At 68.8% G+C, this 56624-nt stretch carries 57 protein-coding genes, 1 other RNA gene and 2 pseudogenes (1 of these 60 cut by a window edge); 36 read left to right on the forward strand and 24 right to left on the reverse strand.

Going from position 1 to position 56624, the window contains the following annotated elements; genetic code table 11:
- Positions 1-85 precede the first annotated feature (85 nt).
- From ALI144C_RS34890 to nudC, 4 genes are read left to right on the forward strand one after another with little or no spacing between them, the layout of a single operon-like run.
- Entirely contained in the window at positions 86-1726 is a 1641-nt protein-coding gene (locus ALI144C_RS34890; RefSeq protein WP_076991432.1) for a DUF2207 domain-containing protein, read from the forward strand.
- A 9-nt stretch (positions 1727-1735) separates the two neighbouring features.
- On the forward strand, positions 1736-3019 hold the full coding sequence (locus tag ALI144C_RS34895; RefSeq protein ID WP_076991433.1) for a M16 family metallopeptidase: 1284 nt from the start codon (positions 1736-1738) through the stop codon (positions 3017-3019).
- Positions 3016-4380 carry a M16 family metallopeptidase gene (locus ALI144C_RS34900; RefSeq protein ID WP_076991434.1) on the forward strand — a complete coding sequence of 455 codons (1365 nt, stop codon included), beginning with the start codon at positions 3016-3018 and terminating at the stop codon, positions 4378-4380. The genes ALI144C_RS34895 and ALI144C_RS34900 overlap by 4 nt, the downstream gene beginning before the upstream one ends.
- Complete coding sequence (gene nudC, locus ALI144C_RS34905; RefSeq protein WP_076991435.1) at positions 4377-5336, forward strand: NAD(+) diphosphatase; 960 nt, start codon at positions 4377-4379, stop codon at positions 5334-5336. The genes ALI144C_RS34900 and nudC overlap by 4 nt, the downstream gene beginning before the upstream one ends.
- 13 nt (positions 5337-5349) lie before the next feature.
- Here the strand turns inward: nudC and ALI144C_RS34910 are convergent, their stop codons facing one another.
- Complete coding sequence (locus ALI144C_RS34910) at positions 5350-5817, reverse strand: gluconokinase (RefSeq protein ID WP_076991575.1); 468 nt, start codon at positions 5815-5817, stop codon at positions 5350-5352.
- Between the two features lie 110 nt (positions 5818-5927).
- Here ALI144C_RS34910 and ALI144C_RS34915 point away from each other — a divergent pair, with 110 nt between their 5' ends.
- A complete protein-coding gene (locus ALI144C_RS34915) occupies positions 5928-6413 on the forward strand; it encodes a hypothetical protein (protein ID WP_143231037.1) in 486 nt (161 codons plus the stop codon).
- Between the two features lie 2 nt (positions 6414-6415).
- On the opposite strand, the gene ALI144C_RS34920 is transcribed toward ALI144C_RS34915, so the two are convergent.
- A complete protein-coding gene (locus ALI144C_RS34920) occupies positions 6416-6598 on the reverse strand; it encodes a DUF397 domain-containing protein (RefSeq protein WP_076991437.1) in 183 nt (60 codons plus the stop codon).
- Positions 6599-6601: 3 nt separating this feature from the next.
- Positions 6602-7471, reverse strand: a complete 870-nt coding sequence (locus ALI144C_RS34925) for a helix-turn-helix domain-containing protein (RefSeq protein WP_076991438.1) — start codon at positions 7469-7471, stop codon at positions 6602-6604.
- A gap of 133 nt (positions 7472-7604) precedes the next feature.
- Here ALI144C_RS34925 and ALI144C_RS34930 point away from each other — a divergent pair, with 133 nt between their 5' ends.
- On the forward strand, positions 7605-7817 hold the full coding sequence (locus ALI144C_RS34930; RefSeq protein ID WP_076991439.1) for a hypothetical protein: 213 nt from the start codon (positions 7605-7607) through the stop codon (positions 7815-7817).
- Here ALI144C_RS34930 and ALI144C_RS34935 read toward each other — a convergent pair.
- From ALI144C_RS34935 to ALI144C_RS34975, 9 genes are all read right to left on the reverse strand, one after another.
- The gene (locus ALI144C_RS34935) at positions 7806-8564 is read right to left on the reverse strand and encodes an ESX secretion-associated protein EspG (RefSeq protein WP_076991440.1); all 759 of its coding nucleotides are present in this window, start codon (positions 8562-8564) and stop codon (positions 7806-7808) included. The genes ALI144C_RS34930 and ALI144C_RS34935 overlap by 12 nt on opposite strands.
- Positions 8564-9736, reverse strand: coding sequence for a hypothetical protein (locus ALI144C_RS34940; RefSeq protein WP_143231038.1), 1173 nt, complete (start codon positions 9734-9736; stop codon positions 8564-8566). Before ALI144C_RS34940 ends, ALI144C_RS34935 begins: the two co-directional genes overlap by 1 nt.
- A gap of 8 nt (positions 9737-9744) precedes the next feature.
- Entirely contained in the window at positions 9745-10359 is a 615-nt protein-coding gene (locus ALI144C_RS34945) for a DUF3558 domain-containing protein (RefSeq protein ID WP_083753642.1), read from the reverse strand.
- Positions 10360-10363: 4 nt separating this feature from the next.
- On the reverse strand, positions 10364-10816 hold the full coding sequence (locus ALI144C_RS34950) for a hypothetical protein (RefSeq protein ID WP_076991443.1): 453 nt from the start codon (positions 10814-10816) through the stop codon (positions 10364-10366).
- Positions 10817-10976: 160 nt separating this feature from the next.
- Positions 10977-11495: a hypothetical protein gene (locus ALI144C_RS34955; protein ID WP_076991444.1), complete on the reverse strand. Its 519-nt coding sequence runs from the start codon at positions 11493-11495 to the stop codon at positions 10977-10979.
- 153 nt (positions 11496-11648) lie between these two features.
- On the reverse strand, positions 11649-12872 hold the full coding sequence (locus ALI144C_RS34960) for a branched-chain amino acid ABC transporter substrate-binding protein (RefSeq protein ID WP_076991445.1): 1224 nt from the start codon (positions 12870-12872) through the stop codon (positions 11649-11651).
- 314 nt (positions 12873-13186) lie between these two features.
- Positions 13187-17239 (reverse strand): TIGR02680 family protein, encoded by a 4053-nt coding sequence (locus tag ALI144C_RS34965; protein WP_076991446.1) that lies wholly within the window; start codon positions 17237-17239, stop codon positions 13187-13189.
- Positions 17236-18471: a TIGR02678 family protein gene (locus ALI144C_RS34970; protein WP_143231039.1), complete on the reverse strand. Its 1236-nt coding sequence runs from the start codon at positions 18469-18471 to the stop codon at positions 17236-17238. Before ALI144C_RS34970 ends, ALI144C_RS34965 begins: the two co-directional genes overlap by 4 nt.
- On the reverse strand, positions 18468-20021 hold the full coding sequence (locus ALI144C_RS34975) for a DUF2397 domain-containing protein (protein ID WP_076991447.1): 1554 nt from the start codon (positions 20019-20021) through the stop codon (positions 18468-18470). Before ALI144C_RS34975 ends, ALI144C_RS34970 begins: the two co-directional genes overlap by 4 nt.
- A gap of 76 nt (positions 20022-20097) precedes the next feature.
- On the opposite strand from ALI144C_RS34975, the gene ALI144C_RS34980 reads away from it, so the two are divergent.
- The gene (locus ALI144C_RS34980) at positions 20098-21033 is read left to right on the forward strand and encodes a cobalamin biosynthesis protein (protein ID WP_076991448.1); all 936 of its coding nucleotides are present in this window, start codon (positions 20098-20100) and stop codon (positions 21031-21033) included.
- Positions 21034-21137: 104 nt separating this feature from the next.
- Positions 21138-22001 (forward strand): TIGR04222 domain-containing membrane protein, encoded by an 864-nt coding sequence (locus ALI144C_RS34985; RefSeq protein ID WP_076991449.1) that lies wholly within the window; start codon positions 21138-21140, stop codon positions 21999-22001.
- A gap of 44 nt (positions 22002-22045) precedes the next feature.
- Here the strand turns inward: ALI144C_RS34985 and ALI144C_RS34990 are convergent, their stop codons facing one another.
- Entirely contained in the window at positions 22046-22837 is a 792-nt protein-coding gene (locus tag ALI144C_RS34990) for an SURF1 family cytochrome oxidase biogenesis protein (protein ID WP_076991577.1), read from the reverse strand.
- A 67-nt stretch (positions 22838-22904) separates the two neighbouring features.
- Here ALI144C_RS34990 and ALI144C_RS34995 point away from each other — a divergent pair, with 67 nt between their 5' ends.
- Entirely contained in the window at positions 22905-23303 is a 399-nt protein-coding gene (locus tag ALI144C_RS34995) for a RidA family protein (protein ID WP_076991450.1), read from the forward strand.
- On the opposite strand, the gene ALI144C_RS35000 is transcribed toward ALI144C_RS34995, so the two are convergent.
- Both ALI144C_RS35000 and ALI144C_RS35005 read right to left on the reverse strand, forming a co-directional pair.
- Positions 23284-24108, reverse strand: a complete 825-nt coding sequence (locus ALI144C_RS35000; protein ID WP_076991451.1) for a fructosamine kinase family protein — start codon at positions 24106-24108, stop codon at positions 23284-23286. The genes ALI144C_RS34995 and ALI144C_RS35000 overlap by 20 nt on opposite strands.
- Positions 24089-24565, reverse strand: a complete 477-nt coding sequence (locus tag ALI144C_RS35005; RefSeq protein ID WP_193441246.1) for a low molecular weight protein-tyrosine-phosphatase — start codon at positions 24563-24565, stop codon at positions 24089-24091. The genes ALI144C_RS35000 and ALI144C_RS35005 overlap by 20 nt, the downstream gene beginning before the upstream one ends.
- Before the next feature lie 25 nt (positions 24566-24590).
- Between ALI144C_RS35005 and cobC the strand changes: the two genes are divergently transcribed.
- From cobC to ALI144C_RS35025, 4 genes are read left to right on the forward strand one after another with little or no spacing between them, the layout of a single operon-like run.
- Positions 24591-25610, forward strand: coding sequence for an Rv2231c family pyridoxal phosphate-dependent protein CobC (cobC, locus tag ALI144C_RS35010; protein WP_076991452.1), 1020 nt, complete (start codon positions 24591-24593; stop codon positions 25608-25610).
- Positions 25607-26437 carry a Nif3-like dinuclear metal center hexameric protein gene (locus ALI144C_RS35015; RefSeq protein WP_076991453.1) on the forward strand — a complete coding sequence of 277 codons (831 nt, stop codon included), beginning with the start codon at positions 25607-25609 and terminating at the stop codon, positions 26435-26437. Before cobC ends, ALI144C_RS35015 begins: the two co-directional genes overlap by 4 nt.
- Positions 26434-27171: a zinc ribbon domain-containing protein gene (locus ALI144C_RS35020; protein WP_076991580.1), complete on the forward strand. Its 738-nt coding sequence runs from the start codon at positions 26434-26436 to the stop codon at positions 27169-27171. Before ALI144C_RS35015 ends, ALI144C_RS35020 begins: the two co-directional genes overlap by 4 nt.
- Positions 27168-28241, forward strand: a complete 1074-nt coding sequence (locus ALI144C_RS35025) for a bifunctional RNase H/acid phosphatase (RefSeq protein WP_076991579.1) — start codon at positions 27168-27170, stop codon at positions 28239-28241. Before ALI144C_RS35020 ends, ALI144C_RS35025 begins: the two co-directional genes overlap by 4 nt.
- Here ALI144C_RS35025 and ALI144C_RS35030 read toward each other — a convergent pair.
- Positions 28210-29565 (reverse strand): annotated as a pseudogene (locus tag ALI144C_RS35030) (FAD-dependent oxidoreductase); the annotation flags it as partial. The gene ALI144C_RS35025 and the pseudogene ALI144C_RS35030 overlap by 32 nt on opposite strands.
- Before the next feature lie 63 nt (positions 29566-29628).
- On the opposite strand from ALI144C_RS35030, the gene ALI144C_RS35035 reads away from it, so the two are divergent.
- Positions 29629-30183, forward strand: a complete 555-nt coding sequence (locus ALI144C_RS35035) for a TetR/AcrR family transcriptional regulator (RefSeq protein ID WP_076991454.1) — start codon at positions 29629-29631, stop codon at positions 30181-30183.
- A 41-nt stretch (positions 30184-30224) separates the two neighbouring features.
- On the opposite strand, the gene ALI144C_RS35040 is transcribed toward ALI144C_RS35035, so the two are convergent.
- Positions 30225-30830, reverse strand: coding sequence for a TetR/AcrR family transcriptional regulator (locus ALI144C_RS35040; RefSeq protein WP_076991455.1), 606 nt, complete (start codon positions 30828-30830; stop codon positions 30225-30227).
- A gap of 121 nt (positions 30831-30951) precedes the next feature.
- Here ALI144C_RS35040 and ALI144C_RS35045 point away from each other — a divergent pair, with 121 nt between their 5' ends.
- The 3 genes from ALI144C_RS35045 to ALI144C_RS35055 all read left to right on the forward strand — a co-directional run bounded on the left by ALI144C_RS35045 (position 30952) and on the right by ALI144C_RS35055 (position 33264).
- Positions 30952-32157, forward strand: a complete 1206-nt coding sequence (locus ALI144C_RS35045) for an FAD-dependent oxidoreductase (protein ID WP_076991456.1) — start codon at positions 30952-30954, stop codon at positions 32155-32157.
- Between the two features lie 163 nt (positions 32158-32320).
- A complete protein-coding gene (locus ALI144C_RS35050; protein WP_076991457.1) occupies positions 32321-32632 on the forward strand; it encodes a recombinase family protein in 312 nt (103 codons plus the stop codon).
- Between the two features lie 86 nt (positions 32633-32718).
- Positions 32719-33264 (forward strand): hypothetical protein, encoded by a 546-nt coding sequence (locus ALI144C_RS35055; RefSeq protein ID WP_237774462.1) that lies wholly within the window; start codon positions 32719-32721, stop codon positions 33262-33264.
- On the opposite strand, the gene ALI144C_RS54845 is transcribed toward ALI144C_RS35055, so the two are convergent.
- Both ALI144C_RS54845 and rnpB read right to left on the reverse strand, forming a co-directional pair.
- Complete coding sequence (locus ALI144C_RS54845) at positions 33257-33673, reverse strand: hypothetical protein (protein WP_143231041.1); 417 nt, start codon at positions 33671-33673, stop codon at positions 33257-33259. The genes ALI144C_RS35055 and ALI144C_RS54845 overlap by 8 nt on opposite strands.
- Before the next feature lie 548 nt (positions 33674-34221).
- An RNA gene (gene rnpB / locus ALI144C_RS35065) (RNase P RNA component class A) lies at positions 34222-34608 on the reverse strand.
- A gap of 99 nt (positions 34609-34707) precedes the next feature.
- Here rnpB and ALI144C_RS35070 point away from each other — a divergent pair.
- Positions 34708-34893: a hypothetical protein gene (locus tag ALI144C_RS35070; protein WP_143231042.1), complete on the forward strand. Its 186-nt coding sequence runs from the start codon at positions 34708-34710 to the stop codon at positions 34891-34893.
- A 6-nt stretch (positions 34894-34899) separates the two neighbouring features.
- Complete coding sequence (ssuE, locus tag ALI144C_RS35075; RefSeq protein WP_076991461.1) at positions 34900-35436, forward strand: NADPH-dependent FMN reductase; 537 nt, start codon at positions 34900-34902, stop codon at positions 35434-35436.
- Here ssuE and ALI144C_RS35080 read toward each other — a convergent pair.
- A complete protein-coding gene (locus ALI144C_RS35080) occupies positions 35423-36157 on the reverse strand; it encodes a sugar phosphate isomerase/epimerase family protein (RefSeq protein WP_076991462.1) in 735 nt (244 codons plus the stop codon). The genes ssuE and ALI144C_RS35080 overlap by 14 nt on opposite strands.
- Positions 36158-36162: 5 nt before the next feature.
- Positions 36163-36476 (reverse strand): annotated as a pseudogene (locus ALI144C_RS35085) (winged helix-turn-helix transcriptional regulator).
- 20 nt (positions 36477-36496) lie between these two features.
- On the opposite strand from ALI144C_RS35085, the gene ALI144C_RS35090 reads away from it, so the two are divergent.
- Genes ALI144C_RS35090 through ALI144C_RS35100 form a run of 3 tightly spaced genes read left to right on the forward strand, consistent with a single transcriptional unit; the run spans position 36497 to position 39020 of the window.
- Entirely contained in the window at positions 36497-36844 is a 348-nt protein-coding gene (locus tag ALI144C_RS35090; RefSeq protein ID WP_168211401.1) for an NADPH-dependent F420 reductase, read from the forward strand.
- 26 nt (positions 36845-36870) lie between these two features.
- Positions 36871-37662, forward strand: coding sequence for an ArsR/SmtB family transcription factor (locus ALI144C_RS35095; protein ID WP_237774463.1), 792 nt, complete (start codon positions 36871-36873; stop codon positions 37660-37662).
- Positions 37659-39020, forward strand: coding sequence for an alpha/beta hydrolase family protein (locus tag ALI144C_RS35100; protein WP_076991465.1), 1362 nt, complete (start codon positions 37659-37661; stop codon positions 39018-39020). The genes ALI144C_RS35095 and ALI144C_RS35100 overlap by 4 nt, the downstream gene beginning before the upstream one ends.
- On the opposite strand, the gene ALI144C_RS35105 is transcribed toward ALI144C_RS35100, so the two are convergent.
- Positions 39017-40123 carry a winged helix DNA-binding domain-containing protein gene (locus ALI144C_RS35105; protein ID WP_076991466.1) on the reverse strand — a complete coding sequence of 369 codons (1107 nt, stop codon included), beginning with the start codon at positions 40121-40123 and terminating at the stop codon, positions 39017-39019. The genes ALI144C_RS35100 and ALI144C_RS35105 overlap by 4 nt on opposite strands.
- A gap of 102 nt (positions 40124-40225) precedes the next feature.
- On the opposite strand from ALI144C_RS35105, the gene ALI144C_RS59215 reads away from it, so the two are divergent.
- From ALI144C_RS59215 to ALI144C_RS35165, 13 genes are all read left to right on the forward strand, one after another.
- Entirely contained in the window at positions 40226-40498 is a 273-nt protein-coding gene (locus tag ALI144C_RS59215) for a hypothetical protein (RefSeq protein ID WP_441297587.1), read from the forward strand.
- Entirely contained in the window at positions 40426-40824 is a 399-nt protein-coding gene (locus ALI144C_RS59220) for a SapB/AmfS family lanthipeptide (RefSeq protein WP_076991467.1), read from the forward strand. The genes ALI144C_RS59215 and ALI144C_RS59220 overlap by 73 nt, the downstream gene beginning before the upstream one ends.
- A 638-nt stretch (positions 40825-41462) precedes the next feature.
- Positions 41463-41729, forward strand: coding sequence for a hypothetical protein (locus ALI144C_RS35115; RefSeq protein ID WP_076991582.1), 267 nt, complete (start codon positions 41463-41465; stop codon positions 41727-41729).
- Positions 41730-41733: 4 nt separating this feature from the next.
- Entirely contained in the window at positions 41734-42180 is a 447-nt protein-coding gene (locus tag ALI144C_RS35120) for a hypothetical protein (RefSeq protein WP_076991468.1), read from the forward strand.
- Positions 42181-42388: 208 nt separating this feature from the next.
- The gene (locus tag ALI144C_RS35125; protein WP_076991583.1) at positions 42389-45220 is read left to right on the forward strand and encodes an ATP-binding protein; all 2832 of its coding nucleotides are present in this window, start codon (positions 42389-42391) and stop codon (positions 45218-45220) included.
- On the forward strand, positions 45217-47229 hold the full coding sequence (locus tag ALI144C_RS35130; RefSeq protein WP_237774464.1) for a hypothetical protein: 2013 nt from the start codon (positions 45217-45219) through the stop codon (positions 47227-47229). Before ALI144C_RS35125 ends, ALI144C_RS35130 begins: the two co-directional genes overlap by 4 nt.
- Positions 47230-47242: 13 nt before the next feature.
- Positions 47243-47896 (forward strand): hypothetical protein, encoded by a 654-nt coding sequence (locus ALI144C_RS35135; protein ID WP_076991470.1) that lies wholly within the window; start codon positions 47243-47245, stop codon positions 47894-47896.
- Positions 47897-47898: 2 nt separating this feature from the next.
- The gene (locus ALI144C_RS35140; protein WP_076991471.1) at positions 47899-48897 is read left to right on the forward strand and encodes a C40 family peptidase; all 999 of its coding nucleotides are present in this window, start codon (positions 47899-47901) and stop codon (positions 48895-48897) included.
- A 10-nt stretch (positions 48898-48907) separates the two neighbouring features.
- Entirely contained in the window at positions 48908-49369 is a 462-nt protein-coding gene (locus ALI144C_RS35145) for a hypothetical protein (RefSeq protein ID WP_076991472.1), read from the forward strand.
- Positions 49366-49566, forward strand: a complete 201-nt coding sequence (locus ALI144C_RS35150) for a hypothetical protein (RefSeq protein WP_076991473.1) — start codon at positions 49366-49368, stop codon at positions 49564-49566. The genes ALI144C_RS35145 and ALI144C_RS35150 overlap by 4 nt, the downstream gene beginning before the upstream one ends.
- Positions 49567-49634: 68 nt before the next feature.
- Positions 49635-51050: an RNB domain-containing ribonuclease gene (locus tag ALI144C_RS35155; RefSeq protein WP_076991474.1), complete on the forward strand. Its 1416-nt coding sequence runs from the start codon at positions 49635-49637 to the stop codon at positions 51048-51050.
- Positions 51047-51715 carry an NADPH-dependent F420 reductase gene (npdG, locus tag ALI144C_RS35160; RefSeq protein WP_076991475.1) on the forward strand — a complete coding sequence of 223 codons (669 nt, stop codon included), beginning with the start codon at positions 51047-51049 and terminating at the stop codon, positions 51713-51715. Before ALI144C_RS35155 ends, npdG begins: the two co-directional genes overlap by 4 nt.
- Positions 51687-52442 carry a helical backbone metal receptor gene (locus ALI144C_RS35165; protein WP_076991476.1) on the forward strand — a complete coding sequence of 252 codons (756 nt, stop codon included), beginning with the start codon at positions 51687-51689 and terminating at the stop codon, positions 52440-52442. Before npdG ends, ALI144C_RS35165 begins: the two co-directional genes overlap by 29 nt.
- Here ALI144C_RS35165 and pip read toward each other — a convergent pair.
- Complete coding sequence (pip, locus tag ALI144C_RS35170) at positions 52424-53380, reverse strand: prolyl aminopeptidase (RefSeq protein WP_076991477.1); 957 nt, start codon at positions 53378-53380, stop codon at positions 52424-52426. The genes ALI144C_RS35165 and pip overlap by 19 nt on opposite strands.
- Before the next feature lie 81 nt (positions 53381-53461).
- A complete protein-coding gene (panB, locus tag ALI144C_RS35175) occupies positions 53462-54325 on the reverse strand; it encodes a 3-methyl-2-oxobutanoate hydroxymethyltransferase (RefSeq protein ID WP_076991478.1) in 864 nt (287 codons plus the stop codon).
- A gap of 131 nt (positions 54326-54456) precedes the next feature.
- Here panB and lysX point away from each other — a divergent pair, with 131 nt between their 5' ends.
- Positions 54457-56624, forward strand: the 5' portion of a protein-coding gene (lysX, locus tag ALI144C_RS35180; protein ID WP_076991479.1) for a bifunctional lysylphosphatidylglycerol synthetase/lysine--tRNA ligase LysX. The gene runs 1087 nt beyond the window's last position; 2168 of the gene's 3255 nt are visible here — the first part of the coding sequence; it begins with the start codon at positions 54457-54459; its stop codon lies beyond the right edge, outside the window.

Here is a 56624-nt window from a genome sequence, read left to right on the forward strand (position 1 = left end):
CCGTACGGCGGTCCTGTCACTTTCCTGCCCCCAATTTGTTCGCAACGAGCGTGAGCATAAGCGGGCTCCGCTATCGTCCGCAGGCGTGTTGACGAATTGGGGGGTGGCGGCCGCTGGCCTTGTCGCCGCGCTGGGCCTGGCAGCCGGACAACCGCCGTCCATTCCGAACATCCCGATCATCCCGCCGCAGAGCGGCCAGCAGCCGCCTCCGTCCTCATCGGACGAGCACGGCGGCGGCCCCGGCGGCATCGAGTTCCCGACGCGCACGCAGCTTCAGCTCAAAGTGGAGCGCGACGGGGTGCTGACGGTCGAGGAGACCATCACGGTCAAGTCCGGCGAGCGGCTCAACCGGCGTTCGCCGTTGCGGATCAAGGCAGGCGACAACCGCGACCGCGTGTTCGTCGTCCGCGACCCGAAGCTGGAGGGCAACGGCAGCGCGCAGGCGACCGCGGACGAGTTCACCGTGTCCGTCGGCGAAGGCAAGTCCGTGCTGCGCTACCAGGTGGACGGTGCCGTCGTCGACCAGGGCGACCGCCAGGAGGTCCGCTGGCAGCTCGCGGCCGGGTGGGACCGCAGGATCGGTCTGCTGCGCGGCACGTTCATCGCACCGCAGATGGCGATCTCGGTGCGCTGCAACGGCGGCCCGTACGGCACCGAGGAGCCCTGCGACCACGCCAAGACCGACAACGGTGGCGTCACCCGTGTCGACATGCAGAACCTCAACGCGGGCGACCGCGTCGACCTGGCCGTCGGACTGCCCGCTGGGACAGTCCCGGCGAACGCCAAGTTCGCCGACGCCACCACGGCGGCCGGGCCGTTCGCGCTCACCGCGTTCTCCGGCTTCGGACTGCTGGGGCTCAGCATCCTGCTGCTCGGTGGTGTCGCGTTGCTGCTGGTCGCGCGCGGCAGGGACGCCAAGGTGCTCGCGACCGACGTCGGACCGGTCGACGTCCTCGTGCACGACAAGGACGGCGTCGCCTTCGCTTCACCCGATGGTGTGCTTCCCGGCCAGATCGGCACGGTCACCGACGAGCGGGTCGACCCGGTCGACATCACCGCGACCGTCCTCGACCTCGCGGTCCGCAACTACCTGTGGATCCAGCAGATCGGTGGGGACCGGACCGGGGACGACTGGCAGATCACCCGCCGCAACCCGGCCGACGACTCCCTCACCGGTTACGAGCGAGCCGTCTACGACGCCGTCCCGGACCAGGGTGTGACCGTGTCCGCGCTGGACGTCGACAAGGCCAAGATCGGCGAGGCCCTCTACGCCGACGTCGTCGAACGCGAGTGGTTCAAGCGCCGCCCCGACCGCGACCGCAGCCGGTGGCTGTGGATGGGCGTCGGCCTGGCCGCCGTAGGTGCGGCTTTGACGGCCGTCCTCGCTGTGACGGTCGGCAACGCGCTGCTCGGCCTGGCGGTCGTGCTCGCCGGGGTCGCGCTCGCTCTCGGTGCACGGCTGATGCCCGCGCGTACCCAGCGTGGCAGCGTGCTGCTGGCCCAGGTGCGCGGCCTGCGCGGCTACCTGCGGTCCACCGACCCCGCGTCGATCCCGGACAACGACCGTGAGCTGGTGTTCTCCCGGTCACTGCCGTACGCCGTCGTGCTCGGCGAGTCGTCGAGGTGGCTGGATGCGTTCGGTTCGCCGGACGAGCTCTACTGGTTCAGCGGTGGGCGAAACCTGCCGGGGTTCATCACCGCGATGGACCGAGCGCTGGCCAAGTAGGCTCGTGCCATGGCTGCACCCGACCTGCACACGTTCACTCTCCCGAACGGTTTGCGTGTGGTGCTCGCGCCGGACACCACATCACCGGTGGTCGGTGTCAGCGTGCACTACGACGTGGGCTTCCGATCCGAACCAGAGGGCCGAACCGGCTTCGCGCACCTCTTCGAGCACCTGATGTTCCAGGGCAGCGAGAGCCTGGAGAAACTGGCGCACTTCCGGCACGTCCAGTCCTCCGGCGGCACGTTCAACGGCTCGACGCACCCGGACTACACCGACTACTTCGAGGTGCTGCCGTCCGCCGCGCTCGAGCGGGCGCTGTTCCTCGAAGCGGACCGGATGCGCGCGCCCAAGCTGACCCAGGAGAACCTCCGCAACCAGATCGACGTGGTGAAGGAGGAGATCCGGCTCAACGTGCTGAACCGGCCGTACGGCGGATTCCCCTGGATCCTCCTGCCGCCGGTGCTGTACAAGACGTTCCCGAACGCGCACAACGGCTACGGCGACTTCACCGACCTGGAACTGGCCAGCCTCGACGACTGCGCCGCCTTCTTCGACACGTACTACGCGCCCGGCAACGCGGTGCTCACCGTCGCCGGTGACTTCACCGTCGAGCAGGCCCGTGAGCTGGTCGAACGCCACTTCGGCGACGTTCCCGCACGCGAGACGCCGCAACGCCCGTCGTTCGCCGAGCCGCCGCCCCATGGCGAGGTGCGCGGCGAACACCACGACCCGCACGCCCCGCTGCCCGCGCTCGCCGTCGGCTACCGCATGCCGGACCCGATCAACGACCTGGACGCCTACCTGGCGCACCTCGTGCTCGCGTCGGTGCTGACCGAGGGCGACGGCGCCCGGCTGCAGCAGCGCATGGTCCACAAGGAAGCGCTGGTCACCGACATCAACGCCGGTGCGGGCCTGTTCGGTCCGTTCGAGGCACGCGACCCGGACACGTTCTCGATCACCGCGATGTACTCGCCCGAGGTGAACGTCGACCGCGTGCTCGGCGCGCTGGACGAGGAGCTCGAACTGCTGGCCGGGACCGCTCCGTCCGAGCAGGAACTGGCGAAGGTCACCGCGCGCTGGGTGTCCAGCCTGCACAAGGAGCACGACCGGCTCGTGAGCCGCACGCTCGGCCTCGGCAGCTTCCAGCTGCTGTACGGCGACCCCGGGTTGATCTACCGGCTGCCCGACCGGATCGCGGCCGTCACGCCGCAGGACGTGTCCGCCGCGGCCAAGCTGCTGCGCCCGGACTCGCGTGCCGTACTGCAGGTCTTCCCGGCTGGAGGTGCCGAATGAGCATCACGACACACCGCTCCGCCGAGGAGATCGGCCGTACCGAGCGTGGCCCGCGTGAGCTGCCGCCGTTGGGCGAGCAGCGCGCGGCGACTGGTTTGTCCACCGTGGACACCACGTTGTCCAACGGGCTGCGGGCGATCGTGGTCAAGCAGTCCACTGTGCCCATGGTGGAGCTGCGGCTGCGGATCCCGTTCGCCGACACCGACCTGATGCACGCGGCCAAGGCCGAGGTGATGGCGTCGACGTTCCTGTCCGGCACCGCACGCCGCGACCGCGTCGCCGTGGACACCGACCTTGCGCTCGTCGGCGGTGAGCTGGACGCGTCGGTCGACCCGGAGCGGCTCAGCATCGCCGGGAACTCGCTGGCCAGCGGCCTGGACACGTTGCTCGACGTGCTCAGCGACGCGCTGACCGGCGCGTCGTACGCCGACGACGAGGTCGGCAGGGAGAAGTCGCGGCTGGTCGAGCGGATCGCGATGGCGAAGTCGCAGCCGAGCGTGATCGCCCGGCAGGCGCTGCAGAAACACCGCTACGGCGACCACCCGGCCACCCGCGAGATGCCGGAGGCCGAGGACGTCGCGAAGGTGACGTCGGAGCAGGTCCGCGCGTTGCACAAGGACTTCGTGCTGCCGCGCGGGTCCGTGCTCGTGCTCGTCGGTGACGTCGAACTGGACGCGGCCGTCACGGCCCTCGAGTCCGCGCTCGGCGGCTGGAAGGCGGACGGCACTGCGACGGAACTGCCCGAGCTGCCCGTCGTCCCGGGCGGGGACTTGCTGTTCGTGCCCCGGGCCGGTGCCGTGCAGTCCCAGTTCCGGCTGAGCACGCAGGCGATCACCCGCACGGACCCCCGCTACCCCGCTCTCCAGCTGGCGAACCTGGCGTTCGGCGGGTTCTTCTCGTCGCGCCTGGTCGAGAACGTCCGCGAGGACAAGGGGTACACGTACCACGCGCGGTCCTACCTGGAGTTCACGCCGGGCAGCGCGACCCTGCTGATCGACACGGACACGGCCAGCGGGGTGACCGCCAACGCGTTGCTGGAGATCCGCTACGAGCTCGCCAGGATCGTGCTGTCCCCGCCCGACGAGTCCGAAGTGGACACCGTGCGGCAGTACGCGATCGGCCAGCTGCTCACCGCGACCGCGTCGCAGTCGGGCCTGGCGTCCCAGCTGATCGGCCTCGCCTCGCAGGGGCTCGGGGTGGACTGGCTGGTGTCGTACCCCGGCAAGCTGCAGGAGGTCACGATCGACGAGATCGCCGCCGCGGCACGGGACTTCTTCGCGCCGGTCAACTGGACCGGCGTGATCGTCGGCGACTCGGCCCAGTTCGAGACCGTTCGCCTGCTGGGCGACGTGAAGCAGTGACGTTCCAGCTCGACGAGCTGCCCCTCCTCTCACGCTCCACAGTGGAGCGCGAGGAGGGGCTGCGGGTGGACGCGGCCAGGCAGGTGGAGCTGTGGCGGGACGGCCGGGTGCTCGGCGTCGACAAGTACGGCCGCACCCCGATCCGGTCCGGCGGAACGGAACTCGTCTACCAGGACACCACGGGTGACGAACCGCCCGCTGACGTCGTGCTGCTCGGCGAGGAGAAGGGCGTCGGCTACTGGGCGACGCTCGTCTCCTCCCCCGAGCAGGAACCGGCGATCGACTGGCGGTCGTGGCAGGAGATCGGCAAGGCCGACGGGGAGCACTGGCTCGACCTGCGGGCCGCCGGGTCCTTCCTGGACGCGACGTCGGCCGGGCTGTTCACCACCGCGGTGGCCCTGCTGACCTGGCACCGGCGGGCGAGGTTCTGCGCGAACTGCGGTACCGCGGTCGACCGGGTCAAGGCGGGCTGGGCCACGCAGTGCCCCGGCTGCGGCCGTGAGGAGTACCCGCGGACCGACCCGGCCGTGATCTGCCTGGTGCACGACCGGGACGGTGCCGACGGGTCGCAGGTCCTGCTCGCCAGGCAGCCGATCTGGCCGAAGGGCCGGTACTCGGTGCTGGCGGGGTTCGTCGAGGCCGGTGAGTCCCTGGAGGCCTGCGTGGCCAGGGAGATCTGCGAGGAGGTCGGCGTGGACGTCGCCGACATCCGTTACCTGGGCAGCCAGCCGTGGCCGTTCCCGCGTTCGTTGATGCTCGGGTTCGCGGCCAGCGCGGACGTCACGCAGCCGACCCGGCTCGCCGACGGCGAGATCGAGGAGGCGCACTGGGTCTCCCGCGACGTGCTGCGGGAAGCCATCGCCGCGGAGGCCGACGGCCGCGAGTTCTGGCTGGGACTGCCCGGCCCGACCTCGATCGCCCGGCAGATGCTGGAATCCTGGGCCACGGTTCGGTAACCGGCCACTGGCGTCACCGGGTGGCGCGGACCGCTGCTTCGACGAGCTCGTCCGGTGTGGCGCTGATGTCCAGCACCACGCCCCGCTCGTCGGGGCGCAGCGGCTCCAGGTCGGCGATCTGCGAATCCAGCAGCGCGGCGGGCATGAAATGGCCCGTGCGCCCCGCCAGCCGTCCCGCGATCAGCTCCCGCGGGCCGTCGAGGTGCACGAAGAACACGTCACCGCCGGTCCGCAGGACGTCGCGGTACTTGTACTTGAGCGCGGAGGACGTCACCACGCCGCCGCTGTCCTGGTGGTCGCGGATCCAGGCCGCGATCGCGTCCAGCCACGGCCAGCGATCCTCATCGGTCAGCGGCGTGCCTGCCGACATCTTGGCGATGTTCTCCGGTGGGTGGAACTCGTCGGCCTCGGCGTAGTCCACCCCGAGACGCTCCGCCAGCCCACGGCCCACCGTCGTCTTGCCGGAGCCGGACACACCCATCACCACGATGACCACGGCCCCAGCGTAGACGGCGGCAGACCACACCCGGACTTCTCTACAATGTGGGCCAAAGCCGAGAGTCGGGGGACTGATTGGTTACGTTGCCGACGTTGAAGTGGCGGCGAGTGGCGCCGCGGTGGGCCATGATGGCCCTGTTCGGGTGCCTGGCCGGGCTGGGTGCCCTGTTCGCGCTGATCGTGCTGGCCGATTCGCTGAAGGGCGGCGACGAGACCCACTGGGTCGCCGTGTTCGTCCTGCTGGCGTGGGCGACGGCCGCCGTGCGGCTGTACCGGATGGACCTCTACGTGAGCACGGAGGGCATCCGCAAGCGCGGCTTCCTGCACCAGACCACCTGGTCGTGGGCGGCGATCCACGACTTCGAGGTCAAGCCGATGGCGAAGCTGAAACTGCTGGGCGGCGACGCGGTCTGGATCCGCCTGACCAACGGTGCCCAGATCGAGACGACACTGCACCACGCGGAATCCATGCCCGCTGTTCGCGGCATGTTCATGGCCGAGCACGAACTGCACGAGGTCGTCCACCAGTTGCGGGGCGCGTTGGCGCGTTCGCGTAACTCGCCCCGGGTCCGCAACTAGGTTCAGTCGACGGACGGCATGGCGCGGAGGAACTGGCGCCATGCCGTGGCCGGAAGGTCGAGTGTGCCCGCGGTGCGGTTCTTGGTGTCGCGAACGCTGGCGGTGTAGTCGCTGATCCGAACCTCGACGCAGTTGTCGGTCCCGGCGCCGCTGTAGCTGCTCTTGAACCAGCCCGTGTCTCGCATCGGTCAGCTCTCCTTCAGGATTCGCTCCAGTGCTGTTCTCGATTCTGCCTTGCCGATCGCCAATCCTCGAAGCCGGTCAAAGATGCGAGCCAGCACGTCCGTGTCGGCGGAGTCATCGAGGTACATCGACGGGCCGTGGACTACCGAGTTGAAGCCGATCGGTGAAGCCGGTTCGGGGAACCGCATCAATGCGAATCCGGCATGCGGTGCCGGGTTGTCCGGTGCAGTAGTGGAGAGCACTCGGATGCTCAGGCCAGGATGTTTGTCGAGCAGATGGAGCACGTGCTCGATCTGCCGCTGGAGTACCTGTGGCCGACCGAACGTGGTTCGCAGTGAGTCATCGGCGATGATGAACTCCATTTCCTTCGGCGGATCCGACTGGAAGACCAGCCGCTGTCTGTCCAAGCGGAAGGACACACGGTCTGCTCGTTCCTGGTAGGAACTTTCCCAATAGATGCCGTCGCCGCCTGCCATCACCGCCTCGATGTAGTCATCGCACTGCAACAGACCGGGGAAGATCCCCCTTTCGTAGACGAGGATCTGGCTTGCCTGTGACTCGATGTTCGAGAGTCTGCGATAGGAGCCAGGCAGCGTGTCCACGTAGGCGCGCCTCTTCGGCTCTCGCTTCCGCGCTTCGACTCCCAAGGCCAACAGGCGCTTTCGCTCGGCTTTGCCGACCTGGAACAGGTCGAGCAGCGCTGCCAGATCCTCGGCGGGGAGATTCGCCCTGCCGTCTTCGACTTTCGAGATTCTGCTTTGGTCCTTGCCGATGGTGGCTGCCGCGTCGGCCGCGGTTTTCCCGGCCTTCAGCCTGAGCCGCCTGAGCTCGCTGCCTAGCAGCCGCCTCGGGATGGTCTGCGCGGCCCCTGGCATGCCACGTCCTCTCATTCACACCTTCGAAGTACCTTCGCGCACCTGTGTGGGCTTGTCTGGCTGCACATGCCACTATTGATGCCATTGCAGGCAATACTCTATTCCGTCCGATGTAGACCGCGAGGAGCGAGCCTTGAACACCGACGTCGACATGAACTGCTGGGTCGAGATCGACGAAGCGGAGATCAAGTACGTGGTCAGCCGCACCGAGAAGATGGTCGAGTTCACGATCGGCAACGAAGGCGGCCTCACCATCAACATGACCGAACGCGCGCTCGCCCAATGCGTCGAGCAGTTCCCCGTAGCTCTCAGCGAACTGAGAGAACTTATCGCGTCAACGCAATGACTGTCGGAGCACCCGCAACCGGCGGACCAGCTCGGCGGGTGACGCGGGCGCGAGTGTCCACCACAGTTCCCCGCCGTCGGAAACCTCGGCCACGTTGAGGAAACGTCCCCATTCGGTGTCCGCGTACCGCAGTGGGCTGGCGATCACCCGGCGACGCCCAAGGCGGTCACGTGCCGCCACCCACAGTTCGCCACTGCCTGACGTCCGCTGGGCGATGATCCGCATGACTCTCCGCAGATCCGTGCGCGGAACCGACTTGGCGCTCACCGCGCCCGGCGGGGGATTCGCGGCTGCCGCACGCAGTTCGTCCACCGGTACCGAAACAGGACTTCCCGTGCCGGGTGGCACTTCCGGAATCTGGGAAACCAGCGCCTCCGGCAGCTTCTTCGGTTTGCTTTGCAGCAGCACTATCTCGTCGCCGTCTCGTACGGCGAGAATCGCCTCACGGCCGGTCGCCGCCGCAAGGACCCCGAGACGTGACCGCGCGGCGATCCACCCGTAGTACTCCACGTTCGCGCGGCACAACGCGGTCAGAGACTGGACCACGTCGGCGTCCAGCCGACCACCCCGGTCGAGCCAGCCCAGCCGCTCGGCCTCCGCGTCGGCACTGGTCTGGTTGGCTTCGGCCTCCTCGCGCGGCAGCCACACCGCGGTCGGCGACAGCACGTCGGGCAACTCACCGATGCGTTCCCGCCTCACCAGGCGTACCAGCGCATCCAGGGATAATCGGGCACTGTCGGGTAGCACTATTCGATCACCGGGGGCGTGGTCCGCTCGTCGGTCCCGAACGTCTTCTCGGGATCCGGATCCCGCAGATACGACAACCGCTGGTGCTCCTCGTCCTCGGCAGAGCGACCGCGGCCGGGAGCAGCCCCGCTTACCGGCACCACACCCAAGCCGCCGCGCACGCCTCCCGCCCGTGCCGCAGGACCGCCCTCACCTGACGTGATCCCGCCGACCTGCCCAGCACCCCTGCCCGCGACAGAGCGGGCGCCAGCCTCGGCACCAGTGCCCCCACGAGCACCAGGACCGCCGCCGAACCGGTGACCCGTGCCAGGTCTGTCCGGGCTGGATGCACTGGTGGAGCCTGGACTGCCGGTGAGGACCCCGCCGGTGCCGAGCGAGCCCGCACCGGCACCGCTTGCCCCCGTCGAAGAGGCGTTGGTGGCCGCAGACGGCACGCTGCTGACGCGATTGTCCGGCGCAGGCCGGGAACTGCCGGGATCGGTCTGTTGCGGCGGCGCATCCCCCACGCTGAGAGGAGGTGCGGCAACAGGGCCGTCGCCAGGTGCTGGTCGGTGGTCGCTGGGGCCCGCACCAGGTGGCTGAACGCCCGGAGGGGGCGTCCTACCCGGCGAAGGCCGACCGTCACCCACCCGCGGAGGCGGCGGCGAAGCCGCCGTACCCACGCTCACCCCGGCATCGTCTGCGATCAATGCACCGTACGAACTCGGCAACCGCGAAGTGTTGTACGTACTCGCGTTGTCGTACCCGCTCATCACATCCACGTTGTGCTGCGCCGCTGCGTTGTACGCCGCTACCTGCCCGGCGTAAGTCGCGGACGCGTCCAGTGAGGTCACCATCATCCACGGATCAGGGACAGTGGGCTCAGGCGGAATCGGTTGAACGGAGTTCCTGGCATCCTCAAAGGACGCCACCTGCCGCATCGACAGATCCTGCGTCACGTGCATCGACGGCGCCGCCTGTGCGTGCGCGATTGCCAACGCACCAGCACCCCGCTGCGCCACACCAGCGGCTTCACCTTGCCACGCCGATTCCATCGCCCCGGCGAGCCCGATGATCTCGTCTGCCTGCTGCTCGTATTCCTTGACCAGCTTGCGTACTATCTCCGCCGCATCGGCGAGTTCGCGCCCACCGCGCGCGTCGGTGAAGTTCTGGTAGATCGCCTCGGCCGACATGAACACCGTCAACCACCCGCCCGCACTGTCGTGATCATCAACGCCGCTATGTGCTTGGCTCTGGCGCACGACTGTTCGCCGAGTTGGTCCTGCTCGTCGACCAGGACCGCGAGGGTGTCCGAGATTCCGACCAACAGTGCGCAGTTTCCGGTTTTCCGGTTGTCGGTGTTGTCCTGGAACACTGCCGGATAACCATCCACAGTGGTCTCGATCCAGTAGCCGCGGGAATCTTCCGCGTGAGCGCGGTAATTGTCGGCAAGGCCGTTCTTGTTTCCGGTCATGAAGCTGATGGCGACTCTGGACAGCTCGGTGCCGTTGCGCCAGAAGCAGCTCGGCCCCGCGTTCCTGGCTATGGCGCTGTCGGTGTCCGGGATTCCGGAAGTGGGAAGTCTCAAACTCTGCAACTGCGATTCGGTCAGCGCGCTGCACGGGCGGGACAACTGGCGTGTCGCGTCGAGTGGATTCGACACGCTCGGAGCACCGTGGCGGTTTGCCGCACTCGACTCCGTTGTCGACACTGCTCGAGGCGCGACAGGTCTTCCCACTTCGGAAGTCGCGCATCCGGCCAGGACGAGCACCACACAGGACACGCCGACGGCTCTGCCTGCTGAGCGACGGTTCATTCGGTCAGCCACCGCCCGGTTCGGTCAAGCTCCTGGTGTTCTGGCCTTCGACCCCGACGTACGCGGATCGTGTCGTGTGCAATTTCTGGAGATACGTCGCGGCGTACGCGTGCATGCTGTCCGCGTGCTGCTTCATGGCATCCATGGAGTTCTTGAGGGTGTTTGCCTGAAATCTGCTCATGATGTCTTCGGCAGGTGGCATGACGAGACCCTCGGCCTGCTGGATCAGGGCACGCCGATGATCTATCGCATCGCACATGTCGGTCCACTTTTTGATCAAGCCGTCCAGTTGGTCCAGGCTTGTGAACACCCACTTGCCGTTTCCGCCGCCACCGGCGGTCTGGGGTTCGAGATCGATTCCGAACACCCCCGCGGCGGCGCGCAGAGTCTCGTCAACCGTTACCGCAAACCGGATCTGCTGGTCAGCCGTTTCCGGTCCCTGCTCCCCAACAGGCACCTTCCGTTCCCTCCTATCACACTGGCCACCGTATTACGTCGCGTTGCGAAGTCGGCGCAGAGCGTAGATAGGACGAGAATGGCACAGCAGAGGTTCCCCAACGGATGGATGGCGCTATTTGTCACCCGAAAGTACTCATGAACTCGCAATTGTCGCGTGGTCAACGGGATGCGACAGGCGCGTTCGCGGGCAGCCCGAACGCCGCACGTGCCTGGGGTGTGGGATCCAGGCCCGTTCGGCCTGTCGACCGCCGCACTTCCTCGTATCCGGCTGTGCTGAACATGCGTTTCAGCGACTCGGCGTTTCCGGCGCCGTCCACCGGCACTTCGACATCTCGCACTCGGTATCCGTCAGGTCCAGGCGTGAGCACGGCAACCAGCCCACCGCTGAACCCGCCGCTCAGCACCAGCGCGGCGTCGCGACGGACGTACATCGAGCAGTTCGCGATCAGACCCAGCCGAACGTCATCGCCGTCCCGGCGGATCTCCACCGGCCGCTGGGCACAGAACCAGCGTCCACCCGGCTGGCTCGGCCAGACGACCTTCCGGTTGGTCGGCAGGTCGGTGTGCACGACCGGAGCAACCGCGCGCAGCAGGTCTTCATCCAGTTCCGGTCGTGCCGGGCTGGTCAGCAGGAGGACCGCGACCGCTGTGCCGGTCAGCAGGAGTGCGGCACTCACAGCGGGCACGGTCCGACGGCGATTCCACGGTCGCACGGCGGCTCCCCGGTCAGTCCCCCACGAGGTGGACGTGTCGCGAAGACCAGGGTTGCCTGAGGGTCGACGCGGGAGGTGGTTTCGCCGAACACGTCCGGCGAAACCACCGGCACCGCGTCAGCTCCCGGTGAACGAGCCGGACTGGACCACCTTCCACTTGTTGTTGTCCACTCCGTACACGGTCAGCACCTTGTTGGTGCTGTCGCCGAAGTCGTCGAACGCGACCTCGCCCGTCGCACCTTGGCCCCGGTACTTCTGCACCTGGCCGATCAGGGCGTCCCGCTTACCCTCGTCCCAGGTGCCGTCCGCGGCGAGGGTGTTCGCCAGGCTGGTGATGATCACGTTGGCCGCGTCGTACGCGAAGGCCCCGAACCCGCCGAACCCGTCCTTGTAGTTCTTCTTGGTGTAGGCGGCGACGAAGTCCTTCGCCGTCTGCTGCGCCTCGGTCGGTGCGCCGACCGAGGTCGCCAGGTCGCCCTGTTTGCCGCCGAGTTCGAAGAACCTGGGGTCGAAGATGCCGTCGCCACCCATGAGGGGCACGTTCAGCCCTGCCTCGGCCGCCTGCTTGCTCAGCGGCCCGGCGCCGGGGAACTCGCCGCCGTAGTAGATCGCTTCCGGCTGCTTCGGCTTGACCTTGCCCAGCACGCCCGCGAAGTCGGTGTCTTTCTCGCCGACGGTCTCCTGGGCGACGATCTCGGCGCCGAGCTTGCGCGCCTGCTTGATGAACTCGCCTGAGATGCCGACGCCGTAGGTCTTGCCGTCGGTGATGACCGCGATCTTCTTCTTGCCCGCCTTGCCGACCAGGTAGTCCGCCGCGTAGGGGCCCTGGTAGGTGTCGTTGGTGCAGGTCCGGAAGTAGGTGGGGAACTGGCGCTTGGGGTGGGCCGGGTCGGCGCCCTTGGTCAGTTCCGGGCTGGTGTTGCCCGGTGAGACCTGGACGATCTTCTTCCCGGCCAGGATGGGCTGCACGCTCTGCGCCACCGAGGAGTTGTAGGTGCCCACCACGCCGACGACGCCGGGGACCGAGGACAGTTTGGACGCTGCCTGCTGGCCGACCTGGGGGCTGGCCTGGTCGTCCTCCGGTTGCAGGACCAGCTTGTAGCCCTTGACCGAGCACTGCTCGTTCGCCTGGTCCACGGCGACCTGGGCCGAGTTCCGGATGCCCAGTCCGATGGAGGACAGACCACCGCTCAGCGGGGCGATCACCCCCATCACGAGCGTTCCCTTGCTCGTGTCGCATCCGGCGCCCGGTGCGCCTGCCTCGTTCTTGTTGCTGCTGCAGGACGCCAGCAGTATCACGCCGGCGATCACCGCGGCGGCTTTCGCCGTCGGGTTGTGCACTGGATGTCCTTTCCTCGTGCCGCTGGCTCCTGGTCGGCGGCGACGGTGAATCCGACCGCGCGGAAGTTCGAGTCGGCGTCCGAGCGATCACGGCGGTGAGATCGCTCGTGGCGACGCGACGGCATGAATGGGAAGGGCCAACTCATGAGGCGAATTCGTGCCACCGCGCCAGTTCTGCGCTCGCTGTTCTGTCGCGGGTCGCGTGGCAAAAAGCCTACTGCCGTTGCGGGAATCGGAGCAACGGTTGCGGTAAATGACGGCAGGAATGCTGCCGGTCAGGGCAACCGGCGAGCATTCCTCGACAAGAAGCCGTCCTAGGGATCGATGCGGTCCATCGCCGCGCCGTCCCACGTTGTCTGCGTGCACGCGACACCACGGCCGTTGCGCGGCCGGAGGACGTCGTAGATGTGCATGCGCGGGATCTTGTCCGAGACGCCCCAGCCGCTCGGCCACGTGATGACCCAGTCCATGTCCAGATCGACCAGCAGGCCGAGCATCCGGGCGATCGTCGGGTCGTCGAGCCGTTCGAACGCCTCGTCCAGCAACACGAGTCGCAGCGGGCTGAAATCCTCCGACGCGCTGCTCACCGCGTCGTAGAACGCGGCCGCCGCGGCGAAAAGCGTCACATAGGAGACGAGCCTTGTCTCACCGGAGGACAACTGCCGCAGCCGCCGGACTCGTTGCCCGCCGTCCGGGCCTGTGTCGGCGACGCGCACGGTGAACGCGTGCCACGAGCGGTAATCCAGGGCACGGGACAGGATTTCCGCGTAGCCGCTGGAATGCGTGTCCCGTTCCGCCTCGATGCGTTCGGTGAAGACCCGGCGCAGCGTCGCGTCCTGTGCCGATGTGCGTTCGCCGTAGGGCATTCGGACGAGCGACAAGGCCTGGCGTGTTTCGTCGTCCAACGCCGCCGACGGCTTCCACTCCAGTTGGACGTGCACGCCCTGGGACGATTTCGCCTGCCCCAGCACGTCGTTCATCCGGCGGGCCAGGTCCTCGGCCACCGTGATCTGCCCGCGCAGCCACTCCGCCAGGTCCCTGATCAGGTAGTCCGCGAAGATCCGCTGGTACTGCTCGTCCAGGAAGCCGCGCTGCTCACCGAGCTTCGACGAGACCTGCTTGGCCGCCTGCGCGACCGGCCGGCCGCCTTCCTCGCCCGCCACCGACACCGTCAGCAGACCGGCGTGTTCCTCGGCCGCGATGTCGTAGCCACCCGCCAACGCCGTCTGCAGGTCCTGCAGTTTGGTGATCACCGCCGTCTCACCGGCGGACTTGCGGTCCGAGGCTTCGACGACCGCGGCGCGCACCGCCGCCAGGTCCGTTTCCTCCAGGTAGGGCAGGGCCGCGGGCAGCACACCGGGCGCCTCGGCGACCGCCGAGAACTGGCGGTAGGCCCCGGCCTGGATCTCCTCGGACGTGGCCAGCTGCTCGGTCGCGCTTTCCAGTTGCGCGTCCAGCTTCGCCGCCTGCTCGCGCAACGCGGTGATCTTCTCGCGGATGTCCTTCAGTTCCACGCGCATCTGCTTGCGGGACTTCTCCAGCTCCGCGATCCGCGCCGCGATCTCCTTGGCCTCGCCGCCGATCGAGCCGGTGAGCTCGGACAACGTGCCCGCCTGCGCGGCGTATTCGGCGCAGCGCTGGTCCGCTTCGGACTCCGCGGTGGTCCGGTCGGCGACCGCCGTGTGGTACCGGTGCGAGGCGTCGACCAGGTCTTCCACCGTGCCACGGCAACGCTGGCGCAACGCCTCGGCGAGCCGCTCGGCCGCGCCCAACGCTTCCGCCGCGGCCTGCTGCGCCTGGCGGAGGTCTTCCGAACGCGGCGACAGACCTGCGTCTCCCGCCTGTCGCAGCAGGTCCGCAGTCGTTGCCTGCCAACGGTTCTGCATCTGGTCGTGCTCTTCGCGCAGCTGCTGGGCGTGCTTGTTGGCGCGCTCGGTCGCCTCTTGTTCCGTGCGCATCCGGGTGTGCTTGGCGATCAGTTCCTCGTCGCCGGGGAACTTCTCCAGGTGCCGTTCCCATTCGGCGACGACGTCGTTCGCCGAGCGCTGCTGTTCCTCCGCCGCCGCCAGTTCCGTGCGCAGCGTGGCCAGTTCCTCTTCCAGCTCGGAGATCCGGCGCTGGCGGCCCGCCGCACGGGCACCCGCGCCGACGAACTCGGCCGCGGGTTTCCAGCCGCGGCCGTGCAGCGTTCCGGCACGCCAGCGGCCGTCGACCGACAGCGTCATGCTCGCGGACGACTCGCCGAGGCCGACGCCGCGCAGCAGCGACCGAACTCGGTCGGCGGGTACCGGGCTGTCCGGAACCTCCACGGCCACAAGCACATCGGCGAGCGACGGGCCGTCGACGACAGTACCCGGCGAGGCCAGCACGTCGTCGAGATCAGGCACCGAACCCTCAGGCGTCACCCACGCGTTGAGCAGGCGGCTGGCCTCCAGAGCGGCTTCCAGACCCGCGCGGTCGGCGTCGGACACGTCGGCGCCGAAGTCCACCAACTGGTAGAAAGCCGCGCCGACGGACTCGCGCTCGACCGGCGACGAGGGCGAACGCTCCTTGCCCGCACGCAGAGCGGCCAGCTCGGTGTCCCGTTCGTCGATCGCTTCACGCGTCTCGGTCCTGCGCTGTGAGGCGGTGTGCGCCACGTCCCGAGCTACCTGCACCAGCGGTGCGGTCCACTGGCGCGCGGCCGTGCCGAGTTCGCGGGCCTGGCCAGGGTTGGTCGACAAGTCCTCGACGGACGGCAGCTGCAACGGGCGTTCCGGCGTCGCGGACGTCAACGGGCCCGCGGCGCACCAGGAGCGGACCTGCTCGAGCCACACATCCGACTCGGTGACCAGCTCCTGGTTGGCCTGGTTGCGCCGCCCGGCCGCCTCGGTCGCCTCCAACTGGGCGGCACGAGCCGACGAGCGCAGCGTCTCCACGCGCTGTTCCTGCTTCTCCTGCTCGACCGCCTGCTGGTGCAGGGCGAGCGTCAAAGCACTGCGCTGCCTGGCTTCCTTCGCCGCGCGACCGGCGCGTTCGGCTGCTTGCGTCAACGACGCGAGCAGCTCGTCCCCGGTGACGGGCGGCGGGACCTTGCGCTCGATCGGCAGCGGCTCGGCCTCGGGATCCGGTTTGGCACGGACCCGCTCGGTGATGGTCTCGCTCTCGCCCTCGGTCATCCGGGGCATCGTCGGCGCCAGCGTGGTGTCCAGACCGGCCGACTGCAGCGCCACCCGCAGCGACTCGCCGAACTCCCCGGCGGAGTCGAGGTCCTGGGCCAACCGCCGCAGCAACCGCACGACGCCGTCGACCGCCGAGTCCTCGGCCAGGCGCTGCTTGTTGGCCACGTCCAACGCCGCCGACGCGGCCGAACGCGACGCGGCCACGAGCTTCTCGCGGCTCTGCAGGTCCTGCAGGTCACGGAACGCGGGCAGCTCCTTGAGCGCGCCGATCGTCTCCTCGGCCTGCTGCTCGCCGCCTTCCAGGTCCTGCTCGGACCGCTCGGCCTCGGCGCGTTCGCCGCGGGCCTTCTCCAGTTCGGCAGTGAGCTTCTTGGTCTGCGAACCGAGCTTCCTGACGGTGTCCTCGCTGGATTTCAGCTTGTCCACGGCGGTGCGCAGCCCGGCGAGGGCGTAGTCGGAGTACGTCTTGAGGAACGTCCGCAGCGCCTTGTCCGCGGTACCGAGCCGGGTGATGTTCTCCCTGATCGACTCCAGGTCGTCGAACGAGGTGGCCAGCTGCTCGATCATGGCCGCGTCCAACGGCGGCAGCGCGTCCGACAGGATCTGCTCGAGCTGGCCTTCCAGCACCTTCAGGCCGACGTCCGGGTTGCGCAGGGTCCGCTGCAGGTGCAGCAGGTCGCCGTAACGCACCGCGGGCACGCCGTACACCGTCTCGGCGATCTTGGCGCGGAACGCCGCTTCCTCCAGAACGCAGTCCGCGCCAAGGACTTCGCGCAACTGCGCGGAGCCGAGCGGCACGCGGTCCGGACCGGCGAGCTGGAAGTCGATGCCGACGCGCTGCGGGGTGATGAACCGCCACGAGTCGGAGATCTGCTGCGAGGTCTTGGACGCCTTCACGCCGAGACCGCAGGTCAGCGTGTGCCCTTCGCGCTTGAGCTCGACCCACGCGTAACCGATCCGGTTCGGGCCGCCGTCGTAGTCGTCGAGCATCAGCCTGCGGATGCTGACCGTGTCGAAGCCCTTCGAGCCCAGTTGCCGCAGGTCACCGTCCAGGCACAGCGGCAGCAGCAGCTCGAGCGTGCGCGACTTGCCCGACCCGTTGGTGCCCTGGAAGATCGCGCGCCCGCCGGAGAAGTCGAAGGTCTGCTCGGCGTACTGCCAGACGTTGACGATCCCGCCCCGGTGCAACCGCCAGCGATCCGTCATGCGCCGCCCTCCTCGTCGAACAGTGACCACCCCGGCACCTCCGGCTCCGGCGGCGGCTCGGCGATCTCGCGCTCGGGGTCGCCGTCGGGTTCCGGCCACCACCGGGCCGCGGCCGGTGACAGCCACCACCGCTCGCCGTCGGCCACTGCGAGTCCCATGTGGACCAACAGCGCCAGCACCTCCGTGACGATCCCGTCGATGTCCTCCGCTGCCTGGCGCGACCAGGCCGCCGGGTAGTCGGCCACGAGCCGTTCGCACACCTCGCGAACCTTCTCCGCGGTGACCGGGCGACGACCAGAGCTGTCCACTTCGGACGTTTCCGGTTCCTCGCCGGGGTTTCCGCCGAGCAGGTCGGGCAGCGCGAGCAATCCGATTCGTGCGACTGTACTGGTACCCGGGAACATCACGTCGGACAGGTACTCCTCCGGATCGGCCGCGAGGATGCCTTCCAGCCGCGTCTCGGTGAACAGCCCGAAGCACCGCTCAAGCAGGTACGATTCGCGCCTCTGGTTGCGCAACAGCCATTCCCGCTCGTCCTCGGCCAGTTCGGCGTACAGCACCACGGGAGTCTCGACGAGCTTGCGGCGCACCTGGAAGTCCACCCGTCGGGGTGCGGTCCGCGCGGCCAGCGCGACCAGGTGCCCGGCGTCCTGCGCGTCCGCGACCGGCCCGGCGAGCAACTGGCCGAGCAGGTCGGTCTCGATGGTGATCAACGCCTCGGCCGGGGCGTCCTGGCTGGCCGAGCCGACCGTGCCCTCGGTCTCGGTGAGCACGCCCAACGACACCAGGTGGCGCAGCGCGGCGGTCAGCGCACGGCGGTCCGCGATCGTGTCGACGACCTGCATACCTGCCTCGACGGCCGCCGCGCGGACGTCGGACACCAGGCGGGACAGGAGAACCTGCCGCCCGGTCCCGGTCAGCGCGGCCATCGTCAAAGCCACGTACGCGTACCCGCGCGGCGACAGCTCCTGCACCCCGCGCGTGGAGTCCGCGCCAGGACCGGCTTTGTAGAGCCGTGCGAACTTGCGCTCGACCACGAGCCGGTACCCCAGCAGCGCGGTGAACATCTCACCGAGCACCACGCGATGCCGGTACACCAAGGGAAGCAGTTCGCCGTCCGGACCGCCGAGCCGCAGCAACGGGCGGCGCAGGAGGGTACGCGCGCAGCGCACCACGTTCGCCGCGTCGATGTCCGCCAGTCCGTCGAGCGGGTCGGCCGCGCTGATCCTCATCCCACCACCAGCCGGGAATCCCGCAGTGTCAACGTTCCACCGGCCGTGCGGACGGTCGCGGTCTCGCCTTCGGCGTACTCGATCCGCACGCTCAGGCCACGGACCTGGTCCTCGGCCGCACCGGAGTCCTGCGCGCTGTCGCGCTGGGCCATCGCCATGGTCAGCAGTTCGCACAGCACGCCGAGCGCGCCCTGCGACAGCGTCACTTGGTCCAGCTTCGGCGCCGCCGCGACGAGTTCGGCCACGTCAGCGGCCCTGATCTCGTCCGCGCGCCGGGCGTCGGCCAGCAGCGACTGCTCGGTGATGGGGTCGTCCATGATCCGTGACGTGCGACCACGGGCGCCCCGGTCGCTGCGGCTGCGCACGCTGACCGTGACATCGCACACGGGGCCGTCGCTCCACGGCGTGCGTTCGTCGTCCGAGTCGTGTTCCGGTGCGGGCAGGACGTGCCGGGCCGAGTACATCCCGAACGCCGCCGCGTACATCCGCGCGGCCTCCGCCGCCGTGCTGTCGTCGAACCACTTCGCCAGTTTGAGCAACTCCGCCCGGCGGCCCGGCAGCAACCCGCCGCCCGCCGTCGCGCGCTTCACGCTCGCCAGCAACGACCCGATCGCGCGTGCTGTCGCCTCGCGCAACACCGTGACCTGCGACGGGCGGCCCGACCGGTCCACGAACCAGTCCGTGAGCTCCTGCCAGTCCGCCGCGCTGCGCCCTCGCGCGCGCTCCACCTCGGGCCCGAGACCTTCGCTCGTGTCGAGCAGCCGCAGCAGCTCCGGGCGGGCGGCGGCGAACCGGCCGGTCAGGTGCTCGGCGATCGCCGGGGTCTGCCGCAGCACGTCCTCGACGACCTTCTGGATGTACTCGACCAGCAGGTTGCGGAACCCGGAGATCTCGTCCGCGGCCAGGTGGTGGCGCGTGACGACCTGGCCGAGGTAGGCGTAGAAGTCACGGACCGTGGCGGCGAGTTCGGCGTGCTGCAGGAACAACGTCGTGACCTGCTCGGACAGCAGTTCGCGGGACCGCTGGGCGGCGGCGGACTCGGCGTCGCGCTGCTCCTGGCTGACCGCGTTCGACAGGGTCTTGCCGAGCTGGCTCAGTCCGCGCTCGATCGCGGGCAGCAGCTCGCGGGAGACCTCACGGGCACCTTCGGGGACGCGCAGCAGCTCGTCCACGTCGCGCTGGACGCGCACGGCCAGCTTGCTGACCTGGTAGCGGACGCTGCCGTGCTGGAACTCGGCGATGCTGGCGGCGACCACCTCGCGGCGGCCCTGCACCAGGTTGCCCCACTCGACGAGCTGCTTGAGCCGGGTGATCACGTTCTCGATGCGCGACTCGCCGCGCTCGACCGTGCCGTCGCGCTCGGCCGGTGCCAGGGCGGCGGCCACGTCACCAGCGGAAAGATCGGCGAGCAGGGTCGCGGTGAACAGCCGCATGATCGCCAGGTAGGTGGCTTTGTGCTCCCTGGCCTGCAGGTAGGCGTACAGCCCGAGCCGGTCGGTGTTCGAGCGCGCGGGGGCTTCGGCCGCACGATCCTGCTGCTCGGAGTTCACGGCACGCCACCCTAGCTTCTGTCCCTGATCAAGGCGGCGCTACGGTGGCCTGACTGGGCTGGGGCTTGGAGGACAGGTGACCGCGGGTAGAGCAGTCGGGCTGCTGCTGGGAGTGGTCGCGGACGGTGTTTTCGGGGATCCGCGCAAACGTCATCCGGTGGCCGCGTTCGGTGCTGTGGCACAACGTCTGGAGAAAATCGTCTACCAGGACGGCAAGCTGCCCGGAGTGGTGTACACGGGTGTGCTCGCCGGTTCGGCCGTCGCTGTCGGCGTCGCCGCGGAACGACTCGGGCGCCGTCACCCGCTGCTGCGCGTGGTGACCACCGCGACGGCCACCTGGATCGCCCTCGGCGGGAAGTCGCTGGCCACCGAAGGCACGTCGATGGGCCGTGAGCTGGACTCCGGCGACGTCGACGCGGCACGCAAGCGTTTGCCCAACCTCTGCGGCCGTGACCCGCAGGCCCTCGACGCGACCGCGCTGGCCCGGGCCACCGTCGAATCCGTGGCGGAGAACACATCAGACGCCGTCGTCGCGCCGCTGTTCTGGGGTGCGGTGTTCGGCGTGCCGGGACTGCTCGGATACCGAGCGGTGAACACCATGGACGCCATGGTCGGCCATCGCTCGCCGCGCTACCGCAACTTCGGCTGGGCCTCCGCGCGGCTGGACGACGTGGTGAACCTGCTGCCAGCCCGCGCGGCGGCGGCGCTGACCGTGGCGGGTGCCCCGGTCGTCGGCGGCTCGGCGCAAGGCGCGTGGCACGCGTGGCAGCGGGACGCGACCGCCCACCCGAGCCCGAACGCGGGCCGGGTCGAAGCGGCGTTCGCCGGGGCGCTGGAGATTCGCCTGGGCGGGCGAACCGTGTACTCGTACGGCGTGGAGGAACGACCGGTCCTCGGAACAGGCCGTAGCCCCGACGCCGGACACGTCACGCGTGCGGTCGAACTTTCCCGTGTGGTCGGTGCCATGGCCAGTGCGGCCGCGGCCGTCGCCGCCGTGTTCAGCAGGCGCTGACCAGCCCCTTCGGGCGAGGTCACTGTCCTGAGTGGGCAACTCGGCCGAAGCGCGCCGAATCCCCGGCGCGGCCGTCTACGATGACCGGCGATCGGGGAGGGCAGATGGAGCCGTGGGGCATCTCAGGGCCGCTTTTCCTCTGGCTGTACGCCGGGGGAGTGGTGGTCGCGTTCACGCTCGGGTGGATGCTGCGCAAGGCGATCTGGCGCTCCGGCCCGCCTGCCGAGCCGATGGGTGTCGAGGAAGTCGCCTTCATGCGCGGCGGTCCCGTCCGGGTGGTCGACGTGGCGCTCGCGCAGCTGCTGCAGACCGGCGCCGTGCGCGCCCAGCGCTCCGGGATCCTGTCGGCGACCGGAACCCCCGGCCGCACCGAGCTCGAACGGGCGATCGTCGACCTGCTCCGCCGGGGACCCGAGCACGCCCGCACAGTCAAGGCCAAGCTGCGCAGGCACAGCTCGATCAAGGCGGTCCGCGCCTCGCTGCAGTCCCGTGGCCTGCTCAAGCCGGACTCGTTCACCCAGATCTCCGTGGTGCACCTGCCGGTGCTGGTGGTCTTCGGCATCGGCATCGCGCGGTTCGTCAACGGCGTCAACCTCAACCGCCCGGTCGAGATGCTCTTCATCTTCCTGCTCGGCACCACCGTGATCCTGCTGTTCCGGTGGTGGCAGGTCGGCAAGCACAGCGAGACCCAGGCAGGCACGAAGTTCCAGCGCGACCTGCGCAGCCACCGGACGGACGCGAGCCTGCGGCTGCCCGTGGTCGCGCTGACCGGCGTGGCCGGGATGGTCGCGTTGGGCGGACTGGCGGCCTTCCCCGACGAGACGGTCTCAGTGGCACTGGCCACGTCGGACCCGTACCGGTGGACGGGTGGCGGTGGCTCGTCCTCCTCGGACTCGTCCTCATCGAGCAGCAGCTGCAGCTCGTCCTCGTCATGCAGCAGCGGCGGCGGAAGCAGTTGCGGCGGCTGAAAAACCTCGTGAGCGGTTGGACGGGTTAGAGCCCGGTTGACCACTCACGAGGGGTTGAGGGCACGTTCGGAGGCTTCCTCTTCGGCGACCATCTCCGCCACGGACCGCCTGCGCGGGCGCTCGGTGGACAAGGTGCCGCCGGGCAGCAACTCACGCCACGTGAAGTACAGCCAGCCCAGGATGGCCATCGCGCCGAACGCGATCCACTGCAGCGCGTAGGAGAAGTACGGGCCCGCGTCGAGCTCGGGCAGCGGCAGCGGGCCGAGTACACCGGGTGTCCTGAGCTCCAGCTGGAGGTAGCCCGGCTCGATCGTCACGCCGGTGGAGCGGGCGACCATCCGCGAGTCGACCTTCCACGCCTGGCGCTTGCCGCTCTCGTCGGTGAACGCGTCCCGGTTCTCCGAGTCCGTCTCGTCGGCGCGTTGTCGTCCCAGCAGCTGGACCTGACCGGCAGGCGGTGCCGCGTAGCTCGGCACCCGCGACTGCTCCGGGCGCAGGAAACCACGGTCGACCAGCACGATCCTGCCGTCGGTCAGCCGGAACGGGACCGTCACCTCGTACGCGGGCTCACCCTGCACGGTCCGCAGCCGCGCGATGACCTCGTGCTGCGGGAGGAACTCGCCGGTGGCGGTGACCAGGCGCCACTCCTTGATGCCCGGCCGCCAGGGCTCCGGCGGCGCGGTCCGGGAGGCCGTGATCTCGTCGTTCTGGGTCTTGCGGGCCTCGTGCCGGTGGAACTGCCACGGCGCGAGCAGCGCGAAACACGCCGCGGCGAAGACGATCACCAACGCCGTGAGTCCCAGCCACCCGGGCTGGAGCAGGTTCCGCAGTCGCACCACCCCACCGTAACCGGCCGGGTGAAACTCGCTCGAACCCGACCGGTTTTGCGGCGATGATCCACGCATGGGGATCACGCGGATCAATCCGCCCGAGTTGCACCAGACACCCGGCTACCACCACATCACCATCGCCGAGACCGGCCGTACCGCCTACCTGGCCGGTCAGTGCCCGCTCGACAAGGAAGGAAACGTCGTCGAGGGCGGCCTGCACGCCCAGATCGAGGCCGTCGCGGCCAACGCGCTCACCGCGCTGGCCGCCGTGGGCGCCAAACCAAGCGATGTCGTCCGCACGCACATCTACGTCGTCAGCACCGGCGGTGTCTCCCTTGGCGACGCCTGGGCGAAGCTCAACGAGTCCGTCATCGCCGAGGCCTTCACCACAGCCAGCACGCTGCTCGGCGTCGCCCAGCTCGGCTTCGCCGGGCAGCTGATCGAAGTCGACCTCACCGCAGCGCTGCCCTAGCCGCCGACAGCGCCTGGCCGGCGTAACCACCGCCGAACAACACCGTGTGCACGAGCAGCGGGAACATCTGGTGCAGCGGAACGCGGGACTGCCAGCCAGACGCCAGGGGATAGACCTCCTGGTACGCGCCGAGCACCCGGTCCAGCATCGGGCAGCCGAACAGCTGCAGCATGGCCAGGTCGGTCTCGCGGTGCCCGCCGTGCGCGGCCGGGTCGATCAGCCAGGCCCGGCCGTCCGTCGCCCAGTGCACGTTGCCGGACCAGAGGTCGCCGTGCAGTCGCGCGGGCGGCTCCTCGGGCACCAGGTCGGCGAGCCGGGAGCACACGGCCTCGAACGGCGCCCATGGCAGCGTGGTGCGTCGCACGTACGGCTCGATCCGTTGCGCGGCGTAGAACTCCGGCCACGACGGCACCGGCTGGTTGAACATCGGCGCGAGGCCGATCCACGCGTCCGCGGGACCGTCTGGTGGCGCGGCGCCGAAAGCGGGCGCACCGGCCAGGTGCAGCCGCGCGAGGCCACGCCCGAACTCCTCCGCGCCGACGGGCTGACCGGGCTCCACCTGCTCGATGATCAGCCAGTGTTCGCTGTGCGCGCGTACCGCGGGCACGGGCACGACGCCCGGTTCGGCGAGCCACTCCAGCGACTTGGCCTCGGCCAGGACCGCCGAGACCTGGGAGTGCCGTTTGGCCACGACGAGGTCGCCGTCGGCGAGTTCGACCTCGTACACCGAGCCGCCGAGCCGGTGCGCCGCCGTGGCCTCGACGCCGGTCAGCTCGGTCGCCGCCTCAAGCGCGGCCGAGCTCACCCTTGACCCATTCGACCAGGCCGGGTGTGGCCGCCTCGACCATTCCGAGAACGATCACGAAGCCGTCGTTGCCGCCGTAGTACGGGTCGGGGACGTCCAGGTCGCCGGTCGCGGCCGGGTCGAACGAGCGGAACAGCCGGATCCGCGACGGGTCGTCGGCCATCCGGCGCAGGTCGTCGGCGTGTCCCGAGTCCATCGCCAGCAGCAGGTCGGCGTCCAGGTGCCTGGCGCCCACCTGAGCCGCGACGTGTGCGGTCGGGTAGCCGTGGTCGAGCAGGACCTTCTGCGTCCTCGGGTCCGCCGCGTCACCGACGTGCCAGCTGCCGGTGCCCGCGCTGGTGACCTCGACCCCGTCGAGCCCTTCGCGGCGCAGGTGTTCACGGACGACGATCGCGGCCATCGGTGACCGGCAGATGTTGCCGGTGCAGACAAAGGACAGGTGCACGACGGACAACATTACCCAGTTCCTTACAATCCTCGCGATGACCAGCGAGAATCCCGGTGAGAACCTGAGCCACCACGGCGACAGGGACATGGCGCCCGGCATGGTGGACTTCGCGGTCAACGTGTGGCTGCCCGCCCCGCCGCGCTGGCTGCGTGACCGGCTGGCCGCCGCGTTGGATCGGCTCGCTGCCTACCCGTCGGCCGAAGACGACCGCATGGCGCGGGAAGCAGTGGCTCGGCGGCACGGCCGTTCCCCGGACGAAGTCCTGGTGCTCAACGGATCCGCCGAGGGGTTCGCGCTGCTGCCGAACCTGCGGCCGCGGCTGGCCGCGGTCGTGCACCCGTCGTTCACCGAACCCGAGGTCGCGCTGCGCACCGCAGGCGTTCCCGTCCACCGGGTCATGCTCGACGGCGACTACGTGCTGCGGCCCGAGCGGGTTCCGGCCGAGGCCGACATGGTCGTGATCGGCAACCCGACCAACCCGACGTCCGTCACGCACCCCGCCGCGCTGATCAGGCAACTCGCCGCGCCGGGGCGGTTGATCGTGGTGGACGAGGCGTTCATGGACGCGATCCCCGGCGAACCGGAGTCCCTGGCCGGCGAGCCGGGTGCCCTGGTGTTCCGCAGCCTGACCAAGACGTGGGGGCTCGCCGGGCTGCGCGCCGGTTACGTGCTCGGCGACCCGCGAACCCTGGCCCGGCTGGCGTTTGACCGTCCACAGTGGCCTGTCGGGACGCTGGTGCTTGAGGCCGTCGCGGCGTGTTGCTCGCCCGGCGCGGTCGCCGAGGCGGAGGCGGAGGCCCGCGCGATCACCGGATACCGGGAGACGTTCGTGACCGCGTTGCGCGACGCCGGGATCGAGGTCGTCGCCGAGCCGACCGCGCCCTTCGTGCTCATCCGGGTCGACGGCGGCGCGGCGGTCCGCGAGGCGCTGCGGGCGAAGAAGATCGCGGTCCGCCGGGGCGAGACGTTCCCCGGGCTGACGGCCGACCACATCCGGCTGGCGGTCCGGCCGCCCGCGCAGACGGCGCCGTTGTTGAAGGAGTTCACCACGTGATCACAGTTGGCCGAGTCGTCGCCGCGCTGGCGGCGGCCTACCCGCCCGAACTGGCCGAATCGTGGGACGCGATCGGCCTTGTCTGCGGCGACCCGGCCGAGGAGGTCCGACGCGCGCTGTTCTGCGTCGACCCAACGGAGTCCATAGTGGACGAAGCGGTCGAGCTCGGTGCCCAGCTGGTCGTCGCACACCACCCGCTGCTGCTGCGCGGCGTGCACGGCGTCCCCGCGAGCACGCCGAAGGGCGGCATCGTGCACCGGTTGATCCGCTCGGGCATCGCGTTGTACTGCGCGCACACCAACGCCGACTCGGCGTCCCCCGGTGTCTCGGACGCGCTGGCCGCGGCGATCGGGATCGTCGTCCGAGCGCCGCTGAGCCCGAAGGAACAGCCACACCTCGGCCTCGGCCGGATCGGTGACCTGCCCCGACCGGAGCCGTTCAGCGCGTTCGTGCAGCGCGTCGCGGACGCGTTGCCCGAGACCGCGTGGGGCGTCCGGGCGGCCGGTGACCCGGAGCGTCTGATCAGGACGGTCGCGGTCTGCGGCGGCGCGGGTGACTCGCTGCTCGGACAGGCCACCGCGGCCGGTGCGGACGCGTACGTCACCGCGGATCTGCGCCACCACGTCAGCGGCGAACACATCGACTCGGCCCCGCACGCGCCCGCGCTGGTCGACGTCTCGCACTGGGCCAGCGAGTGGCCGTGGTGCGACCAGGCGGCGGGCGTCGTGCGTGCCGCCTTCGGGGGTAACGTCGAAACCCACACATCTATCCGCCGCACCGATCCATGGACCCTCCGTGCGGCCAAGACGGGGAGGACCGCACGTTGAAAGCCGACCCAGCCGTGCAACGCCGGCTGCTGGACCTCGCCGAGATCGACGCCGAACTGGCGCGAGTCGACCACCGCAGGCGCACCCTGCCGGAGATCGCCGAGATCAGCGCGGCGGAGCAGACGGCGCGGGCCAAGCGCGACGCGCAGGTCGCCGTCGCCACCCAGCTCGGCGACCTCGACCGCGAGGTCAAACGGCAGGAGAAGGAGATCGACCAGGTCCGCGCCAGGGTGGAGCGGGACAACAAGCTGTTGCAGTCCGGCACGGTCGCGGCCAAGCAGATGACCGACCTCGAGCACGAGGTCGAGACGCTGCACCGCAGGCAGGGCGCGCTCGAGGACGACCTGCTCGAGCTGATGGAGCGGCGCGAGGCGCTGGAGATGGACGCGCAGCACGCGGACGTCGAACTGGCCAAGGCGGAAGCCGCGGTGGCCGACGCGACCGGGCGCCGGGACGAGGCCTTCGCCGACCTGGAAACCCAGGAGACCAGGGCAGCCGCGACCCGCAAGACGATGCTGCCGCAGTTCCCCGAACCGCTGCTGGCCCTCTACAACCGGGTCCGCCAGCACAAGGGAACCGGCGCGGCGATGCTGCGCTCGCGGCGGTGCGGCGCGTGCCGTCTCGAACTGGACCGCGTGGTCATCTCGCAGATCAAGGCGGCGGCCGCGGACGAAGTGGTGACGTGTGAGGAGTGCGGCGCGATCCTGGTCCGAACGGCGGAGTCCGGGCTGTGAAGGTCGTCGTCGAGGCCGACGGCGGGTCAAGGGGTAACCCGGGTCCCGCCGGGTACGGCGCGGTGGTCAGGGACGCGGCCAACGGTGAACTGCTGGCCGAGCGGGCCGAGGGAATCGGTGTGGCCACGAACAACGTGGCCGAGTACGGCGGCCTGATCGCCGGTCTGCGGGCCGCGGCGGCGGTCGGAGCGGACGAGGTCGAAGTACGGATGGACTCCAAGCTCGTGGTCGAGCAGATGTCCGGCCGCTGGCAGATCAAGCACCCCGCGCTGCGGCCGCTCGCCGCGCAGGCCCGTGACCTGGTCGCCACGTTCGACCGGGTCACGTTCGACTGGATTCCCCGTGAGCGCAACAAGGAAGCCGACCGGCTGGCCAACGAGGCGATGGACGCGCAGGCGGCCCCGCACGTGTCCACCCCGGCGAAGTGGACCGGCGCGCAGGGCACGCCGACCCGGATGCTGTTGGTGCGCCATGGCCAGACGCCCATGTCGGTCGAACGCAGGTACTCCGGCCGGGGTGATGTGCCGCTGACCCCGTTGGGTGAGCGGCAGGCGCTCGCCGCTGCGGAGCGGGTGTCCGGAATGGACGTCGTGGACTCGTCGACGCCGATCGTCGCGTCGCCGCTGGGCCGTGCCCGGCAGACCGCGCAGGCGATCGCGGACGCGACCGGCGGCGGTGTCGACGTGCACAACGGCTTGACGGAAACGGATTTCGGCTCGTGGGAAGGGCTGACGTTCGCCGAAGCCGCCGAGCGGGACTCCGCGCTGCACGGTCGCTGGCTGTCGGACCCGTCAGTCCCGGCGCCGGGTGGCGAGAGCTTCGACGAGGTGCACCGGCGGGTGCGCAAGGTGCGTGACGAGCTGGTGACGGCCCACGAGGGCAAGACCGTCATCGTGGTCAGTCATGTCACGCCGATCAAATCGTTGCTGCGAATGGGGTTGGACGCCGGGCCGGCGCTGCTGTTCCGGCTGCACCTCGACCTGGCCTCGTTGTCCATAGTGGAGTTCTACCCGGACGGGAACGCCTCGGTCAGGCTGGTCAACGACATCTCACATCATCCCAGGTCGTGAGGTAGCCGTCCGGCCGGACCATGATCGGTTCGGCGACCGGTTGGACCGGCTTGACCACGTCGACGAAGTCCGGGGTGGCGTGCTCCTCGTTCGCGATGAGCACGAAACGCCCGCCGCGCAACGCTTCGAACAGCCGCCCGGTGGTGAGTTCGACGTCGCCGACGCGGGTCTTGCCGCCGTAGCGGATGCCGATCCCGGAGATCTGACCGGCGGCCTTCGCGGCGATCGACTCGCGGCCGAGCAGGAACCCGACGAGCACGCTCCTGATCCTGCGGCCGAGAGCGGACTTGACCATGGCGAGCCGGATGATCGCGCCGCTGCTGCGCAGCACGGCCCGGCCGACCGGGTGGCGTTCCTGCTCGTAGGTGTCGAGCAGCTCGGTCTTGGCGTGTCCGTTGAGGACGGCGGCGAGCTTCCAGCCGAGGTTGGCGGCGTCCTGGATGCCGGTGTTCATGCCCTGGCCACCGGCGGGTGAGTGGCAGTGCGCGGCGTCACCGGCGAGGAAGACCCGGCCGACCCGGTAGGTCGGCACCTGCCGTTCGTCGCTGTGGAACCGGGACATCCAGCGGGGGTCGTGCATGCCGAAATCCGTGCCGAGCGCGCGGCGCGTGACCTGCTTGATCTCGTCGAGCTCCAACGGTGCCTTGTCGTCGACCTGCTTGCGCCGGTCCCACGCGAACACGCGGTACCAGCCGTCACCGAACGGCGCGACGAACGCGAACCCGTCGCCGACCGCGTTGACCGCCAGCACGTCCGCGGGCGGGGCGGTGAGCCGGACATCGGCCAGCATGATCGACCGCACCACGGACCTGCCGGGAAAAGGCAGGCCGACGAGCCGCCGGACGGTGCTGCGCACGCCGTCCGTGCCGACGACGTACTGGGCCTCCCAGGTCCTGGACGTGCTCGTGACGATGACCTTGTCGGCGGTCTGGCACAGGCTGGTGACCTCCTCGCCGTGCACGATCTCGGCGCCGAGCCGCTCGGCCCGCTCGCGTAGGACCTTCTCGACCTCGTACTGCGGTGTGATCAGCAGGTAGTCGAACCTGGTCGGGAGGTTGCCCAGGTCGAGTGAGACCTGGTCGAACAGGCTCACCCGGCGGACCTTCTGGCCGGGCAGGCGGTCGGCCACGCCCCGGATGTCGAGTTGTTCCAGCGTGCGGGCGTGCACGCCGAACGCCCGTGTCGTGTTCGCGGTCTCCTGCTCCCTGCGTTCGAGCACGGTGACCGCCAAGCCCGCCTCGGCCAGGTCGCCCGCGAGAGTCAGGCCGGTCGGGCCTGCTCCGACGATCAGCACATGCATGGCGTCCTCCTTGGTCAACGGTTGTTGACTTTCAAGGTAGGGTTAGGCGGCTGTCTTGTCAACAAGTGTTGGCCTACACTCGTTGACATGGCGCGTAGATCGGATGTGACCCGGCAGGCGATCCTCGAAGCGGCCCGCGAGCGGTTCGCCTCGGACGGGTACGAACGGACCACCATCCGTGCGATCGCGGCGGACGCGGGGATCGACCCGGCGATGGTGATGCGCTACTACGGCAACAAGGAGAACCTGTTCTCGGTCGCGGCGGATCTGGACTTGCGGGTGCCGGATCTGACCGAGGTGCCCCGAGCCGACATCGGTGCCGTGCTGGCGCGGCACGTGATGACGCGGTGGGAGGGCGACGAGACGCTCATGGCGCTGCTTCGGGCGGGGGTGACCAACCCGGCTATCGCGGAGCGGATGCGCTCGATCTTCGCGGCTCAGTTGGGGCCGGTCGTGGTCACGGTCGCTCCGGGGCAGGTGGAGACCCGCGCCGGTCTGGTGTCGACGCAGGTGCTCGGGTTCACGCTGTGCCGGTACATCCTGAAGTTCCCGCCGGTGGTCGCGATGAGCGTGGAGGACGTGGTCCGTTGGCTGGGGCCGACTTTGCAGCGTTATCTGACTGAGCCGGAAGTGTTGGCGTAACTGGTCCGACCACTTTGCGGTTCGAATTCCCCTGCTCGTCGTCAGGTGCGTTCGCCCGCCGTGGCTTGCTTGTTCACTGCGGTCCAGCCGGTGTCGAGGAGGGTGAAGATCCGGTCCAGTGCGGACTCGGCGTCGGCTCGTCCTCGGACCAGGGCGATGGCTTCGAGGGCGAAGTGGGCCAGCGCCTGGCAGGCGGGGTCGTTCTCGGGCAGGCCGCTGTCCACGGCTATCGCTGCGGCCAGGGCGTTCTCGTGGCGCAGCCACATGCGGCGGAAGTGCTCGCGCAGGGCCGGGGTGGTGTCGATCAGGCGGAGGAAGTCGGACAGGCGGGGGTCGGTGCGGACCTGTCGGGAGCGCTCGTCGCGGAGCAGTTGGCGCAGCGCTTGGGGGATGGACTGGCCGGTGGGGCGTTCGCGGACAGCGGCAACGAGTGCGGCTTCGCGATCGGTGTCCTGGTCGAAGACCAGTGCTTCCTTGCCCTCGGGGAAGTGTTTGAACAGGGTGGCCACCGAGACGTCAGCGGTGTCGGCGATCTCCCGCACGCCGACCGCGTCGTAGCCGCGCTCCAGGAACAACTCCAGTGCCGCGTCTGCCAGGGCTTGGCGGGTGGCGGCCTTCTTGCGCTCACGGCGTCCGGGCTCGGTCACGCCCTCACCTTAGCGCGTGTGTGAAACAGATCAAAAGATAGAACGGTTCGACTTTTTGATCGGTTTCACCTATCGTGGAGAGGGTCAGGCAGTAGCACCAGGTGAGGAAAGGACCAGTCCCATGACGACCACATCTCGCATCGCCATCGTCGGCGGTGGTCCCGCCGGTTTGATGTGCGCCCGTGTCCTGCAGGGGCACGGCATCCAGCCGGTGGTGTACGACGCCGACGCCACTGTGGACTCCCGGGACCCGGGAGGAACGCTCGACATGCACGCCGACGCCGGCCAGATCGCGTTGGAGGACGCAGGGCTGATGGACGCCTTCCGGGCATTGGCCCGGGTCGAGGGCCAGGCCAAGGCCCGCAGGGACCACCACGGCACTGTCCTCGCCGAATTCACTCCCGCCGAGGACGATGACGCGGCTCCCGAGATCGACCGCGGCCAACTGCGGACCATGCTCTACGAGAGCCTGAAGCCCGGCACGGTCCGCTGGGGGCACAAACTCGTCCACGTCACCCCGCTCGAGGGCGGGGCGCACCGACTGGAGTTCGCCAACGGCGTCAGCGTGGAAGCTGACCTCGTCATCGGCGCCGACGGCGCCTGGTCGCAGGTTCGTCGGCTGCTCACCGACGCGGAGCCGCAGTACCTCGGCGTCCAGTTCCTCGACGCCCGATTCGACGACGTGGACACCCGGCACCCGGAGGTCGCCGCGATCGTCGGCGACGGCCACATGTTCTCCACCGACGGCGACGGCCGAGCCGTGATCGTCCAACGAAACAGCAACGGTGTGGTCCGTGGCTACGTGGCTTTCCGCGCCGAACTCGACTGGCCCGTCACGGCGGGGGTCGACGTCACCGACCCCGAGGCCGTCCGGTCCTACCTGTTGCAGGAGTTCAGCGAATGGTCCCCGGTCATGCGCCCGCTGATCGCCGACAACGACGGCGACTACGTGCAGCGCAGCTTCTGGGCGCTCCCCGCTCCGCTGACCTGGGACCACGTCCCCGGCGTCACCCTGATTGGCGACGCCGCACACCTGATGGCGCCTTTCGGTGGCCACGGCACCAACCTCGCGATGCTCGACGGCGCGGAACTCGCACACGCCATCGCGAAGGAGAGCAATCTCGACGAGGCGGTCACCCGCTACGAGGCAGCGATGTTCCCGCGATCCGGGGAACTGGCCGTGAGCGCGAACACCGCCCTCCAACGATTCTTCGCCAAAACCTCCCCGGACGCACCACACCTGCCCCCCGACCACGCCCGCGAACACGAGAACTACCAGGCCAAAGCAGCGGAATACCGCCGCAGGCAAGCCGAAACCACCCACTAGAAAACCCACAGAAAGCCCACCAGACCAAAGGACCAAAGGACCAAAGCAATGCTGGTCGAAGACCAACGCAACCAGCGCTGGGTCGAAAGGAGCTCGCACCGTGGGGGGTTTGGGTTGGTAACAACACTTCCGCAAAGATGTTTACGCAGGTAGCGTCGTTGTTATGGATATCACGGGCTTGCGGGCGGTGCTCGCGGTGCGGTTGTCCAACCTGACGGATGAGACGACCTCACCGGCGCGTCAGAAGGCGATCACGTCGGGCCATGCTGACCGGCCGGTGGTGGCCGTCGTGGAGGACTTGGACGTGTCCGCGTCTATGGTCGGGCCGTTCGACCGGCCGGAGTTGGGGCAGTGGCTGCGTGAGCCGAAGTCCCACGATTATGACGCGTTGGTGTTCTGGCGGGCGGACCGGGCGATTCGGTCGATGACGGACATGTTCGCGTTGACGGCGTGGGGCATGCGAACCGTAAGGTGATCGTGTTCGTGGTTGGGCCGTTCGGTGGGGACCCGTTGACCCTCGATTTGCGGCACGAGAAGTTGGACCCGCACGTCAACCTGATCTTGGCGATCATCGCGTTCGCGGCCGAAGTGGAGTCTCAGACGACGAGGGAGCGGGTAAATGGGGCGCGTGCGTTGCTGCTGCCCACTGATCGGTGGGTGGGTGGCGCCCCGGGATACGGGTATCGGATCGTGAAACATCCGGTGAAGGGCAAGACGATCCAGTCGGACGAGTACGCGGCGGGGGTGATTCGGGAGATTGCGGGTCGGTTGTGTGAGGGTGAGTCGGTGACCGGCATCGTGCAGAGCCTGAACAAGCGTGGCGAGTTGACCTATCGGGATCACCTGCGTGTGCTGGAGGAGGAGTGGGAAGCGGCTGACCAGGAAGGCCGACGTCAACTCATGCTCAATGCCGGTATGACGCTGCGCATCGTGAGCAAGACACAGTTCACGCTCACCATTCCCGCGTCCACGATGAGTGCGGGTTTCCCAGGGTGGGAGCCCCACTTGTCCCCGGCGGACGTGACCTACATCGCTGGGGACAGTGGGGCGACGGTAGATGTCGAGTTCACCGACGACGAACCGGATGCACCCGCTGAGGCTATGTGACTGTAACCCGAGACACCTTGCCGTTGAGTCCATTGTTGCGAACGTACACGACCGTCACATACTCATCATCAACATCTTTCTCGAAGTGGTCGATGATGATCGTCCCTGTGAATTTCTTGACATAGATGATGGCATAATCGTCCCTTTTGTCCTTCGAGGGGCTGTCGAAGACGGTGATTCGCGCACCGGGTCGCACGAAAATTAGCTTCGCCGATCTCGCCTCATCATTTTGATGTGGTGCGAAATCTTGCCCAGGTTCATCGGAAGTCGCATGGACGATGTTCTGCGTGGCGCCGTTTCCTTCGTAGAATATGATTTCGCCGTCCTGTCGTGGAGTGGCTCCTGCGGAGGCGCCTGTTACCAGCCCGCTCACCATTACCGCCGCCGTAGTCGCGGCGGCAACCACCACAGCGAAACCTCTGCGATTCATCGGCTCTCCCGTTCTCGTGCCGGAGGCCCCCTTGAGGGGGTGCCGGTCGTGAATCATCCCTAACTCTTGCCACTCCGTCCCGCAATCACGGAGCCCGAACTAGCTTGACCCACGAACCGTTACCGCTGACAGTGCGCGGCCAACACTGCACTCCAACGAGATCAGCGCATGCACAGTCAGCGACATTGATGGGCACGCGCACCCCGCCAATCGGGGGACAGTTACGCCCGTGCTGGGCATACGTAACAAATGTCAACACGAGATGGCACGGAGTGACCGGCTTCTCTACGGGATGTCACGCGCCACAGAGAAATGCGCTCCGCGGACGTCGCGGAGGGCATTAAGCACAGGGGATGCCTACGGCGGGGCGTACCGGTTTCCTCGATAGGTGAACGCGCCGTTGGCGGCGAGCCGGACGGGGCGGGCGGTCACCGTGGCACCGTCGATTTCCAGCACGTCGGCCCCCAATTACTGCGGCCGACCCGGCGAGGTTGCGGTAGCAACCGAGCAGGGTCGGCCTGAGGGCGCGGACGAGCCGACGTATAAGCCGGATTCTGTACCTGGGCTGGTGGGCCCAGGTGGCGGCCATCCATCTAGGCCTGCCGTTGCCGACAGGCTCGTGCGGCCTACCCGCAGGCTTGGGCGGGCAGCCCTTGTCGCCTGCGCAGGCGCCCGGGGGCGCCCTCTTGGCCTTGCTCCGGGTGGGGTTTACCTAGCCACCCCGGTCACCCGGGGTGCTGGTGGTCTCTTACACCACCGTTTCACCCTTACCTCGGCCTTGCGGCCAAGGCGGTCTGCTTTCTGTGGCACTGTCCCGCGAGTCGCCTCGGGTTGCCGTTAGCAACCACCCTGCCCTGTGGAGTCCGGACTTTCCTCGACGTGCTCTCGCTCGCCGCGGCCGCCCTGCCGACTCGTCCTCGGACAGGGTATCTCACGGTTCGGGACTGGTTGCCGGTGTGTTGTCCACGCGGCTTTACTCGGCGGCGTCAGACGGTCACCGACCGGGAGCGATGATGTCCACAAGCGACGAACCGATCAAGTTCGCCTACTGGGTCCCCAATGTCAGCGGCGGCCTGGTGCCCAGTGATATCGAGCAGCGGACTGACTGGGGTCACGACCACAACCGCGAGCTTGCTGTTCTCGCCGAGAACAACGGGTTCGAGTACGCGCTGGCGGACCGCACTCCTGTCGGGGTGTGACCGGCCATGGCCACGATCCTGATCGTGTCGGGCAGTCCGTCGCCGGACGCGCCGACCGCCGTGCTGCTCAGGCACGTTTCCGTCGTGCTCAACAGCCTCGGGCACGAGGTGCACCAGTTGTCGGTGCGTGACCTGCCGACGATCGCCCTGCTCAGCGCGGACCTGCTCGACCCGGCCATCCGCAACGCGATGGACCTGGTCGATCGAGCCGACGGCGTGGTGGTCGCCAGCCCGGTGTACCGCGCGGCGTACAGCGGTTTGGTGCAGTCATTGTTGAACCTGCTCGACAGAACAGCGTTGACGGGCAAGGTTGTGTTGCCGTTGGCCAACGGCGGCAGTCAGGGGCATCTCGTCGCGATCGACTACGCGTTGCGGCCCTTGCTGATCGCGCGTGGCGCCACCGACGTGGTACCTGGGCGTTTCGTACTGGACGCGGAGATCGACGACGCGGTTTCCCCCGCGGCGTCGACTGAACTCGACCTCGCTGTGCGGCGGTTCGCCCACGCTGTCGCCGAACGCCCAGGGCTCGCTACGGCTTCATGAGGTCGACGAACGCGGCGAGCGACTCCTCGAACGGCGCCGCGTCGGAGTACCACTTCGTCTCGTGTTCCAGCACGACCGGGCCGGTGAAACCCGCGGCGGCGGCGAGGGTCTCGCTGATCGGGACCGTGCCGGTGCCCGGCACCATCGGCCTGCGGTCGGTGGCCGACGCGGCGTCCTTGAGCTGCAGTTCGCCGAGCCACGGCACCAGCGCCTCGGCGGCTTCCGCCGGGGTTTCGCCCGCGCGCCACGTGTGCATGGCGTCCCAGATCGCGCCGACGCCGCTCGCGCCCGACTGAGCCAGCACGGCGGCGATCTCCGTGCCGCGCAACAGCAGGTCGTGCGTTTCGACGAGCAGGGTGACGCCTTCGGCGATCTCGGCAGCGCGGGCGAGCCGTTCCGCGGCCAGTCCGACCGACGTGCCGGGTGAGCGGCCGGGGAAGATCCGGATCGCGGGCGCGCCGAGGTCGTGCGCCAGGTCGACGTGGTCGGCGAGGATCGAGATGTCGTCGTCGCACAGCCGGTAGTACGACGCGAGCGCGGTGATCCCCAGTCCGTCCAGCGCCTGGACGGCAGCGTCGCGCTCGGCCTTGGACAACCCCACGTGCACGGGCTCATCGGCGGCACACCGCAACTCGACCAGCTCGATGCCGTACTTGCGTGCCAGCGCGGTGACGTCACGCAACGGCAGGCCAGGGCATCCGAGCGTCGAGAAACCAAGCATGCCGCCTACCTTACGACCGAGACCTCCTGGCCGTACTCGTGCGCCCACTTGCCCATCGCCTCGATCGGTCCGAGCATGCTCCGGCCGAGGCCGGTGAGTTCGTACCCCGCCGCACCAGCCCGTACTCCGTCAGCCGCCGCAGCGTCTCGGTGAGCACTTTGGCGCTGATACCGCCGATCGCCCCGCGCAGTTCGGAGTGTCGCAGCGGCCCGTCCTTCAGCGCCCAGATCACCACCGCGTTCCACGTGTTGGGCACGAGGTCGAACGCGAGCCTGGCCTGCTCGCGGTCATGGCGGACGGCGTGGCAGACGTCCTCGATGCCGTCGACGCGGCGGCAAGGTGCTGATCGACTGCACGAACTGCATCGTCCAGGGGGAGTGGACGCTGGGGACCACGCCGTCGATGGCCGAACGCGTGGCCGAGCTGGCACCGGCCGCGCACGTGGTCAAGGCGTTCAACCTCTGCGACGAGTCCGTGTGGAAGCGGGACGACCCGGCCAAGCTCGTACCGATGTGCGGCGACGACCCCGCGGCGCTCGAAACGGTGTCCGGGCTGGTCGAGGACATCGGCTGCACTCCGGCCGACGCCGGGCCGCTGAGCCGCTCGGTGATCCTCGAGGCCACCACCGCGTTCGTGGTCGGGTTGGCCGTCGGCGGCTTCGACCCCAGGGAGGCCATTGACATGTGACCAAAAGGTCACATATGGTCTCTCCTGTGACCGAGGACGACGCCAGGGTGTTCAAGGCGCTGGCCGATTCCAGTCGTCGTTTCCTGCTCGACCTGTTGTTCGTCCGGGACGGCCGGACGCTCACGGAGCTCGAGTCCGAGCTGGAGATGACGCGGTTCGGCGTGATGAAGCACCTGAAAGTGCTCGAAGAAGCCGGTCTCGTGGTCACCCGCAAGTCGGGACGGGAGAAGTTGCACTTCCTCAACGCCGTCCCGATCCGGCTGATCCACGACCGGTGGATCGACAAGTACACGTTGCAGCAGGTCGCCGCGCTGGCAGACCTCAAGGCCGAATTGGAGAGACCGATGACGACGACCAGGACCGTGCAGGTGAACCGCGTCTACATCAAAGCGTCCCCGCAGACGATCTGGGACGCGATCACCAAGCCGGAGTGGACGGTGAAGTACGGCTACCAGGCCCCGGTCGAGTACGACATGCGCGTCGGCGGCGCGTACCGGGGCCTGGCCAGCGAAGCGATGAAGGAGCACGGTGCCCCGGACGTCATCATCGACGGCGAGGTCCTCGAAGTGGATCCACCGCGCAAACTCGTGCAGACGTGGCGGATGACCTACAACGGGGAGCCCGCGACCACGTTGACCTACGAGATCGACGAGAAGGAAGGCGGTGTCTGCTGCCTGACCGTCACCCACGACGTCACGGACGCGCCGCAGACGGCCGCGCAGACCGGTGGCGAGCTGGAGGGCCACGGCGGCGGCTGGGCCGAGATGCTCAGCGACCTGAAGTCGTTGCTGGAGACCGGAAAGTCGATGTTCGCATGAGGCGCTTAGTCGTTGCCGTCGTCGCTTGCCTGCTTGCTCTCACCGCGCCCGCGACGGCGGCCCAGCCGCAGCACCGCAGCCACACGGGGACGATCGGCGGGGTCAAGTACCGCGTCGAGGTCCCGCCCAACTGGAACGGCACGCTCCTGCTTTACAGCCACGGGATGTACGTGGAGCCGTGGCGCTTGCCGGTCACGATGCTGGCCAACCGCATGGAGGACACGCCCGAGTGGTTGCTGCGAAACGGCTTCGCGTTGGCCGCGTCGGAGTTCGAAGGCTACTTCGGCTACGTGGTCGAGCCCGCGCTGCGCGACCAGATCGCGTTGCTGGACTGGTTCGAGCGCAACGTGGGCAAGCCGCGCCGGACCATCGCGACCGGCAGTTCGATGGGCGGCGGGATCGCCACGCTGCTGGCCGAGCGCAATCCCCGCCGGTTCGACGGCGTGCTCGCGATGTGTGCCGAGTACGACCCGCAGAGCACGTGGAACACCGCGCTCGACATCACCTTCGTCGTGAAGACCCTGCTGGCCGAGGGCAAGGACATCGACCTGGTGAAGGCGCGGGACCCGGAAGCCAGCTCCGAGGCGCTGAAACAGGCCGCGAGCGACGCCCAGCAGAACGACGCCGGACGGGCCAGGATCGCGCTGGCCGCCGCGCTGGGCAACATCCCCGGGTGGTACGGCGCGCACACCCCGCGGCCGGAGGACCAGATCGCCGACCAGGCGCAGTGGGTCTACTGGGCCTACGTCACCGGAATGGGCCCGCAGGGCGGACGTGAGGACCTGGAACGCCACGCCGGAGGCAACCCGTCGTTCAACATCGGTGTCGACTACACCCGGCAGCTCGGCAAGTCCTACCTGCGTGACGAGGTGCGGCAGGCCTACCGCAAGGCGGGCCTCGACCTCGACGCCGACCTGGCGAAGCTGGCGAAAGCGCCGAGGGTCGCGCCCGACCCGCGCGCGTTGGCGTACATGTACCGGTACGGTGTCGCGAGTGGGCGGATGCCGGTGCCGATGGTGACGCTGCACAGCGCACTCGACGGCGGTGCGGTGTCTGACCAGGAGCGCTGGTACGCGGACAAGATGGACCGTCCCGACCGGATCCGGCAGCTGTACCTCAACCGAGGCGGGCACTGTGCGTACAGCGCGGCCGAGGAGCTGACCGCGCTGCGGGTGCTGCTGCACAAACTGGACACGGGTCGCTGGCAGGACACGAACCCGGTCAGGCTCAACCAGGTCGCCACGGCGTACGGCAGCGAGTACCAGAACGTGTTCAACCTGCCCGATCAGAGCGACAAGAAGATGCCATCCGCGTTCATCGACTTCACGCCACCGCGGTCACTGCGACCATCTCACTAGGCGTGACCGCCGACGGTGACCGTGCCGAGTGTCAGAGTCGGTGTGGCGCCGATGATCTCGCCGACGCGCTGAGCTTGTTCGTCAAGCTCGGCGCGTTGGCGTTTGGTCAGCTTCACGAGCGCCTCGACCGTGATGTCCACGCGGCGCCCGGACTTGCGCTGGTGCCACAGCCCGGCCACGGTGCCGTTGACGATCAGGTACTGGAAGTTCTGCGGCAGCACCCGTTGCCTGGCCTTGCCGGGGTACAACAGCGACGGCGGCTGGTTGCCCACCCGGTAGGCGTACCCGTCGAAGTACGGCAAAAGGCGAACGCAGTCCACGGTTTCCGGGACGGCGGTGTCACCCGGCAGGTTCCACGCGAACTCGCCCTCCACTTCGACCTGCTCCAGACCAGCCGACGCGAAGACCTCGACGGCCCATTTGACCGGCCCGTTGAGCCAGTGCGCGAACCGCTGCGGAGTCGACGGCCCGTAGGCCCCTATATAACTGTGCAGAACGTGCCGCAGGGACCGCGCCGCCGGAGCCGGTTCCGCGCCGGGATTGGTGTACGTGATCTTGCGGCCCTTGTTGGTACCGAAGCACAACACGCCACGGGCCGCGGCCAGGTGTGTCACGGTCCGCCAGCGCGGCCAGTAGTCCTGGAACGCGGGCATCACCTTCTCCACGGCCCACGGACCGGCCAGCGAGGCGAGCGCGTCGGTCAGTTCGTCGACGGTCAACTCCTTGTCGCGCAGCGCTTCGCCGATGGCCGCGATGACTTCCTCGGTCTGGTCGGGCGTCAGCCGCACGCCTTCGTCGAACGCGCTGGGGCCGGACGGCACCGCCGAGAGCGCTCCGAGCCAGAGCGGCAGGTCCGCAGACGGCAGCAAGTGGACTGTGCCGCGTGGACCGAACGTCTTGACCAGACCGGGCGCGTTCTGGACGTCGGCTCGGGTGGCGCCGTCGATCCGGAGGGCGATTCCCAGTTCGGCCGCGGACATGACCTGTGCGTGCGTTCCGGCCATCGCGCTCACCACGTCGACCGGCTGGGCGGTCAAGGGGGTGCTCAGGCCGTGCCGGGCCAGTCGCCGGGCGCAGACGTCGGTCCAGGTGAAGCGGTGCATGGGTCCACGTTAGAACCTATTCAGGTCACTTCCTGGCCGCTTGTCGTCAGCGGCGGTCTTCGCCTGGTCGACCGCAGAAGGTCACGACCTTTTCACACGGGCGTGGACAGCGGTCATGCATCCGGGCAGTCGACAAATCAGCTGTCCGGTCCAAGGATCAAGGGGCGGGCGGGTGCACTCGAGATCCATCGACCCGATGGGAGGGGATTCGATCTGTCCATTCCGGATGTCCAGTGGACCGAATGGATTCGCGGCGACTGGCGGATCCTGTGGCCTTCGGGTGTCGTACCCCGGCAGCAGGGGTGGAAGATCCACGTGTCCGCGACCATGGACAACGCCGAACGGGCCTCGACCACGACCACACCGATGCGGTGACCGGTCTTGAGCGGGAGTACCGAATCCTCACCCGGCTGGTCGGCCTGATCGACCTGGAATCCGCGTTCCCCGTCGCGCGGGCGGCCCGCCCGGCACTGGGCGCACCTGGGCTCCGGGCCCCCTCCGGCCACACCGGATTCGACGTCGACCGGTACGCGTTCGCCGCGCTGCGGCTGTGGGCCTTCCTGCCGCTCAACCCCGTGCTTGAACTGCAAGCGATCGAGGCGGAGGACGAACTGGACTACCGCGGCGACTTCGGCGGCGGCAGCAACCTGAGCCTGCTGACGCACTACAGCCACAGCGCCCTCTCGCTCCCCACTTGCTGAGGCAAACACGCAGGCAGAACTACCGTGCCCCGTGCGGTCGCCACACCTTGGTGACTGTACGGGGCCTCGTCGTGCTGGAGCCGGTTGCCGGGGCACTCGCGGTGGGCTGTGACTCCCCGTCACGCGACCGGATGTTCGTACGAACTCGAACTCGTATTCACCGGCGGTATAATCGAACGCATGTTCGAGGCGTCGATGATCATGCGAGAACGATTACGAACCCGTCTCACGCAGTGGTCGAATTTCACCTGATCGAGGCCCGGAGGAGCTGTTCAGTCCATTTCGGACACCGGTGACCTGCGCCGGTGTGTGACCGCTGGCTGGGCCGATCGGGGGATTGCCGGTCGGTTAGACTCTCCGGTGCTCGTGACTTGCCGCACCAAGTGTGAACACAGGTCGGTCGGCCGGGTGAACTCCGCACGATGTTGGGCGAATTGGGTGGTCATTGCATACGAGCGCCTCCCGCCACCCCATCATGGGGGGTGGTCATACGTACACCCGGCCACCCCGACAGGAGGTCGAACTGGATCTACGGTGCGTTCGCTGCCCACTACACCTCGTGAAGCCGACATGTTCTACTCGATAGGCACAGCGGGACCCGGTTCCGCTTCGCTCGTCGTATTTGGGAGTTCGAGATGATGACGGCCCTGATCACCCTTGCTCAAGACCAGAAGGGCCTGGGCACAGAGGGGGTCCGCGGATGGATCCTCAACAACCTCGTGCCGTTGCTGCTGCTCGCGGTCGCTTTGCTCCTGCTGTGGCTCGGTGGTGGCAAGGGCGACAACGCCGGTGTCATGCGCAGGCTCGGTGGCGTCGTCATCGCGCTCGCGATCATCGGACTGGCGGTGACCACCAGTGCCGGCCAGGACATCGGCGAATGGATCGCCAGCCTGTTCAAGGCCTGATCGCGTGCGGATTCGTACAGACGACGAGGTGTACCGCGTCGACGCGGTGTGGCTGGGGCCGCCGAAGGCCACGTTCCCCTGGCGCGCTCGTTACGTGGCGTGGGGTGTGGGCGTCGCGGTCTTCCTCGTCTCGCTCACCGTGGAGCGGGCGATGGGGATCGGCTTCGGCTTCTTCAGCACGGCGTGGGCGCTGGTCGCCACCATCCTGCTGACCCGTTTCATCTGCTCCCGGATCAGCCACGAACGACCTCTCGGCGCCGTGATGGCGATGTGGAGCCGCGAGCTCACAGCACCCCGTGAGACGAGCACGGGACAGGGTGGCGCGGTCAGCGCGACCCGGGTAAGGGTGAACGCTCACCGGCCACGGCCGAAGGTGCGCAAGCGCGGCCGTGTGAAAGAACGCAGGCGGGAGGTCAGCGGTGTTCGCACGCCGACGCAGGCCCGGGTCTGACCGGGACGAGCGGGTTCAGGCGAGGCAGCCGCACCCGTTCGACCAAGCAGTGCCCTACCACCAGCAGGCACAGCCGCCTGCGGTCCGGCAGCAGCCCCAGCCACCGGCCAGGCAGCAACAGCAACAGCGTCAGGCGTTGCCGCCCGCGCCCGGCTACGAGCCGCCGCAGCCGCGTCACCGGCACAGGGCCAGCGGGCACAACAACTTCATGCCGCCACCGCCCGCGACCAAGGCCGGGCGCAAGGCGCAGGCCAAGGCCGCGGCGAAACGCAACAAGCGGCTGCCCGGCGAGCAGGGGATACCGAGCTACACGCCGGAGATCGCGGCCCGCAGCATCGACGGTCACCTGCTGCGCACCGGCACGGACGTGTACGCCTGGTACCGGCTGGCGCCGCAGCGCTGGTCGTTCCGCAGCGACTCGCAACGGCAGGACCTGATCGCGGCCATCGCGGGCCAGTACGCCGAGCTGCACGGCCGGTGGCTGCACTTGCGCGTGACCGCGCGGCCGTACCCCATCCGGATGTGGGCCGAGGCGCACGTGCACAACGCTGTCGGTCGTTTGCCGGATGTTCCGGGCGCGTTGTCGTTCGACGATTACCTCGTGGGCGAACAACAGCAGCTGATGGGCCGCTCGATGGCCGAGAAAGAGGTCTACCTCGGCGTCCAGGTGCAGACGCGCAACATGGTGGACAGGGCGGTCGAACGGGCCGCCCCATTGCTGCGCAAGATCTTCCCCGACGCGGTGGACGCCGAACTGGTCGCGCTGGACAGCGAGGTCGAGCACCTCGACCAGGTGATGGGATCGGCCGGTCTGGAGGGCCGCCCGGTCACGGCGGAGGAGATGTCGTGGCTGATGCACCGCTCGTGCTCGCTCGGCCTGCCCGCCCCGCGCAACCTGCCCGCCGTGCCCGGCGCGGCGTGGGAGCCGGAGGACCTGGCCAGCTTCACCGACGCGGCTGACTTCCACCAGGACCCGTACTCGCCGACGGTGACCGTGCGCGGCCGGACCGGCTCGAACGCCGGCGTGAACCGGCACGTGGCGGTGCTGACCGTCGGCCTGATGCACGGCCTGCAGATCCCCGAACTGGACGACCCGTGGGTGCAGCGCTCGGACCGGCTGCCCGCGACGGTCGAGTGGTCCGCGCGGATCTACGTCCGGCGGCCCGAGGAGGTCCAGGGCGAGCTGGCCAGGCAGATGAACAAGGTCCGCTCGCAGGTCAAGCACTACACCGACGAGCACGGCCTGGAACCGCCGCAGTCGCTGGCCCGCCAGGCGGGCCGGGTGCTGGAGATCGACGACGAGATGACCACCGGCTTCACCGCGCTGGGCACCCGGGTGCGCTCGTGGTGGCGGCTGGCGGTGTCCGGGCCGACCGAGCGGGACGCGTTGCGCCTGGCGCAGCAGCTGCTCGACCTGTACAAGCCGAAGATCGCGATCGAGCACCCCGAGGCGCAGTACGCGATGGCCCGCGAGTTCATCCCCGGTGAGCCGCTGGCCTCCGCGGCCTACCTGCGGCGCGGGTCGGTGATGTGGGCGGCGTCCTCCGTGCCGACGGCCACGGCCGAGGTCGGCGACCGGCGGGGGATCCTGCTCGGTGAGACGTGCACGGCCACCCGGCGACCGGTGGCGTGGGACCCGTGGATGGCGCAGGAGCTGCGTGACTCCTCCGGCCTGACCGCGATGGTCGCCGGTCTCGGTGGCGGAAAGTCGTTCCTCGGGGGCGGCATCGTCTACAAGACGCTGCGGTCCGGCGCCTACTGGACGGTGCTCGACCCGTCCGGCCCGTTGGCCAGGCTGTGCGAACTGCCCGAGCTGCGGCCGTACGCCCGCCCGATCAACCTGCTCAACGCGCAACCGGGCATCCTGAACCCGTACCGCGTGGTCGCCGAGCCGATGATCGAGCACTTCATGGACGACGACGACCCGGAACGCGCGTGGCGCAGGGAGAAAGCCCTCGCCGCGGCGACCCGTCGACGTCTCGTGCTCGACGTGCTCACCGGGTTGCTGCCCTACGAGGTCGCCCGCCTGCCGCAGACCAGGATCGTGCTGTTGCGCGCGGTCCGGACGGTCGGTGGCCGGTTCGACGCGCACCCGGGCATGGTTTTCGAGGCGCTGCGGCGGGACGCGAGCGAACACCACGAGCACGCCGTCGTCGTCGCGGACTTCCTCGACGAGATGCGTGAGCGCATGTCGTTGCTCATCCCGGAAGAGGACGCGGACCCGTACAACGAGACGCGTGACGACAGGCTGACCGTGCTGACGATGGCCGGCCTCACGCTGCCCAAGGACGGTGTGGGCCGCGAACACTGGACGGACGCGGAAGCGCTCGGCGTGGAGATGCTCAACCTCGCGGCGTGGCTGACGCAACGCTCGATCTACGAGCGCCCCAAGGACTTGCGCAAAGGCGTGTGGATCGACGAGGCGTTCTTCCTGTCCGAGGTGCCGACAGGGCGTGTGCTGATGAACAGGTTCGCGCGTGACTCCCGCAAGTGGAACGTGCGTGTCCTGCTGTCCAGCCAGATCCCCGCGGACTTCCTGCGGATCCAGGGTTTCGTGTCGCTGCTCGACTCCGTGTTCGTCGGCAGGCTCGACGACGACGCCGCGCAGGCGGATGCCCTGCGGCTGCTGAAGGTGCCGATCGGCGCGGGCTACGAACAGGTCGTCGCGAGCCTCGGCCGTCGTCCCGCGCAGCGCACCGAACTGGAGAAGGACCGCGCCCCGCGGCAGTTCATCTTCGCGGACGGCACCGGCGGTGTGGAGCGCATCCGCGCCGACTTCTCCGGGCCACACATGGAGCACTTCCGCACGGCCATGGACACCACGCCGGACGCCCTGCGCGACCCGGCCCGCGCCGCCGACGCGGCGCAGCAGCACGCACCGGAACCCGAACCCGCGCACCAGCCGCCCGCGCAGTACTCCGACGCCGACGAGGAGTTCGAACTGCAAGCGGACCTCGAACTGGGCCTTGCCGAAGAACCGGTTGAGCAACCTGTCGGGGGTGGGGCGCCGAAGAAGCCGGGCCAGGAAGACGCCGCATGATGACATGGGTCGTGGTGGTGGTCGGCGCCGCGCTGTTCATGGCAGCGCGACGCCGGCGCAGACGCACATGGCCACTGCCGGAACGCGGGCGGCGCAAGGCTTTCCTGACCGTCGCCACGATCCTCGGTCTTCAGCTCGTCGTTTTCGCCCCGTCTGCCGTCGCGCAGACCTGTGACAACGCGCCGAACCCCGAACGACCCACCGCGGGCATGGTCGCGGCCCTCGACGCACCCCGCCCCACCCACGGAACTCCTGGTACCACGTACAACACGTACGGCTACGCGGGCCAGGTATGGCACGTCTACGACGAGAGCTGCGGCATCGTCGGCAAGGCCATCACCGACCCGGACGCCACGATCGGCAACTGGATGGGAAACCAGTTGTTCGACGTGGGCAAGAACTTCGTCGCCGCCACCAACGGCGTGCACTACGCGCTGGCGTACGACGAGCTGATGGGACCGCTCGACAAGGCCATCGACGGCGCGACGAAGGTGTTCTACGACAACATCTACGTCAAGTGGTTCGGCCTCGCCGCGGTGATCCTCGCGGTGCTGCTGTTCCGCTACATCTGGCGTGGTGACCTGGCCGCGGTGTCCAGACGCGGGTTGTGGGCGCTGGCCGCGATGTGGGTCGCGACGTCGTTCATCATCGTCGGTCCGCTGTACAAGGAAGTGGAAGAGCGCTTCCTGTCCAAGACGACCCAGATCCAAGCGGGCTTCCTGGCCGACAACGCGCCGGAGTCCGACCTGCACGCGTTGCCCGAGGCGTTGCACGACCGTGTCGTGTACCGCAACTGGGTGCGCGGGGTGTTCGGCAGCGAGGACGCGCCGGAGGCCAAGCAGTACGCCAAGGATCTGCTGGCCGCGCAGGCATGGACGAAGACGGACTCGACCGACACCGTGGACGACGCCGCGCTGCAGGCGAAGAAGGCGAAGTACAAGGAGATCGCGGGCAAGCTCGGTCCGACGAAGGGCAACTTCGCCGGTACCGACGGCAGCCGGACCGGCTCCGGTTTCCTCGCGCTGTTCCAGGGCATCGTGTACTCGCTGTTCCAGCTGTTCGCCAAGCTGGGCATCCTGCTCGCCCAGGTGCTGCTGCGGATCTTCCTGCTGGCGACGCCGCTGATCGGGCTGATCGCGATCCTGTACCACGACCTGCTGCGCAAGGTCGCCCGCGCGGCCGCCGCGGTCGTGCTGAACGTGCTGGTGCTCGCCGCGCTCGCCGGAATGCACGTCCTGCTGCTGAACGCGATCTTCAACGCCGGTGACAGCCTGCCGACGATCGCGATGATGGCGTTGGCCGCGTTGATCACGGTAATCTTCTTCGTCATAGGCAGACCTGTGCGCAGAATGTGGCAGATGGTCGAGCTTTCCGTCGGCGCGGTTGGCGGAGCCATGCCGTCCGCGGGGCCGGGTGTGTTCTCCCGGTTCCGCCGCAAGGGCGACCAGCGCACACCGCAGGACGAGTTCTGGGACAACGTGCGCGATACCGACACCGACGACGAGCAGACGGTTCGCCGTGACGGCCGTCGTCCCCGCCCCGAGGCGGCGAACCCCGTCGCGGCGAGCGCGGAACGCATGGACCGCAACACGCCCACGGGCTCCAGCCGGACCGCGATCGGTGCCTCCGGCACAGCGGTGTTCGGGTCGGTCGACGACGATCGGGGCCTGCCACCGGCCCGGGGCCCGGCAGGCGCGTTGCCGCCGGCGCAGGGCAGCAGCCGGATCGTCGACACGGCACCGGTCGCGAGCCGCGAGTGGGACCGGTCCGAAGACGCGGTCGTCGTGCCGTCCCGGGTCATCGCGCCACGACAACGTGACGAAGTCACGGTGTACGACCCACCGCCGGTCGTCTCACCGAGACCGGCGGAGACCGAGGTGGTCGCGGGCAGGCCGGTGCACGTGATCTTCCGGCCGTCGCGCGGTCTGGAAGTCCGTGACAACGCAGCGCCACGAAGGCCACTACCTATGCATGACGGGCCGCGCGACACCGACGCGTACATAAGGTGAGAGGAGGAGACTGATGCCCATCCGGACCAACCGTGGCCGCGCCGCGGTGTACCGCAGGCTCTGGGGATGGCCGCTCCGCTCGCCGAGGCACCTCGTTGTCACGGGGTTGTTCCTCCTGGCGATCATCCTGTTCATCGCATACGTCGTGCCGAGGCTCACCGGCGGTTCGCCGTCCGCGCAGCCGCCGGCCACGACCAAGTCGTCGACTCCGGGGGCGACGCCGAAGTCCCCGACGCCGACCCAGGGCGCGCCCGGTGTCGTCCCCCCGGCTGCCCAGGGCGGCGGCAGCCAGCCGTCGCAGACGCTGACCGAGACCAGGCAGCCGGTGTCGGAGAACAAGACCCCGGCCAAGGCCGATCCCGCCGCGCTCGACATGGCGCTGAAGTGGGCTGAAGCGTTCGTCACCCACCCGGACGACATCAAGCCGGAGGACTGGCTCAACAAGCTGAAGGCGTACACCACCGACGAGTACTTCGGCGCCACGTTGTCCAAAGTGGACCCGAAGTCGGTCGCGCAGAGCAAGGTCCGCGGCGGGCCCGCGGCGACGGCGGACTCGTACACCAGCTCCGTCACCGTCGACATCCCCACCGACGTGCGGAAGCTGCGTCTCACCCTGGTCAAGACCGACAACGGTTGGCGTGTCAACGAGCACACCGAGGTGGATTAGTCATGCGGCTGGCGGTGTTCCTGAGCATCGCCGCGGTGCTCGTGCTCGCGGCGATCATGACAACCGGAGCCGTCACTTCCGTCATCTCGTCGACCCAGAACACCCAGAACGTCAGCCTGGCCAGTTGCAACGCCTCGATCGGCCCGATCACGGCGGCGGGGTCCGGCGGTCAGATGGACGCGAGCAAGCTCAACGACGAGCAGCGCGGCAACGTCGCGCAGATCATCGCGATCGGCAAGGACAGGAAGCTGCCGCCGCTGGCCTGGCAGGTCGCGATCCAGGCGGGGATGACCGAGTCGGGGTTGCGCAGTCTGAACTACGGCGACCGGGACTCGCTCGGCATCTTCCAGATGCGCCCGTCCATGGGCTGGGGATCGCCCGCCCAGGTCACCGATCCCACGTACGCGATCAACAAGTTCTACGACGTGCTGGAGAAGGTCCCGAACTGGAAGGACCAGCGCCCGGGCGACTCCGCGCAGGACGTCGAACGCTCCGCGTTCCCGGACAGGTACCACCGCTGGGAGGCGATGGCGTCCCACCTGATCGGCTCGGCCGGTGACGTGGTGGACCCGACGGGCTGCGGCCAGGGCACAGGGGACCTCATGCCCGCCGCGTCCGGTGGCGCGGCGAAGGCCATCGAGTTCGCGCTCGCGCAGCAGGGCAAGCCGTACCTGTGGGGCGCGGCGCTCACGCGCCAGGACGCGTACGACTGCTCGAGTCTGATGAACCAGGCGTACCGGTCAGCGGGAATCATCCTTCCGAGGGTTTCCAAGGACCAGTATCGGGCGGGCGCACACCTGCCCGTGGAGCAGGCGCAGCCCGGTGACCTGCTGTTCTGGGCGTGGGACAGCGGCAACCCGGTCACGATCCACCACGTGGCGATGTACCTGGGGGATGGGAAAATCGTCGAGGCCCAGCAAACCGGGGTGCCGGTGCACATCCGGCCGGTGAGTTTCACCGAGCGTGGGCTGGTGCGCCAAGCCGTGCGGCCGGGAGTTTGAGGAGAAGGCCATGTATCCGGAACAACCCCCCATTCCACGCTCAGGCACACCGCTACGCGACTACCTGGGCAACGGTCCGTTGCCCGCAGTGGTCGACGGGTACGTGGTGTTGCCGAGGTCGCTCGCCGAAGGCATGCCGTTGGTCTGGCAGCAGCAGATGGCGCACCTGCTGGCGGAGTTCCACCAGGCCTTCGGCCACCTGTCCTGGCCGGTCTACCGCGTGGTGCCGTCCCGCTACGAGGTCATCGCGGACCTGGACGAGGAGCAGTTGGCGGAAGTCGGGTGCATAGTGGAGATCGACGCGGACGGTGAACTGGTCTACCGGGAGCGGAACGGCAGGCGGATCCCCGACCCGGAACACACCAAAGTACTGGTGTCGTGCCTGGACCCGATCCCACGGGAGCACGCTGCGGACCTCCAGGACACGCCGCCGCGAGGCTTCCCGGCACAGGAGAACTGGAGCGCCCGATGACCTCGGATCCCAACCCGGACCCAGGCTGGTACTACTGCACCAAGCACAACAGGGTGGAGCACGGCCAGGTCTGCCGCGCGGCGGACCTGCTGGGGCCGTACCCGGACAAGGCGACCGCGGAACGAGCCCTGCAGATCGCGGCTGACCGCACCAAGGCAGCCGACGAAGCCGACCGTCGCTGGAACAACGACGACTGACCCCGCCAGTTTGGGTCCAACTGCCTTAACTACTCACGGGTCGGCCGGAGTGTGGTTAAGGTGCCGTCATGGACACGACGGACGGAGCCGCGCTCGACTTCGCCGGTGTCCGTGCCGAGTTCGATCTGCCCACCCAGTTCCCACCGGCCGCGCTGGCCGAGGCCGAGCTGGCTGTCACCGACCGGGACCGCCTGGTCGGTGCCCGTGTGGACGCCACGGACCTGCCGCTGGTCACCATCGACCCGCCCGGCTCCAAGGACCTCGACCAGGCGTTGTACGTCGAGCAAAGACCGGACGGCTTCCGGCTGCACTACGCCATCGCGGACCTCGGCACGTTCGTGCGGCCCGGTGGAGCGTTGGACATCGAGGTACGGCGGCGCGGCCAGACGATCTACCTGCCCGACGGCAACGTGCCGTTGCACCCGCCGATCCTGTCCGAGGGGGCCGCGAGCCTCCTGCCGGGGCAGGTCCGGCCGTCGGCACTGTGGACCATCGACTTGGACGAATACGGCGAACCGACGAACATTCGGGTCTGTCGTGCGCTTGTCCGCTCCATAGCTCAGTTCGACTACGACGGTGTACAAGCGACCATCGACGCCGGAAACCCGCACCCGTCCGTAGCCGCGTTGCCCGCGTTGGGGCGGCTGCGCAGGGAACACGCGGTGCGCCGAGGCGCCGTCGAACTCCAGCTCCCCGAGCAGGAGGTGGCCACCGACGGCAACGGCAGTTGGACGCTGACCCTGCGTCCGCGTAACGACGTCGACGCGTGGAACGCCGAGATGTCCCTGCTCACGGGGATGAGCGCGGCGAGTTTGATGGTCCAGGGCGGGATTGGTGTGTTGCGGACACTGCCGGAACCCGACGACGGTGCGGTCGAGTGGTTGCGCCGCTCGGCCCGGTCGCTGGGCATCGAGTGGGCACGGACCGACAGCGTCTCGGTCATGTTGGCCGGACTGGATCCGCGTAGCCCCGAGTCGCTCGCGTTGTACATGGACGCCACGCGGTTGCTGCGTGGAGCGGGGTACACGGCGTTCGACGGCAGCCTGCCCGAGTTGACCACGCACGCTGGGCTGGGAGCCGCGTACGCGCATGTCACCGCGCCGTTGCGGCGGCTGGTCGACCGGTTCGGCGCCGAGATCTGCCTCGCGGTGTCCGCCGACCAGCCTGTGCCGGACTGGGTCCGCGCCAGCCTGCCCGAGCTGCCCAAGCTGATGGGCGGCTCGGACTCGATGGCGGCCAAGGTGGACAGGGCATGTCTCGACCAGGCCGAGGCGTGGGTGCTCGCGGGCCGGATCGGGCAGGAGTTCGACGCTGTCGTGCTGAGGGCTGAGTCCAGTTCGGCCGAGGTGTTTCTCACAGATCCGCCGGTCATCGCGAAATGCGCTGGTGAGGGCCTTTCGGAAGGCGGGCGGATCCGCGTGCGACTGCTCGACGCGGATACCGTAAGACGCAAGGTGTCTTTCGAAAAAGTGGAGATGCAGTGACCGACGTCGCAAAACTCACGGTCGGGGTGTTCGGCGGGACCGGGCCGCAGGGGCGTGGCCTCGCGCTGCGCTGGGCCAAGGCCGGACTCAAGGTGATCATCGGCTCGCGCAAGCAGGAGCGCGCCGAGGAAACCGCGGCCGAGCTGCGGACGCTCGCGGGCGTCGAGCACATCACCGGCCTCGACAACCTCGAGACCGCCCAGCAGGCCGATGTCGTACTCGTCGCCGTGCCGTGGGAGGGCCACAAGCCGCTGCTGGAGTCCCTGCGGGAGGCGCTGGCGGGCAAGATCGTGATCGACTGCGTGAACCCGCTCGGCTTCGACAAGCAGGGCCCGTTCGCGCTGCCGGTCGAGGAGGGCAGCGCCGCGCAGCAGGCGCTCGCGATGCTCCCCGAGTCACGCGTGACCGCCGGGTTCCACCACGTTTCCGCGGTGGCCCTGGAAGATCTCTCGGTGTCCGAGATGGACAGCGACGTGCTCGTCCTCGGCGACGACCGCGAGGCCACGGACATCGTGCGCGCGCTGGCCGAGACCATCCCGGGCTTCCGTGGCATCTACGGCGGCCGTCTGCGCAACGCGCACCAGGTCGAGGCGTTCACCGCCAACCTGATCGCCATCAACCGCCGCTACAAGGCCCATGCCGGTATCCGGATCACCGACGTTTGACGACCTCGGCGAACCCGTGCCGGTCACGTCACCGGCACGGGTCGTCAGCCTGGTCCCGTCGTTGACCGAGGCCATCGAGGTCAGCGCGCCCGGCATGATCGCAGGGGCGACGGACTACTGCACGCACCCGCCGGAGCTCGACGTCCCCAGGGTCGGCGGGTCGAAGTACCCGGACGTCGAAGCCGTGCTCGACCTCCGGCCGGACCTCGTGGTCGCCAACGCGGAGGAGAACCGGCCGCAGGACGTCGAACAGCTGCGGGCCAACGGCGTCGCGGTCTGGGTCACCTCGGCGGCCGTGACCGTCCCCGACGGCCTCGGTTCAGTCCGGCGCCTGCTCACCCAGGGACTGGGCCTGACCGAGCCGGGCTGGCTGGGCGAGGCCGAGCACCTGTGGTCGCACACGATCCCGGTGCACTCGACGGCGATCATCCCAGTGTGGCGGCGGCCGTGGGTGGTGATCGGCAGGGACACGTTCGCCGGTGACGTGCTGCTCCGGCTGGGCGTGGCCAATGTGTACGCCGAGCACGAGGAGCGGTACCCGCGGCCGAAGCTGGACGAGCTGCAGGCGCGGGACGCCGACCTGGTGGTGCTGCCGGACGAGCCGTACCTGTTCACCGACACCGACGGGCCGGAGGCGTTCCCCGGCAAGAGGTACAAGCTGGTCAACGGCAGGCACCTGACCTGGTGCGGCCCGTCGCTTGTGGACGCTCACGCCTCCTTGCGCTGAGCGAACCTGTCGGTCGCGGCGAGCAGTTGCTGCGCGATGCCGGGGTCGGCGACCGCGTGCCCGGCCCCGTTGAGCACGTGCCCTTCGCACTCGGGCCATGACGTGGCCAGCTCGTACGCGGTGGTCATGGGCGTGACGATGTCGTAGCGCCCGTTGACGACCACGCCCGGGATGCCCGTGAGCTTCCCGACGTCCCTGATCAGCTGGCCTTCCTCCAGCCAGCCCTTGTTGACGAAGTAGTGCAACGCGATCCGGGCGAACGCGACCGCGAACTTCTCCTCGCCGTAGGAGGCCACCAGGCTGGTCTGGGTGGACGCGGTCGCGCCTTCCCAGATGCTCCAGGCCATCGCGGCCTTGCGGCTCAGCTCGGGGTCGTCACCGAACACCAGCCGGTGGTACGCCGTCACCGCGTCCTCACCCTCGGGCACGAACGCGGTGAACTTCGCCCACTCGTCCGGGAAGATGTGCCCGGCGCCGCCGCCGTACAGCCAGTCCAGTTCGGACTGTCGCAGCGTGAACACGCCCCGCAGGATCATCCCGCTGACCCGGGACGGGTGCGTCTGCCCGTAGGCGAGCGCGAGCGTCACACCCCACGAGCCGCCGAACAGCAGCCACTTGTCGATGCCGAGGTGCTCACGCAGCTTCTCCATGTCGTCGACCAGGTGCCAGGTGGTGTTGGTCGCCAGGTCGTGCTCGGGTGAGCTCACGTGCGGTGTGCTCTTGCCGGATCCCCGCTGGTCGAACAGGACGATCCGGTACGCCTCGGGGTCGAAGTGCTGCCGTTGCTTCGGATTGGTCCCCGACCCCGGGCCGCCGTGCAGGACAACGGCCGGTATGCCGTCCGGATTGCCACTGACTTCCCAGTACACCAGGTGGCCGTCACCGACATCGAGCATGCCTGAGTCGTACGGCGAGATTTCCGGATAGAACACGCGCATACGGACACTCTTCCGCACCGAACTGCTGTGCAACCAATGTGGCCTTCGTTGCGCGAAACGCAACAAAGGCCACATTGGTTGCTAATGAAAGGTGTGTTCTGGGCCGGGGAACTGGCGGTCCTTGACCTCGGCGGCGAACTGCTGCACGGCGCCGGACAGGATCCCGGCCATGTCGGCGTAGCGCTTGACGAACCGCGGCGCTTTCCCGGTCCGCAGGCCGGCCATGTCCTGCCAGACGAGGACCTGCGCGTCGCAGTCCGGGCCCGCGCCGATGCCGATGGTGGGAATCCGCAGCTCGTGCGTGACCCGCTTGGCGGCCTCGCCGGGCACCATTTCCATCACCACCGCGAACGCCCCCGCGTTCTGCAGCGCGAGCGCGTCCGCGACCAAGGCGTCGGCCGCGTCGCCACGGCCCTGCACGCGGTAACCACCGAGGTTGTGTTCGCTCTGCGGGGTGAAACCGATGTGTCCCATCACGGGGACACCGGCCGCTGTCAGCGCTTCGACGTGCGGGGCGAAGTGCGCCCCACCCTCCAGCTTCACGGCGTGCGCGCGGCCTTCCTTCATGAACCGGACGGCCGTTTCCAGGGCCTGCGCCGGGGAGATCTGGTACGAGCCGAACGGCAGGTCGGCGACGACCAGTGCCCGCTTGGCCGAGCGCGTCACGGCGCGGACCAGCGGAACGAGTTCATCGACCGTCACGGGCAATGACGTGTCGTAGCCGTACACGTTGTTGGACGCGGAATCGCCGACGAGCAGGACCGGGATACCGGCCTCGTCGAACAGCGCGGCCGTGTACATGTCGTACGCGGTGAGCATGGGCCACGGCTCGCCGCGGTCCTTCATCTCCTGCAGGTGATGGATGCGTACGCGCTTCGGTGTCGCCGCAGCGGTACTCGAACCCTGGGCGCCAGATCCGTAGGGGGATGTGAGCTCAGAAGACATCGTCGTCCACCGTCCTTTCCTCGAGGCCCGTGCGGGTCCCCGGGTTGGCTGGGGCTCTACGTCTATGAGCGTGACACCCCCGGCGCCGCTTCGCATGAGGGTGGGAGCAGTGTCACAGGTTCACAGGGGCCATGATCTGGGGTGTGGGCAAGCACAGAGCAGCAGGCATCGTCGCGTCGATTGTGCAGGTCGGTGCCTTCCTGTCGCTGTTTTTCGTCCTGACCGACGTCGACAGCGAGTTCCGCTTCCTCGTGGGTTTCGTCGCGTGGATGCTGGGCCTGCCGGTCGACGAGAACCTCTTCATCTCGGTCGTGCTGCTGGTGCTCGGCGCGGCGTTGCGGCGCCGGAAACGCGCCGCGTTGTGGACGCTGGTCGTGTTCGAGGTGGGGTCGATCCTGACCGACCTGGTCTACCTGCTCACCTTCGAGGTGGACCCGGACGTCGGCATCGAGGCGGACGAGCTGACGATCCTGCTGGTCAGCGCGATCGCGATCGAGCTGGTGATCATCCTGGTCCTGCTCAGGCTGCGGCCGTCGTTCCCCGCGCAGATCGCGCCCGGCGCGGTGCGCAGGTCCGTGGTCATCCTGCTCGCCGGGCTGGCCGCGGTCACCGTCGCCGGGTGGATCCTCACCGGCCCGTTCCCCGGCAGCCTGCGGGAGGTCTGGGAGAAGCTGGTCTGGGCGGGCAACCACGCCACCGGTGAGCTGCTGCAACTGCGTCCGCTGGGGATCGGCCGCGGGCCCGGCTGGCTGGGCACCCTGCTGGACGTCCTGGGCGCGCTTGTCGCCGTCGTCGCGGTGTACATGTTCTTCCGTGGCGTGCGCAGCATGCGGCACCTCGCGCCGGAGGAGGAGCTCAAGGTCAGGCAGTTGCTGGCGGAGCACGGCGAACGTGACTCGCTCGGCTACTTCGCCACCCGGCGTGACAAGAGCGTGGTGTTCTCGCCGAACGGCCGCGCGGCGGTGACGTATCGCGTTCTGGGCGGTGTGAGTATCGCCAGCGGCGACCCGGTCGGTGATCCCGAGGCATGGCGTCAGGCTGTCGACGAGTGGCTGGCTGAGGCTCATCGCTACGGCTGGGCGTCTGGTGTGCTCGGCGCCAGCGAGGACGGCGCGAAGGTCTACACGTCGGCGGGTCTCAAGGCGCTCGAGATCGGTGACGAGGCCGTTTTGGACGTTCGGCAGTTCACGTTGTCCGGTCCGGAGCGCAGGTCCGTGCGGCAGGCCGTGAACAGGATCGAGCGCGCCGGGTACACGTGCACGGTCCGCCGCCACGCCGAGATCCCCGGGCCGGAGATGGACACGTTGCGCAGCGCCGCACAGCACTGGCGTGGCGCGCAGACCGAGCGCGGGTTCTCCATGGCGCTCGGGCGGCTCGGTGACGCGTCCGACGGCCGGTGCGTCATGGTGGAGGCGTACGACCTGGCGGGCAGGTTGCGCGGGTTGTTGTCGTTCGTGCCGTGGGGCAGGCGTGGCCTGTCGCTCGACCTCATGCGACGCGATCGTGACGCGGGCAACGGGCTCAACGAGTTCATGCTCAACGCGGTCATCGAGGCGAGCGGAAAGCTCGGCGCACAGCGGATCTCGCTGAACTTCGCGATGTTCCGCGCGGTGTTCGAAGGCGGCGAACGGATCGGCGCCGGGCCGGTGCTGCGGGCGTGGCGGGCGATCCTCAGCGTGTTCTCCCGGTTCCTCCAACTGGAGTCGCTGTACCGGTCCAACGCGAAGTACGGCCCCGACTGGGAACCGCGTTTCCTGTGCTACTCGCGGACCAGGCGGTTGCCGAAAGTGGGCATCGTCGCGGGCGCGCTGGAAGGTTTTCTGCCGACGCTGCAACGCCGCACCGGGCTGCGTGCCGAACCGGCGGGCGAGGACTTCGTGCGGGAGGTCCGTGCGATCGACGAGTCGGCGGCCGCGGCCAAGCCGAGGCAGGCGCGGCGGCCGGAGCAGGTCAGGGTCCGGATCGCGAAGCTGGAACGGCTCCGCGAAGCCGGATACGACCCGTACCCGCCCGGATTCGACCGGGACACCGGGCTCGCCGCGGTCGTCGAACGGTTTCCCGCGCTGCCGCCGGACACCCGCACCGGCGAGCACGTGCGGGTCGCGGGACGGGTGGTGGCCAGCCGCGACCTCGGCGGCCTGTGTTTCGTCCGGCTGCGCGACTTCGGCGGGGAACTGCAGGTCATGCTGACCGGGCCGGCCCTGCACGACTGGCGTGCGCTGGTCGACCTCGGGGACCACGTGGGCGTCGGCGGCGAGGTGGTGACGTCGAAACGCGGCGAGCTGTCCGTGCTCGCCGA

Source organism: Actinosynnema sp. ALI-1.44 (genome assembly GCF_001984155.1).
In the GTDB taxonomy this organism is placed as follows: domain Bacteria; phylum Actinomycetota; class Actinomycetes; order Mycobacteriales; family Pseudonocardiaceae; genus Kibdelosporangium.

Coding starts and splice junctions, on each gene's coding strand:
- ALI144C_RS34895 (WP_076991433.1), top strand. CDS start 1,736: ATGGCTGCACCCGACCTGCACACGTTCACTCTCCCGAACGGTTTGCGT.
- ALI144C_RS34900 (WP_076991434.1), top strand. CDS start 3,016: ATGAGCATCACGACACACCGCTCCGCCGAGGAGATCGGCCGTACCGAG.
- ALI144C_RS34910 (WP_076991575.1), bottom strand. CDS start 5,817: ATGGGTGTGTCCGGCTCCGGCAAGACGACGGTGGGCCGTGGGCTGGCG.
- ALI144C_RS34920 (WP_076991437.1), bottom strand. CDS start 6,598: ATGCGAGACACGGGCTGGTTCAAGAGCAGCTACAGCGGCGCCGGGACC.
- ALI144C_RS34925 (WP_076991438.1), bottom strand. CDS start 7,471: ATGCCAGGGGCCGCGCAGACCATCCCGAGGCGGCTGCTAGGCAGCGAG.
- ALI144C_RS34940 (WP_143231038.1), bottom strand. CDS start 9,736: ATGTCGGCCGAGGCGATCTACCAGAACTTCACCGACGCGCGCGGTGGG.
- ALI144C_RS34945 (WP_083753642.1), bottom strand. CDS start 10,359: ATGAACCGTCGCTCAGCAGGCAGAGCCGTCGGCGTGTCCTGTGTGGTG.
- ALI144C_RS34965 (WP_076991446.1), bottom strand. CDS start 17,239: ATGACGGATCGCTGGCGGTTGCACCGGGGCGGGATCGTCAACGTCTGG.
- ALI144C_RS34970 (WP_143231039.1), bottom strand. CDS start 18,471: ATGAGGATCAGCGCGGCCGACCCGCTCGACGGACTGGCGGACATCGAC.
- ALI144C_RS34985 (WP_076991449.1), top strand. CDS start 21,138: ATGGAGCCGTGGGGCATCTCAGGGCCGCTTTTCCTCTGGCTGTACGCC.
- ALI144C_RS34995 (WP_076991450.1), top strand. CDS start 22,905: ATGGGGATCACGCGGATCAATCCGCCCGAGTTGCACCAGACACCCGGC.
- ALI144C_RS35005 (WP_193441246.1), bottom strand. CDS start 24,565: ATGTTGTCCGTCGTGCACCTGTCCTTTGTCTGCACCGGCAACATCTGC.
- cobC (WP_076991452.1), top strand. CDS start 24,591: ATGACCAGCGAGAATCCCGGTGAGAACCTGAGCCACCACGGCGACAGG.
- ALI144C_RS35035 (WP_076991454.1), top strand. CDS start 29,629: ATGGCGCGTAGATCGGATGTGACCCGGCAGGCGATCCTCGAAGCGGCC.
- ALI144C_RS35045 (WP_076991456.1), top strand. CDS start 30,952: ATGACGACCACATCTCGCATCGCCATCGTCGGCGGTGGTCCCGCCGGT.
- ALI144C_RS35050 (WP_076991457.1), top strand. CDS start 32,321: ATGGATATCACGGGCTTGCGGGCGGTGCTCGCGGTGCGGTTGTCCAAC.
- ALI144C_RS35070 (WP_143231042.1), top strand. CDS start 34,708: ATGTCCACAAGCGACGAACCGATCAAGTTCGCCTACTGGGTCCCCAAT.
- ssuE (WP_076991461.1), top strand. CDS start 34,900: ATGGCCACGATCCTGATCGTGTCGGGCAGTCCGTCGCCGGACGCGCCG.
- ALI144C_RS35080 (WP_076991462.1), bottom strand. CDS start 36,157: ATGCTTGGTTTCTCGACGCTCGGATGCCCTGGCCTGCCGTTGCGTGAC.
- ALI144C_RS35100 (WP_076991465.1), top strand. CDS start 37,659: ATGAGGCGCTTAGTCGTTGCCGTCGTCGCTTGCCTGCTTGCTCTCACC.
- ALI144C_RS35105 (WP_076991466.1), bottom strand. CDS start 40,123: ATGCACCGCTTCACCTGGACCGACGTCTGCGCCCGGCGACTGGCCCGG.
- ALI144C_RS35115 (WP_076991582.1), top strand. CDS start 41,463: ATGACGGCCCTGATCACCCTTGCTCAAGACCAGAAGGGCCTGGGCACA.
- ALI144C_RS35125 (WP_076991583.1), top strand. CDS start 42,389: ATGCCGCCACCGCCCGCGACCAAGGCCGGGCGCAAGGCGCAGGCCAAG.
- ALI144C_RS35130 (WP_237774464.1), top strand. CDS start 45,217: ATGATGACATGGGTCGTGGTGGTGGTCGGCGCCGCGCTGTTCATGGCA.
- ALI144C_RS35135 (WP_076991470.1), top strand. CDS start 47,243: ATGCCCATCCGGACCAACCGTGGCCGCGCCGCGGTGTACCGCAGGCTC.
- ALI144C_RS35140 (WP_076991471.1), top strand. CDS start 47,899: ATGCGGCTGGCGGTGTTCCTGAGCATCGCCGCGGTGCTCGTGCTCGCG.
- ALI144C_RS35145 (WP_076991472.1), top strand. CDS start 48,908: ATGTATCCGGAACAACCCCCCATTCCACGCTCAGGCACACCGCTACGC.
- ALI144C_RS35150 (WP_076991473.1), top strand. CDS start 49,366: ATGACCTCGGATCCCAACCCGGACCCAGGCTGGTACTACTGCACCAAG.
- ALI144C_RS35155 (WP_076991474.1), top strand. CDS start 49,635: ATGGACACGACGGACGGAGCCGCGCTCGACTTCGCCGGTGTCCGTGCC.
- ALI144C_RS35165 (WP_076991476.1), top strand. CDS start 51,687: ATGCCGGTATCCGGATCACCGACGTTTGACGACCTCGGCGAACCCGTG.
- pip (WP_076991477.1), bottom strand. CDS start 53,380: ATGCGCGTGTTCTATCCGGAAATCTCGCCGTACGACTCAGGCATGCTC.
- panB (WP_076991478.1), bottom strand. CDS start 54,325: ATGTCTTCTGAGCTCACATCCCCCTACGGATCTGGCGCCCAGGGTTCG.